Consider the following 57,671-nt stretch of genomic DNA (forward strand, 5'->3'; position numbering starts at 1 on the left):
TTCGTCTACGGGGTTTTTACCCTCTTTGACTGACTTTTCCAAGTCATTCGACTATCTGAAAGAACTACCATATTGGAGTCCTACAACCCCAACAAGCAAGCTTGTTGGTTTGGGCTTTTCCCGTTTCGCTCGCCGCTACTCAGGGAATCGAATTTTCTTTCTCTTCCTGCAGGTACTTAGATGTTTCAGTTCTCTGCGTCTACCTCGAATGTGCTATGTATTCACACAATCGTAACATCCTATTAAAGATGCTGGGTTCCCCCATTCGGAAATCTCTGGATCATAGCTTACGTACAGCTCCCCAAAGCATATCGGTGTTAGTCCCGTCCTTCATCGGCTCCTAGTGCCAAGGCATCCACCGTGCGCCCTTATTCACTTAACCTTATCAACCTTGCGGTTGGGTTTTGATCCTTCTTCTAGCGATAGAAGTTAGATCAAGAAAATAAGCAATTGAACTTATTAAAAAACTCATTCAACGCGGTGTTCTCGGTTTGTATTACTTACATTTACTTCAAATATCCAGTTTTCAATGAACAAATTTAACAACTAATGTTGTTAATGGAGCCTAGCGGGATCGAACCGCTGACCTCCTGCGTGCAAAGCAGGCGCTCTCCCAGCTGAGCTAAGGCCCCGTTTTAAATTGAGAGTAAACCTCTCAAAACTGAACAAAGTAAAAACAAATTGTGTAGTCTCCGTAATATTCCTTAGAAAGGAGGTGATCCAGCCGCACCTTCCGATACGGCTACCTTGTTACGACTTCACCCCAATCATCTATCCCACCTTAGGCGGCTGGCTCCAAAAAGGTTACCTCACCGACTTCGGGTGTTACAAACTCTCGTGGTGTGACGGGCGGTGTGTACAAGGCCCGGGAACGTATTCACCGCGGCGTGCTGATCCGCGATTACTAGCGATTCCGGCTTCATGCAGGCGAGTTGCAGCCTGCAATCCGAACTGAGAGAAGCTTTAAGAGATTAGCTTAGCCTCGCGACTTCGCAACTCGTTGTACTTCCCATTGTAGCACGTGTGTAGCCCAGGTCATAAGGGGCATGATGATTTGACGTCATCCCCACCTTCCTCCGGTTTGTCACCGGCAGTCTTGCTAGAGTGCCCAACTAAATGATGGCAACTAACAATAAGGGTTGCGCTCGTTGCGGGACTTAACCCAACATCTCACGACACGAGCTGACGACAACCATGCACCACCTGTCACTTTGCCCCCGAAGGGGAAGCTCTATCTCTAGAGTGGTCAAAGGATGTCAAGACCTGGTAAGGTTCTTCGCGTTGCTTCGAATTAAACCACATGCTCCACCGCTTGTGCGGGCCCCCGTCAATTCCTTTGAGTTTCAACCTTGCGGTCGTACTCCCCAGGCGGAGTGCTTAATGCGTTAGCTGCAGCACTGAAGGGCGGAAACCCTCCAACACTTAGCACTCATCGTTTACGGCGTGGACTACCAGGGTATCTAATCCTGTTTGCTCCCCACGCTTTCGAGCCTCAGCGTCAGTTACAGACCAGAGAGCCGCCTTCGCCACTGGTGTTCCTCCATATATCTACGCATTTCACCGCTACACATGGAATTCCACTCTCCTCTTCTGCACTCAAGTCTCCCAGTTTCCAATGACCCTCCCCGGTTGAGCCGGGGGCTTTCACATCAGACTTAAGAAACCGCCTGCGCTCGCTTTACGCCCAATAAATCCGGACAACGCTTGCCACCTACGTATTACCGCGGCTGCTGGCACGTAGTTAGCCGTGGCTTTCTGGTTAGATACCGTCAAGGGATGAACAGTTACTCTCATCCTTGTTCTTCTCTAACAACAGAGTTTTACGATCCGAAAACCTTCTTCACTCACGCGGCGTTGCTCGGTCAGACTTTCGTCCATTGCCGAAGATTCCCTACTGCTGCCTCCCGTAGGAGTTTGGGCCGTGTCTCAGTCCCAATGTGGCCGATCACCCTCTCAGGTCGGCTATGCATCGTGGCCTTGGTGAGCCGTTACCTCACCAACTAGCTAATGCACCGCGGGTCCATCCATCAGCGACACCCGAAAGCGCCTTTCAAATCAAAACCATGCGGTTTCGATTGTTATACGGTATTAGCACCTGTTTCCAAGTGTTATCCCCTTCTGATGGGCAGGTTACCCACGTGTTACTCACCCGTTCGCCACTCTTCTTTTTCCGGTGGAGCAAGCTCCGGTGGAAAAAGAAGCGTACGACTTGCATGTATTAGGCACGCCGCCAGCGTTCGTCCTGAGCCAGGATCAAACTCTCATAAAAAGTTCGAACAATCTTGCGATTGTTAAGCTCAATTTGTTTGCTAGCATATTGCTTGCTTGTTAAAAATGTTTGTTGTCTTGAATTGAATCAAGACGCCCTACACATTTGGTTTGTCTTACTTTGTTCAGTTTTCAAAGGTCTACTTCATCGGAAGTGTTTTTCCGATTTGTTTTGGCTGCCGTAGCAACTTTTATATCATATCAGAGTGACAAGTGATTGTCAACTCTTTTTTAAAAGTTTTTTTCGATTTCGTTTTTCGAAATCTTTCAGCAACTCATTTATCATAACTTATCATTTGTTATTTGTCAAGAACTTTTTTGAAGTTTTTTTCGATAGAATCAAGCTTCGTAAGCTGTTCTTTTTTAAAGACTCAGTTATCTTATCATGTCGTTAGCAACATGTCAATAACTTTTTTGTTATGTTTTTGAAGAAATATTTCCTTCTGTCTTTTGGACAAGTAATAATATACCAACTAAATTTATCTTGGTCAACGAATTTTTTGTATTTTTTCAAGTTTTTTTCAATAAGCGATTATTCACTACTTTTCTTTCTTTATCGTTCGCTTTCGGCTTCCTTAATGTCTGTAATATTTGATAACAGCTTTTGAACATTCGTTATTGTTTGTTGCTTTCTACATGGCAAAAGCTGCCTAAGGGAGTCCCCTAGACAGCTTTTATTTGCTTATCTCATTGTTGGGAATAGTAGAACGTCCCGAATGGATTGAGCGTCAGTTAGTAGCATCACTAATCTGTCAATCCCGATACCTAGACCACCAGTTGGCGGCATACCGTATTCTAATGCTTCCAAGAAGTCTTCGTCTACACCGTGCGCTTCATCGTTCCCTAGTTCACGTTCTTTTTCTTGTGCTTCAAATCGTTCTCTTTGATCGATTGGATCGTTCAGTTCCGTAAAGGCATTAGCAAATTCGCGTCCTACGATAAATAGTTCGAATCGGTCTGTGAATCGAGGATCTTCTGGATTTTTCTTCGCTAACGGCGAAACTTCGACTGGATGTCCGTAAACAAATGTCGGTTGTGTCAACGTTTCTTCAACAAACGTTTCAAAGAATTCATTGATAACATGTCCGACACCCATCGCTTCTGTTACTTCTACGTTATGCTTTTCAGCTAAGGCTAATGCTTCTTCCAATGTCATTTCTTTCCAGAAATCTACACCAGTTTGTTCTTTGATCGCATCTACCATATGGATACGTTTAAAGTCGCTTTCTAAGTCAACAGCTTGTCCATCATATGTGATTTTCGCTGTCCCTAGTACTTTTTCAGCTGCGTTACGGATAATACCTTCTGTCAGATTCATTACATCATTGAAATCAGTATATGCTGTGTATGCTTCTAACATCGTAAATTCTGGATTATGCGTAGTGTCAATCCCTTCATTACGGAAAACACGACCGATTTCATAAACTTTTTCCATTCCTCCGACAATTAGTCGTTTCAAATGAAGTTCCAACGCGATACGCAAATATAAATCAATATCCAGTGCATTATGGTGTGTGATGAATGGACGAGCAGCGGCTCCACCTGCCTCATTATGCAATACTGGCGTTTCTACTTCGATATAGCCATTGCCATCTAAATAACGACGGATCTCGCTGATAATTTGGCTTCGTTTCATAAATCGGTCAAAGCTTTCGCGATTACTGATCAAATCCAAGTAGCGTTGTCTGTAGCGTTGTTCAATATTCGTCAAGCCATGGTATTTATCTGGCAGTGGACGAAGTGCTTTTGACAAAATCGTGATTTCTGAAGCTTTGATAGAAACTTCGCCTGTGTCTGTTTTCATGATTTGTCCAGTTACACCAAAGAAATCTCCAAGGTCTGCATGTTTAAATACTTCATAGGCTTCATCACCTACTTGGTCTTTTCTTACATAAATTTGAATTTGGCCTTCACGATCTTGTAGATGCGCAAATCCAGCTTTTCCTTTTCCTCGGCGAGTCATCATACGACCAGCTACACTAGCGGTCAATCCCATCTCTGCTAGTTCTTCTTTTGTTCTTGGATCAAATAGTTCATGCAATTCTTCTGAATTGTGTGTGCGTTCAAATCGTTTTCCAAATGGATCGATTCCATCTTCACGCAATTGTTCCATTTTTTGACGACGTACAAGCATTTGATCATTTAAATCTTCTACTTGATGTTGTTGTTCCTGTGTCACAAAAGTTCCTCCATTCTCATGTTAATCTCTTTCCTATAATGCCAATGAAACACAAAAAAAGCAAGCCGAACTTGGAATTTCGGCTTGAAAATTCACGAAAAACTTAGAAATCACAACGTTTGTTTCAATAGTACTTTTTCTGCTTTTTCTACAAATTGATCTAGCAGATCATTGATTTCTTGCTGATTTTCTGTCTGATTGATTGCTACTTTCACTTTCGCTGCTCGAGGAATCCCTTTTAAATAATAAGCCGCATGTGTTCTGAATTCTCTACATGCTACTTTTTCTCCTTTGAGATCTGCTAAGCGTTGTAAATGAAGTTTAGCTGTAGCAATCTTTTCGGCTGGTGTTGGCTCAGGAATCAGTTCTCCTGTTTCTAGATAATGCTGTGTACGATGAATCATCCATGGGTTTCCCAAGGCTGCCCGGCCAATCATCACACCGTCTGCACCAACATAATCAAGCATCCGTTTTGCATCTTCGGGTGTTTTAACATCCCCGTTCCCCATAAATGGGATGGTGAGATGTTTTTTTACTTCTTTTAATATTTCCCAATCTGCTTTTCCCTCATACATCTGAACCCGCGTACGCCCGTGCATAGCGATGGCACTTGCTCCAGCTGATTGTGCTGCTAATGCATTTTCTACAGCAAAAACGTGTTCTTCATCCCAACCGATACGCATCTTGACCGTTACAGGGATATCTACTGCTGAAGAAACAGCTTGGACCATTTCGTATACTTTCTCAGGATCTAAAAGCCACTTTGCCCCTGCTTCTGCTTTGATCACTTTGTTTACTGGGCAGCCCATATTGATGTCTATTATATCTGCAGCTGTGTTTTCTTCGACAAATTGAGCAGCTTCAACTAGGCTGTCTTTGTTCCCGCCAAATATCTGTAAACTTAATGGATGTTCTGTTTCTTCAATGTGGAGCATCTCTAAAGTTTTTTTGTTTCTGAAATGGATGCCTTGATCACTGATCATTTCACATACGACTAAGCCTGCACCAAATTCTTTGACAGTGACTCGAAATGCTGAATTTGTTATTCCAGCCATCGGCGCAACAACGACACGATTAGGGATTTCAACATTGCCGATTTTCCATTTGTGTTCCACTTAAATTCCTCCTAAGGCTTCTTTCTTCAATCCAGCTAATTCTTCTTCACTATACTTGTATTTATTGTTGCAGAAAGAGCACACCGCTTCTGCTCCATGATCTTCATCTATCATTGCTTGGATTTCTTCTGCACCTAGCGCGATAATTGCTTCTGCAAATTTTTCTTTTGAACAGTCACATTTGAATTGAACAGGCATTTTTTCTAAAACGTTCAGCTCTTCTGTATCAAGCAATCCCTTCAATATTTCTTCTGGTGTCTGTCCTTCATCTAAGAGAGTAGAGATTCTTGGTGTTGTTTTTAATTGTTCCTCAATCTTGCTGATTGTTTCTTCATCGGCACCTGGCATGATTTGAATCATGAATCCACCCGCTGTCTTGATACTGTCATCAGTATTGACCAATACACTTAGTCCAACAGCTGAAGGGATTTGTTCTGAAATAGCGAGATAGTAAGTAAAATCTTCAGCGATTTCTCCAGAAACAATTGGCGTTTGACCAGAAAAAGGTTCTTTTAATCCTAAATCTTTTGTGACAGTAAACATCCCTTGTGTCCCAACTGCTCCTCGCACATCGATTTTACCTTCACTATTCAAAGGAAGACTGAGATGCGGATTTTTGATGTAGCCTTTCACATCTCCCTTCCCATTTGCATCTACTACGATTCCCGCTGCTGGACCATCACCTTGGATTCGAACAGTTAGTTTATCTTCTCCTTTAAGTGTTGCACCAAGCAGCAGACTGCCCACTAATGTTCGTCCTAAAGCAGCTGAAGATGTGTGCCAAGTATCATGACGTCTTTGTGCCTCCGCTACGGTATTTGTTGCTTGAACGGCGTATGCTCGTACGAATCCGTCGTGAGCAAGTGCCTTAACCAGATAATCTTTCATTTGTTATGTACTCCTTTTTCCGTTTTTAAACTCATAGTGAATCATACTAGCAACTCCTGCTTTTTTCAACTTTGGAATGCTTCTTTTAAAAATAATTCAGAATCATCTAGAAAACAGGACATCATCCTATTTATATCTTAAATAAAGAAATCTCCCGAAAACCGGTTTTTGTTCCGGTTTTCGGGAGTCATATCAGATCAATTGACCTATATTTTTTTATTTGTATTGATCGTCTGGATGATTATCTTCTGATTGTTGAGAATCTGAATCATGTTCTGCTTTATTTTCCTCATGCAGTTCATGTTTTGCTTCTTCAAAATCACGTTTTTCTTCTGCTTGTTTTTCAGCGTCTTTTTCTTCCAAAGCACGTTTTGCTTCTTCAAAAGTTTTCGCTTCTTTTTCGCTTGGATAATCATTTGACTCAGTACCTTCAGGCATCACACCGTGTTCGAATAACGATTTGATTGCTTTGGCATCCAATGTTTCGAATTCCAGAAGTTTTTCAGCAATCAATTTATGCTGTGCACGATGAGCTTCGATGATTTCATGAGCTTTGGCATGAGCTTCCATCAAAATCTTGCGTACTTCTTGATCAATTTCGAAAGCAACTTGTTCAGAGTAAGCTTTTGTTTGACCGTAGTCGCGGCCAACGAACACTTGATGGTTTCCTTCATATTGAACGGGACCTAAACGATCGCTCATTCCATATTCTGTTACCATGCTTCGTGCTAAAGCTGTCGCTTGTTCAAAGTCATTGGAAGCCCCAGTTGATTGGACATTGAAGATGATTTCTTCAGCTGTACGTCCACCAAGCAAACCTACGATTTGTTCAAACATATCTTCTTTTGTCATCAAGAACTGATCTTCTTTTGGTAAAGCGATCATATATCCACCGGCGCGTCCGCGAGGGATAATCGTTACTTTATGGACGACCCGAGCGCGACTTAACACTAATCCGACAATCGTATGACCAGCTTCGTGATAAGCAACCATTTCGCGTTCTCTTTTGCTGATTACACGATCTTTTTTAGCTGGACCTGCAATCACACGATCTTCCGCTTCATCGATATCAGAAGCATCGATTTTCTTTTTATTTCTTCTAGCAGCTACTAGCGCCGCTTCATTCAAGACGTTTTCCAAATCTGCTCCGGCAAACCCTGGAGTCTGTTGAGCAACGACTTTCAAGTCAACATCATCGGCCATCGGTTTATTCCGTGCATGGACGCGCAAGATTGCTTCACGTCCTTTTACATCTGGACGGCCAACTAAAATTTGACGGTCAAAACGTCCGGGACGTAGTAACGCTGGATCTAGTACGTCAGAACGGTTAGTTGCAGCAATGACGATTACTCCTTCATTTCCGTCGAAACCATCCATTTCTACAAGCAATTGGTTCAATGTTTGTTCGCGTTCATCATGTCCGCCGCCCATACCGGCACCACGTTGACGACCTACCGCATCAATTTCATCGATGAAAATGATAGCCGGTGCGTTTTTCTTCGCTGTTTCAAACAAATCACGAACACGGCTTGCTCCGACGCCGACAAACATTTCTACGAAATCAGAACCTGAGATCGAATAAAATGGTACGCCAGCTTCTCCGGCAACAGCTTTTGCTAACAAGGTTTTACCTGTTCCTGGAGGTCCTTCTAAAAGTACACCTGCCGGGATACGGGCACCTAATTCAACAAATCGGCGAGGATCTTTCAGAAATTCAACAACTTCAACTAGTTCTTGTTTTTCTTCTTCCGCACCCGCTACATCAGAAAAACGTACGCGATTAGCTTTTTTGTCTGCTTCTTTGGCTTTTGATTTACCAAAGTTCATGACACGGCCGCCACCGCCACCACCGCCGCCTTGTTGTCCCATCATCATGTAGAAGAAAAAGATGATGATCACGATCGGCAAGAAGCTAAGCAATAACGAAACCCATACGCCGCTGCTTGATTCTTCTTTTACTGTTGTAGCAACTTTGTTTTCTTTTGCCAGTTCTGTTACTTGGCTCAATGTTGTATCATTTGGCAAAATGATTGTTGTGAAATGGGTAGTAGTCGTATCTGTTGAACCCAAGATAGCTAACCCGCCGCTGTTAGCGACTGTCTGCTGTTCCTTGTATTCACCAGTGATCTTATATACACCATTTGCAGGCTGCACTTCAAACTCTTTGATTTTGCCTGCTTGTAGTTGTTCTGTGAATTTTGAGTACTCGATATCTGACGATCGCTGGCCGTTATTACCAAAAATGAAATAAACGACCATTACCATCGCTAAGATTACGAGGACATAATACAAGGCATTTTTCATCATGCCATTGTTCTTTTTGTTCATAGTTGCCCTCCCTAAGCGTCAATTTAATTTAACAGTTTTTTATCAATCCTGACCATTCTATTGTACCATAATTTAATTGAGATACAGCATTAATTTGATTGATAAACACTAGGTTTCAATACACCGATGTATGGAAGGTTACGATATGCTTCTGCATAATCCAAGCCATAACCGACAACAAATTCATTTGGTACGTTGAACCCAACATAATCTGCTTCGATGTTTACTACTCTTCCCTCGGGTTTGTCAAGTAGTGTAACGATTTTGACTGATTTTGCTTTGCGGTATTTGAAAAGATCCACTAAATAGGCAAGTGTTCTTCCGCTGTCAATGATATCTTCAACGATCAACAGATCGCGACCTTCTACATTTGTATCCAAGTCTTTGACGATTTTTACTTCCCCTGACGAGACTGTTGCATTCCCGTAGCTTGAAACATCCATGAAATCCAATTCCAAATACGTATCGATAGAACGAACGATATCTGCCATGAATGGTACCGCTCCTTTTAAGACACCTACTACTAGGGGATTGGTGTTTTGGTAAATTTCTGTTAACTCTTTGCCTAGTTCTTTGCAACGAACTTGTATCTCTTCTTGTGAGATCAAAATTCTCTCAATATCCTTTTCCAACATCAGGTTCTCCTTCCAATTGCTTCTTTTTGATATTTGTAAAGAAGTATGTAGTGTATTTTATCAGTTTCTTCACGAATACTCAAATATGAAAAGGCAAAAGGTATCAAGCTATATATATTTCTTTTGGCATCTGTAATGATCCAAGCATGCTGCCTTTGTGAATTAGGTACTTTCTGATCGATAAAATATCTAGATACTTTTTTTGTAAGTTTCTCCGTTAATTGGATACGGTCTCCTGCTTTTCTTTTTTCGACATATAGTTGCACATCGGCGGGAACCCAAATGTCATGAGAAAACAGAGACCATGACTCTGTTGCTTTGATGTCCTCTGAATGTTCAGGTTTGACCAGACCAATCCATTCTGTTTCGTTCAACTGTATCCCTTGTTCTGGAATAAGCAACAAGCGCTGATCTTCTGTCTGAGTAGTGGCTTGTTTTTCTTTTTTAGCGAGTACAACAAAATGATACTCTCTTTTCAGTACCCAGCTGTTGCCGATGCTAAGCTGCCATTGACTTTTTTTCTGTTGCCACTGCTCTAAAATCGATGCCATTTGCTGCTCTTTCAAAATGATCCCTGTTTCTGAGAATACTTTGTCGAAGAAGGAGTGGAAAAAATAGTATCGTTCCGCTTCTTCCATTTTTTCTATTATTTCTGCTGAAAATTGAAATCGATCCTTTAACTGTTCGACTTCCTTTTCGATTAACTGCCCCATACATTTTTGAATGACTTGGTCTGCCCATTGGATCTGTTGCGAAAACTGCTGAAAATGTCTCATCACCTGGGTGTTTTCTTGTTTTAATTGAGGAACAACCAAATGGCGAAGCCGATTTCTTTGGACATCTAATAATTGGTTCGTCTGATCCTCAAAGTAAACAAGCTGTGATTCTGCTGCATAAGCATACAATTCTTCTTTACTGAAACTCAGCAATGGACGAACAAGTCTGCCCGTAGCAAATGGTTGTACTTCTTTGATTCCAGAAAAAGTACTTAACTGTCCCCCACGAATGATTTTCATCAACACCGTCTCGATTTGATCATCTCCATGATGAGCAGTCATCAACGTATCATATTGTTCTTCTTTCATCACACGAGTGAATGCTTGATAACGAAAGTTACGGGCTGCCGTTTCTATGGCCGTTTTGGCCGGATCTTCCCAAACACTTACATATAAAGGGAGATTCTTCTTCTCACAATAGGAGCGAAGATAAGCAGCTTCTTCTGCTGATTCTTCTCTCAATTGGTGATTGATATGGACGACACCCAAAGAAAAACCGATTTGGCGTTGCGCTTGCAAAAGCAAATGGAGCAGAACCATCGAATCAACCCCACCTGATACCGCTGCTAAAATCCTTGATTCTTTTTGCCAGAATCTTTGTTCATTCCCGTGCCGAATAAATGACTGCTGCAATAGCGGTACTTTTTTACCGTCTTTTTCAACGCTCATTCTTTCCACACCCTTTCTTCCTAAAAAAAAGAGAGCGGGAAAACGTCTAAAACGACAATTAACCTGCCCTCTGTTGATACTATGACTAAAATAGTCGCATCATCATTATTTTCAGCTTTATTAGCTGCGGCGTCCGCCACGGCCACCGCGTTTTCCTTCTGTGTTTCGCTTCAATGAAGATAAGCGGTCATCGCTATCTTTCAAAAATGAACTCATCAATGAATCGAAGTCTTCTTTTTGAGCTGAAGGCTGACTGCGAGAAAAAGATTTTTTCTGTGCTGGACGATTGCGGTTCTCACGGGAATCTTTTTGTTGAAATTTTTTAGGACGGCTTTCTTCTCCAGATTCTACAGGTTGTTCCTGCGCTTTGCGGATAGATAGTCCGATTTTCCCATCATCATTTACTGAAATAACTTTGACTGTTACTTCATCTCCTACACTTAAAACATCATGGATGTCTTTTACATATCCATTTGACACTTCGCTAATATGAACTAGACCCGTTTTTCCAGCACCTAGATCAATAAACGCACCAAAATTTGTAATTCCTGATACTTTTCCTTGCAGTTTTGCTCCTACCTCGATTGACATAAAAAAAATGTTCCTCCTAATTATTTCCCTTTTTTATATTCCTGCTTATTTTGCAGTTGTAGCACTAGTTGATTGATCTGTTTCATTTGTCGAGCTGTCTGTATTTGATTCTAATATAGGATAAACTTTTTCACCGTCTTTTGAGTAAAAGAATTTGCTTCTGGCAAGTTTAGCTACATATTCATCATCTTTCAGCAATGAAACATCTTGGTGCAGCTGATCAACGTCTGCGTTGACTTCTTTCATTTCAGTATTTGCTTCGACTCTCAATTCGTTCAATTGATGCATCCTTTGCATATCATGGAAAATCTGCACACCTATTATCGCGAAAATGACCAAAGCACCAACAAAAATTGCAGCCAGTCTGCGTCTTCGAAAAATCAGTTGTCGTTGTTGTTGCTGAAATTCAGCATACTTTTTCTTTGCATATTCCGTATCTAGCGCAGCGATTTTATTGCTTTTTTTCGTCACTTGGATTCGCTCCAATCTTTTTTGATTGTCTTTCTCATTATACCAATATCATGAAAGCTTGTCTAATCTATTTCTCTAGTGTTTCTGTGCGATTTTCAGAAATAATTTCGTACATTTTTTGTGCATCTTCTTTTTTGGTCGATTCATGTAATTCCGTAATTTTTACTTCCAACGTTTTGTTGCCGAACTGGACTTTCAAAATGTCGCCTACTTTGACGTCACTGGAAGATTTCGCCAATTTTCCGTTGATTTGGATCCTTCCTTTATCAGACACTTCTTTTGCTACTGATCGTCTTTTGATGATTCGGGATATTTTTAAAAATTTGTCTAATCGCATATCTTATTCCTCACTTTTTGATTTTTTTGTTTAATCGTAGAATTTTCTTACCAAATGGCAACATGAGCCACTCTCTTACTGTAAACAGACGGAGACGAATCACTGCATAAATGAACACAGATGCGCCAATCCCAACGCCTATCACACTGACAAAAAAAGCAGTGGAACGATGAGTTACAGGACCAAACACTATATTCAATACACCATAATACAGCAGCAGGGCTGCTGTCATACAAAGAAGGCTGATAATCAACTTCCGCCCAAAATGTCGTTCTTTCCAAAAAGCATTTAGCTCTTTTGTTTCGATTCGGACAAAATACCAAAGCGTCACACCTAATCCTAAAAGGGTAGACAGGCTTGCTCCGGCTGTTCCTAATAAACCAGTTAGAAAAGAAGTAGTCAATCCTTTTACCAAGAGCCCCCATCCTGCTCCTTTTAAAGAAGGGCGAAAAGAGTTCTTGCTTTGAGCAATACTTTGATAGGCTTGGATGACTGCAGTAAAAGCAATGGAAAAAACAAACAATACAAGCGCTGCATTTCCTGCATAATCTTTAAACAACGCATAATTGATATAAGGAAGCAGTAAGGCTAATCCCAAAGATGCAGCTAATGCCAAAGCGGTCGTCAATCTAAGATAGATTTTGGCTGTCTGCAAAAACTGACGATAGATCCGATTGGTCAAATGACGGGTCAATGCAGGCAGAAATGTCGCACTTAATGCGGTGGCAATCACTAAACCTAATTGAACCAAAGGCTGCCCTCGATCATAGACCCCTTTTGCTATCTTCGCACTATATTCCGACAGACCGTAAACTTCCAAAGCATTTTTTACAAAGAAAGAGTCGATCAGCTGAAAAAAGATGAGTAATCCGCTATAAATCGAAACCAGACCGCCTTCTACTAGAAAGCGCCGGATCAAAGATTTTGGTGGCTGTTTGAATAATGGGAACCGGCGGAAGCTTAATACTCCTCCATGAATCTTTTGTTCATAGTAGTGAAGGATCCCATATGCGCATATCCCGCCAAAAACGGCTCCACTCATCGCTGCCGTCCCTGTTTGGTACACCGTCCATCCGAGCTTTCTAAAAGCAAACGCACTGCAGACGATTACAGAAACACGAACGAACTGCTCAACTACTTGAGAAACTGCCGTTGGTTCCATCAAAAATCTTCCTTGAAAATTCCCTCGATAAAAAGATAAACCAGGCATCAGCAAAAAGGTAAAAGAAACTACTTGGATCAGTGGTTTCAATTGTATATCCCCCATCATCCAAGCAATCCAACTGCTAAATGAAAAGACAAACAACCACAGAAAGACGCCTGTCCAAAACACCAAGGGATAAAGACTTTGCAAAGCTTGCTTTCGCTCGAAAGGATTCTTTCTTTCTGCAACGTACTTTGATATGAACTGCGGAAGACCTGATAAAGCTAAAGTCATTGCTATCCCATAAATTGGATAAACTTGCTGATAAACATAAAAACCTTCGTCGCCGACTAAGTTTTGGAGAGGAATTCGGTAAAGGGCACTTAATACTTTTGCTATGAAAGAAGCAATCGTCAGTACAAATGCTCCTTGCATGACGCGCCGCATTTCTTTATGATCCAAATCGTTGCTCCTTCCTACGCTGACAGATATTTTTGCTCACGCAATGCTTTGACAAACTTTTGGATTTCCTGAAGCCACACTGCTTCTTCCATTTGGTTTGGAATCGTCAAGCGTATCACCATCTGTTCTTTTTCAACGCCTAGACTGGCTTTTAGTTTCGTCGCCGTTAGTGCTTCGAATAATTGTTCCACGCTGTAGCGTTTCGTTCCAACTTTGCTTAGAGTAAAGACGATATGCGGCTCCTGTTTCCTTATCGTTTCCAAGAGCGCTCGATCGCCATCCATTTTAATCTGTCCGATTGTCAGGAGATGTGCTACTTCTTCTGGGTATTCTCCAAAACGGTCGAGCAGATCATCTTCCAGTTCATCTAGCATTTCTTGCGAGTCAAGTTCACGAATTCGTTTATAGATCTCGATTTTCTGCCGTTGATCTGCCACGTATGTTTCAGGTAGATACGCGTCAACACCGAGGTCGATCTCAACAGTGGTCTTCTCCACTTGACTATTCTTTCCTTGTTTACGAGACACTGCTTCGCTCAGCATTTGAGAATACATATCGAAACCGACTGCATCAATAAATCCATGTTGCTGAGCACCTAAGAGATTACCTGCACCGCGAATGGAAAGATCACGCATCGCAATTTTGAATCCAGATCCCAGTTCTGTAAAATCTTTGATTGCCTGAAGACGTTTTTCACTGACTTCATTAAGGATCTTCTGCTGCTCATACATAAAGTAAGCATATGCGACACGGCTACTTCTTCCTACCCGTCCGCGTAATTGATATAACGTGGATAAACCCATATAATCAGCGTTCTCAACAAACAATGTATTTGCGTTCGGGATATCCACTCCTGTTTCAATGATGGTCGTAGTGACAAGAACATCATACCGACCTTCAATAAATTCAAAGAGCGTATTTTCTAATTGCGCCTCTGTCATTTGTCCATGAGCATAGCCGATCCGCGCTTCCGGAACGAGTTCTTGGATTTCTTCTACTTTTTGTTCGATCGTTTCTACTCGATTATATAAATAGAATACTTGTCCACCTCGTCCCATTTCTCGATGGATTGCTTCGCGGATAGCCCCAGGATTTTTTTCCATAACATATGTTTGGATCGGATAACGATTCGCAGGCGGTGTTTCGATTACTGAAAGATCCCGCACGCCTAGCATCGACATATGCAAAGTTCTCGGAATCGGTGTTGCTGTCAGAGTCAACACATCCACTTGTGCACGTAACTGTTTCAATCGTTCTTTATGTTTTACACCAAAACGTTGTTCTTCGTCAATGATCAATAAACCCAAATCGCTAAATTCAATATCTTTTGACAAGATTCGATGGGTTCCTACAACAATATCAACTTGACCTGTGCGCAGTTGTTCGATGGTTTCTTTTTGTTGCTTTCTTGTTCTGAAACGACTTAATAGCCCGATATTTACGGGGAAACCTTCAAATCTTTCCAGCATCGTTTCATAGTGCTGCTGTGCCAAGATTGTTGTTGGAACTAAAAAGGCTACTTGTTTGCTTTCCTTTATCGCTTTAAAGGCCGCTCGAAGCGCTACTTCTGTTTTCCCATAACCAACATCACCTACGAGTAGTCGATCCATTGGTTTTTCTTTTTCCATATCCCGCTTGATCTCCGCTGCACTTCTCAACTGGTCATCTGTTTCAGAATAAGGGAAAGCATTTTCGAATTCTTTTTGGTAGGCGTCATCAGGACCAAAAGCATATCCTTTTTCTGATTCTCTTGCTGCGTATAGTTTGATTAAATCGTCAGCGATATCTTCGATTTTCGAAGATACTTTTCGTTTAGTTTTCGTCCATTCACTTCCGCCTAGCTTATTGATGCGAGGTGCTTTGGCTTCCGAGGCGACATATTTTTGGATCAGATTCAGTTGAGTAACAGGAATAAACAGTTTGTCGTCGTTTTGATACAAAATAGTCATATAGTCTTGGTGAACGCCATCTACTTCTAGCGTTTCCATCCCAATGTATTTCCCGATACCATGATTGGCATGGACAACGTAATCTCCTGCTTTTAACTCATTATAGCTTTTCAATCGCTCTGCGTTTGTTACTGTTTGTCGTCTCGTTTGTTTTTTCGTCGTTTTTTGAAAAATTTCTTTTTCTGTGATAGCTACTATTTTTTCTTGAGGAAGTTCAAAACCAGCTTGCAAAGCTCCTTCAACTAGTTGTACCTGTCCTCTGATCAATGCATTTTTTTCTGTTTCTACTACTAATATATCTTCATCTCGAAGCATTTGTTCTGCTTTACGTATTCTGTCCTTTGTCGGAATAAAGATCACAACAGTCTGTTTTTGCTTGCGCCAACGGTCCATTTCTGTTTTCAGTAACGGCATTTGTCCGAAGAACTGTTGCATCGTCCGATATTGAAAATTATGGATTGCTTGGAAACGAAGATTTCCCATCCCTTTTTGGAAGAGTGAGAAAAAGGTTGTAGTAAATTTTTCCTTTTGAACGATTCTTTGTACATCTGCTGAAAATGACTGCTCAGAAAAAACCCGCAATTCGCTGATTTTTTGAGTATGCCATTCTGCCGCTTCCCTTTCGATTTCCCGATTTGTTTCCATGATCCGCTGGTAATCATCAACGACTAGTAAACTATTTGAAGGAAAATAATCCAAGATCGTTACAAATTCTTGGTAAAGAAGATCTGAGTAGAATTTTGCTTCTTCTGTCGGGATACCTGCTTGCCAACTTGAAGTCAGCTGACCGAAGTAATCTTGTAAAAACTCGCGGTCTGCTTCTTCTGTGGTCGCAGCAAGTCGTTTTTCTAGCATTTTTTGCATTTGCTCTATTCCATGTTCCAGATCCTCTGATCCATAGACTTGTTCACTCGTTGGAGAAACCCAGATTTCTTCCGTTTTTTCGATTGAACGTTGTGTTTCTGCTTCAAAATACCGCATAGAATCTATCTCTACATCAAATAATTCTACACGAATAGGATAGTTTGTTGTTAATGGGTAAATATCGACGATGCTTCCTCGAATACTGAATTCTCCGGGTTTTGCGACCATTTCTTCTCGTACATAGCCCATCAAAGTCAATTGGCGAGGAAGATTTTCCACATCTATTTCATCACCAACATGCCAATTCAATTGCGCCTGTAGCCAAGTTTTCTTATTCGGCAGTCGCTTGTGCAAAGCTGCGACTGGCAACAAATAGATACCTGCTTTTTTTTCTTGAAGTGCGTTGAGCGTTGCGACTCTCTCGCCTCGCGCTTCTGGAGAAGAAAAGGCCATTTCAGCAGAAAGCACTTCATCCACTGGAAATAAATGGATCTGATCCTGCGGAATCACATGTTGCAGATCTTCTGCTAACTGATTGGCATAATACAAATTTGGCATCAGAATGATCATATTTTTATTTGTTTTCTTAAATGCTCGAGCAAATAGAAGCGTCTTTGCTGAACTAGCTAATCCTGTGATTAGTTGTCTAGGCATTTTTTCTTCTAAATTGCTGATCCATTCTTTTACTTGCGGATCTTTTCCGACTAATTGAATGATATCCATTCCTTTTCCTCCTTTCTCAATTGAATTGATTCATCGCATCCACGAACGAATGCCCTTCTATGAGATATTCGACTGCTTTAACAGATTGAAACATGCTTTCTTCTATCAAAGGCTGATTTTCTTTGCTGAAAGGACTAAGCACATGTTGGACCACTGTTTTTTTCCCTTCTGGTCTGCCGATTCCCACCTTGATTCGATCAAAGACATTCGTATTCAAATGGGAAATGATACTTTTGATACCATTATGCCCGCCGGCACTCCCCTTTTGACGGAGCCGGATCTTTCCTACTGCCAGATCCAAATCATCGTAGATGACGACTAATTCTTCTGGATAAATCCCAAAATAAGTCATTAACGGCCCGACTGCACGACCAGATTCATTCATAAATGTCTGTGGTTTGACTAGAAGGATCTTTTCTCCATTATGAAAAAATTCGGCAACTTCTGCTTCGAATGGATTTTTTTTGAAAGTAGCTTGATGTTCGCGTGCAATTTGATCCACGACCATAAAGCCGATATTGTGTTTAGTATATTGGTATTTGGTACCTGGGTTTCCTAACCCGACGATCATTTTCATTTTTGTTTTTCCACCTAATTCTAAAAACAGCACAAAAGGCTGGACTGCTAATTAGCGGTCCAGTCCATCGAGCTTTTTTTCTTTTTTATACTGTCAACGTATAGTATAACACAAAACAAAGCGTTTCGGCTAAAAGAGAATCGTTAATAAATGATAAAGAAATTAAAAATTTCTTCAAAGTTTAATGAAATAATTGATTTATAAAAATAGTGAAATAACGCACATGTAAGCTTTTACATATGATACAACCTTGTTATCTGTTATATTTTATAGCCAAATAGCGTGACATGGGGCTTGAGAAATGTTAGCATAAGCATGGGAAAAAACAAATCAATGGAAGGATTGATACTAAATGACTGCAGCTGCAGAAAAAAAAGATCATCAAAAAGTTATTCTTGTTGGAGACGGCGCCGTAGGTTCTAGCTATGCCTTTGCTCTAGTTACTCAAAATATTGCTCAAGAAGTAGGTATCGTAGATATCAATACTGCTAAAACTGAAGGAGACGCAATTGACTTGTCTCACGCTTTGGCATTTACTTCACCTAAAAAAATCTACTCTGCTACTTACGCAGACGCACATGATGCTGACTTAGTTGTTATTACAGCTGGCGCACCACAAAAACCAGGTGAAACTCGTTTAGACTTAGTAAACAAAAACCTAAAAATCAACCGCGATGTTGTCACACAAATCGTTGAATCAGGATTTAACGGTATCTTTTTAGTTGCCGCTAACCCAGTAGATATTTTGACTTACTCAACTTGGAAATTCTCAGGTTTCCCTAAAGAACGCGTTATCGGTTCAGGTACGTCTCTTGACTCTGCTCGTTTCCGTCAAGCACTTGCGGAATTAGTTGACGTTGATGCACGTAACGTCCATGCTTACATCTTAGGTGAACACGGAGATTCAGAATTCCCAGTTTGGTCACATGCAAATGTTGCCGGCTTGCAAATCTATGAATGGGTGAAAAACAACCCAGAAATCGATGAAGAAGCTATGGTTAACCTATTCTTCGGCGTACGTGACGCTGCTTACACAATTATCGAGAAAAAAGGCGCCACTTTCTATGGTATCGCAGTAGCATTAGCACGTATCACTCGTGCCATCTTAGATGATGAAAATGCTGTTCTTCCTTTATCAGTCTTCATGAATGGCGAATATGGATTGAATGACATCTACATTGGTGCACCTGCTGTTATCAACCGTCAAGGTATCCAAAAAGTAATCGAAATTCCTTTAAGCGACAGCGAACAAGACCGTATGGCTGCTTCTGCTAAACAATTAAAAGAAATTCTAGATGAAGCTTTTGCTAAACTAGACGCTGAATAATCTTTGAATATGACGGAAAACATCTAAACGGTGTTTTCCGTTTTTTTATTTTATCACTCTTCTGGTTTCTAAATTTTTTCATAAAGAAGAGATAACCTTCGTCTTTTCGTCTAAATTATGCTATCATGAGACCGTTCCACCCTAAACTTTTACTTAAGGAGTTGTCGATATGACAAGATCTTCGCATCGAAAAAAATCGAAACATGTTGCTTTGCTTTCAGCTCTTGGTGTTCTCTTAGTGCTGATTAGCTTTTATACCTATCGCAGTACATACTACACAAAGCATTTTTTGCCGAATACAGAAATCAACGGAATAAATGTCAGCGATCTAACAGTCGAAAAAGCAAATGAAAAATTAAAAGAAGCTTATTCCGATAAAAAATTATCTATTAAAGAAGATGGACAAGTCTGGCAGGAAGTACCAAAATCTGAGCTCGGCTATAAAGATGATTTCACTTCTGAGCTTTCTCCGATCCTAAATGAACAAAACGGATGGACTTGGGGAATGACTTATGTTTCAGCAGCGGAAAAACAAGAAATCGATCCTATCAGTCAAGACCACCAAAAACTAGATACTACCGTTCAGACATTGACAACTAAACTGACTGATCTGAACAAAGACCGGACACCTACAACTGATGCAACAATTGAAAAATCAGGCGACTCTTTTGTTATCAAGCCTGAAGTCAATGGAAATACCATCAACGTCGATGCTGCGGTCAAACAAGTAAAAAGTGCAGTAAATTCCGGTAAAGATACGATTGAATTAACTGAGTTCAAAGAAAAACCAAAAGTAACCTCCGGAGACAGTTCACTGAAAGAACAGCTCGAATCCATGAATGCTATCGCAAAAGTAAAAGCTACTTACAGTATAAACGGGGAGACTTTCCAGATCCCATCAAGTGATATCATAAGCTGGCTGACCTATAACGACGGAAAAGTCGATTTAGATACAGAACAAGTACGTCAATATGTAACAGATTTAGGCACAAAGTATAACACAAGTACGAATGACACAAAATTTAAAAGTACAAAAAGAGGAGAAGTTACAGTCCCAGTTGGCACTTACAGCTGGACGATCCAAACAGATAGCGAGACAGAAGCGTTGAAAAACGCTATTCTGACAGGCCAAGACTTTACTCGTTCTCCGATTGTGCAAGGTGGCACAACCGCTGATCATCCATTGATCGAAGATACGTATATCGAAGTTGATCTAGAGAACCAGCATATGTGGTATTATAAAGACGGAAAAGTAGCCCTTGAAACAGATATCGTTTCCGGAAAGCCATCTACACCTACACCTGCTGGGGTCTTCTATGTTTGGAATAAAGAAGAAGATGCAACTTTAAAAGGAACAAATGACGACGGAACACCTTACGAGAGTCCAGTAAATTACTGGATGCCGATTGACTGGACAGGTGTTGGTATCCATGATTCTGACTGGCAACCTGAATACGGTGGAGACTTATGGAAAACCCGCGGTTCACATGGCTGTATCAACACTCCACCAAGTGTAATGAAGGAATTATTCGGGATGGTCGAAAAAGGAACGCCCGTATTGGTCTTCTAACAAAAAAGAATTTATAAAAAGAACGCACCTGTACGGAACCGTACAGGTGCGTTCTTACTTATTTCAACTATGCGCTGCTTACATTTCAGCAGCAGTAAAGACTTCTGAGACATCATCATCGTCTTCTAGCTTATCTACTAGACGTTCCAATTGCTCCCGTTGTTCCTCATTTAAATCAATCGTCGTTTGTGGGATCATCGTCAATTCTGCTTGCGCTAAAGTAAACTCTTTTTCCAGCTCATCTCGTACAGCAACAAAATCTTCTGGTGCAGTATAAATCTCGAACACTTCAGGAGAAGTTTGCAGATCTTCTGCCCCCGCCTCTAATACATCTTCAAACATCGTCTCTTCATCAACAGCCAACCCATCGCGTTCAATGGCGATATACCCTTTGCGATCAAACAAGTAACTGACTGAACCCGTTTCTCCCAGTGACCCACCGTTTCGAGTAAAAGCTACTCGGACATTTGTCGCTGTCCGATTACGGTTATCCGTCAATGCATGGACTAAGATTCCTACTCCACCCGGTCCATATCCTTCATACGTGATTTCATCGTAATTTGTTTCATCTACGGCACTGGTAGCTTTTTTAATCGCCCGTTCTACATTGTCGTTTGGCATATTTGCAGCTTTTGCTTTGTCCACAACAAGCCGCAGAGCTGGGTTCATGGATGGATCAGGACCGCCTGCTTTAGCTGCCATATAGATTTCACGAGAAAGTTTCTGAAAGACTTTTCCTCGTTTCGCATCTTGGGCATTTTTTCTTCCTTGGATATTATGCCACTTACTATGTCCTGACATGATTTTTCCTCCCTTATTCTTTTGAGAATACACTTCTATTCTAGTACTATTTCACAAAAAAACAAAGCCACAGCCAATCTATAAACGCTTCTTGAATGCCGCAAAAAGCACACATAATACCACAGCAGTCAGAGCACCGATCGAATCCAACATGACATCTTGGAACATAGGTGTTCGTCCACCGGTCATCATCTGATGGAATTCGTCCAAACCCGCGTACCCTGTTGCTGAAAGCCAAGCAAGGATCGCTGTCAGCCACCAAATTTTTAGTTTAGAGAAAACACCTAAAAACAAGCTGCCACCCAAAACAAAATAAGTACCAAAATGTGCGCCCTTTCTTAAAAAAAACTCTACAAATTTGGCGTAGCCAAGATGGTCGATACTCACGATACTTCCACCATAATTAAAACGTATACCTGCTAATGTATCCTTAAATGGCTGATTAGGAAGCCAGCTTTCTAATCGCGAAACTTGTGATTGCTGTCCGTAAGTTTGAGAAGAACTGTAAAATAAGATGGCAACGACTATAAGCGCGATCACTAAATAAATATTTCCGTTTTTCAGTTGTTTTTTTGAAGAATTCATAAGTCACCTCTGTATTTATCTTAGACTTTTTTTGAAGAAACAACAATCATTTTCATAGAGACTTCTTCTATAAAAAAGTGCTATACTTAATTTTGTATTACAATATGAAGGGAGTTTTTTCATGAGTTATTCATTAAATTGGGATCTAGATTCTATTTTCCCCGGAGGAAGTCATTCTGATGCTTTGAGCCAACGGATGAAGCAATTGGAAGACCAAACGAACGAATATTATCAACGTGTAACAAAATGGTCACCTAGTTCTGACAATGCAGAGCAGCTAAAAGCGGTTCTTCAATTGCAAGAAACGATTACGAACGGCTTTACCCAATGCAACAGCTATATTACTGCATTGCTTTCTGCCAATGTCAATGATTCAGATGCAAAGATCTTATCAGGTAAGCTTTACGCCATGCTTCCTCGTCTGCAATCAGCCGAAACAGTATTGTCGAAGAAATTTGCAGAAATATCTGACAATGATTGGAATCAGATGCTTTCCCAAGGTTCGTTTGAAACAATCGCGTTTCGTTTAAACGAGATCCGTCGTGACGGTTCACAATTATTATCAGAAGCTGAAGAGAACATTATCAACACGCTCTCATTAGATGGTCTAAATGCTTGGAGCAGTCATTATGATACGATTGTAGCCAGCATTTCGATTCCCTTCGAACAAGATGGTCAAGTAGTCGAATTATCTGCTGGCCAAGCCTTCAATAAGATGATGGGCGATCCAGATCCAAAAGTCAGAGAAACACTTTTCGCAGCCTGGGAAAAAGTATGGAAAGAAAAGGCCCCCCTCTTCACAGATACTTTGAATCATTTAGATGGTTTCAGACTTTCTAACTATGAACTCCATGGCATCACGGATTTTCTGCAAAAACCATTAGAATACAACCGTTTGAAAAAAGAAACATTGTCTGTCATGTGGGAGACGATCCAAAAAAACAAACAACCCCTTGTTGATTACTTGACTAGAAAAGCCAATCTTTTCGGTAAAGAAAAAATGGAATGGCAGGATCAAGATGCACCTATTATTTTAGGCGATTTGAAAGAAAAAACCTTTAGTTTTGACGAAGCTGCTGCATTTATTATCGAAAACTTTAATAAATTCAGTCCAAAAATGGCTGAATTCGCACAATCTGCTTTTGAAAAGAGCTGGATCGAAGCAGAAGATCGTCCTGGAAAACGTCCTGGTGGTTATTGTACTGAGTTACCAGAAACGAAAGAATCAAGGATCTTTATGACCTACAGCAATTCTGTTAATGAGGTTGCGACACTTGCTCATGAATTGGGTCATGCTTTCCACAGCAGCACGATGTGGGATTTACCTTCTTTAAATCGCGAATACGCAATGAATGTCGCAGAAACAGCAAGTACATTCGCAGAACTGATCGTAGCCGATGCTACATTAAAAGCCGCAAAAACAAAAGAAGAAAAAATCAATTTGCTAGATACAAAACTGCAAAATGCTTTAGCTATGTTCATGAATATCCATTCTCGATTCATTTTTGAAAATCGGTTCTATGAAGCACGGCAAGAGGGATTAGTCTCAGAAGATAAGATCACAGAGATGATGGTTGAAGCACAAAAAGAAGGCTACCAAGGAGCTTTAGCCACTTATCATCCATATTTCTGGGCTGCAAAATTACATTTCTTTATTGATGACGTACCGTTTTATAACTTCCCATACACCTTTGGCTACCTGTTTAGTTTAGGCATTTATGCTTACGCCAATCAAAAGGGAGCAAATTTCGAAGAAGAATATATCTATTTACTACGTGATACTGCTTCAATGACGACGGAAGATCTTGCGAAGAAACATTTGAATGTCGATCTCACTCAACCAGATTTTTGGCAAGCAGGTATCGATATGGTGATTGAAGATATCCAAACGTTCATGGAATTGACAGAAGAATTCATCTGATTTCTATTTTCTCTCAATAAAAAAAGAGTTAGTCCAGAAAAGGGCTAACTCTTTTTGATTAATCATTCTTACATGCTGACAGCAAAGTCAGGTGCAAACCATTGAACTGAACCAACTTTTACGCTTTCGCCTGGTTGAGGAGCATGGATATATTGTCCTCCGCCTAAAGCAATCGCTACGTGGTAAGTTCCGCCTGGTGAACCCCAGAATAATAAGTCTCCAGCTTTTGCTTGAGAAACTGAGATTTTTGTTCCAGCTGATTCTTGAGGAACTGTCCAACCACCAATGTCACGACCAGTTACTTGCAAGTAAACATAGCGTGTGAATCCTGAGCAGTCAAATCCACTTGGATCTTTACCGCCCCAAACATATGGAGTACCGATATATTTGTAAGCTTCTGCTACGATTGCTGCACCATTCACACTTCCAGAAGGAGTTGGAGCTGGTGTAACAGGTTTTGGTTGTTCAGGTGTTGGCGTTGGAGCCGGAGTACTATTTCCTGTGCCGTTTCCTGGATCAACACTTTGATCTGTTGATGGTGTTGTAGGCGCAGGTGTTGTTGATTCTTCTGTTGAAGTTTCAGGTACAGTTGTTGATTCTTCTGTTGTTGAAGATTCAGGAACTGTTGTTGATTCTTCTGTTGTTGAAGATTCAGGCGCTGTTGTTGATTCTTCTGTTGTTGAAGATTCAGACGCTGTTGTTGATTCTTCTGTTGTTGAAGATTGAGCAGCTGATGATGATTCTTCAGTCGTTGAAGATTGAGCAGCTGATGATTCTTCTGTTGCTGAGCTTTGTGCAGTTGATGAAGCTTGAGTAGCTTGTGCTTCAGCTTCTGCTTGTTCGCGTGCTTCTTTTTCAGCTTTTTCTTGTGCTGCTTGTTGACGTGCTTGTTCTGCTAGACGTTGTTGTTCACGAATGCGTGCTTGTTCTGCTTCAGCTTCTGCTTTTTGGCGGTTCAAGTCAGCTTTCTTGTCTTCAGCAGTTGCTTGTTCAGCAGCTAATGAAGTTTTCAGTACGTTCAAATCAGCTTGTTTAGATAAAAGATCGCCTTTTTGAGATTCCAAAGCAGCTTGGTTTTCAGCTAATTCTTTTAGTTTAGCATCGTTTTCAGCTTTTTTGTCTTCTACAGCTTTTTTATCTTGTTTTTGTTGTTCCATCAAGTCGTTGTTTGCTTTTACCATCGTTGTCATTGCTTGAACGCGTCCGATAGCATCTGCTAATGAATCAGCATTCAATACAGCGTCGATATAGTTTGAGCTTGTATTGCTTACTTGTGCTTCACGTGCTTGTTTTTGGATTGTATCTTCACGTTTTTCAATACGTTCTTGTAAATCTGCAATATCTTTTACTAATTGTGCAGATTCTTGACGCAATGTGTCTTGTTTTGCTAATAGATCTTGTGCTTGTGTGTTGATTTCAGAAACTTGGCTTTCTAGGGCATCGATTTGTGATTGTGCATCTGCTTGTTGGTTTTTCAAGTCTGCAATCTTTTGATCTTGTTGTTGTATCTGAGAATCAAAATCGTCCGCCGCGGCAGCGATCGGTGATGCTACGGCAGTCAAGGTCATTGAACATACCATTACTGCTGATATTAAACTCTTTTTCACTCTTCATTCCTCCGACTGGCTTAATTTAATAAATATCTAAATATATTTAAGTCTTTCTTAACGATATAAAAATTGTACCATAGCAGTATGTCAGCGATATAATAGTTATGTTACAAAAATGTTTCAAAACAACCTCTAAAAATGACAAAACTGTTCGTTTCAGAAAATGATCATGAAAAAGGCGTGCTAAGACGGGCTTTTTTTAAGATAACAATAATTCTTTTTTAATTTCAGTCGAAAAACAAAAAAAGAAATTATTCATCACTGAATAATTTCTTAAATGGAAAAATGAATAATACAAAAATAATCATGTTCAACAGCAGTGTAGGTCCTAAGAACCTTGTAATAAAATACGTGTTATTTACTACTGCTAGTTTAAAAATCAATTGGACCACCATCGTAAACAGTTCATAACCCGTGACAAAGATAATCATACTGAAAAATTCAGTAAAGATGTTGACGTGGATGACATCTTTCATTACATACATCAACCATACGATCAAAGGGAGAGCTACTGCATAGATACCGATAACACCGATATAGTAAGCATCATAGACTGCACCGAGAACAATTGTGGTGATTAGCAAATAGCGTTTTTCAAATGCCATACTGCAACATAACAATGCCAAGATCAGAAAGTGGGCATTTGACATATAACTGCCTTTCGACCACTCTCCTAGCATTCTTGTTAAATGGCCATCTATCAACATCAAAAAGAAAAGAACGATTGGCAGATAGTACTTCATTGTTTCTTTTTTCAACATGGACTAATCCTCCGCTAGCCGTTGGACAATCGTCACAACTGACACATCATACATTTCTGCATAAGGTTTCACATAAACTTCCCGATCCAGACCATAACTGTCTGGTTTCGTTTTGATAACCGTACCGATCGGCAAGTTAGCTGGAGAATTCCCTCCAAGACCGGATGTCTGAACAACATCCCCTTCTTTGATATCCGTATCACCAGTCAATTGGGTCACCACTAATGCATGGAGTTTTTCATCATAGTTTTTAAGCAAACCGAATGCTTCGCCATTAGCCGAAGATACCCGTACTGGAAAATGATTGGAGCTTTCGTTAGAGGATGACAGTAATTCGATTTTAGACGAAGCTGTATTGACTTCGATCACTCGGCCGATCAATCCTTTTTGCGACATGACTGCCATATTTGCTTCGATACCGTCTTTAGAACCCTTGTCTACGATCAGCATGTCCTGCCAACTATCTGGTGAACGAGTAATGACATTTGCCGTTACTTTTTCGTAACTCGTCAGCGTCTGGTTCAAATCAAGTTCTTTTTTCAAAGATTCGATTTCTCTCTCGTAATTCTTGTTTTGCTGTGCAACGTCATCATAGCTATCGATTTTCTCTTTTAGCCGCTCATTTTCGGCATAAGTTGAAAAAAGATTATGGACAGAATCTACTCCGTTTCGCACCCACCGTACTGGGGCAGAGATTGTTTTATCAACCATTGCAACACTGTCATTAACGATGGATTGGAAGAAATTAGGCTTTCCTTCATTCGCTCGCTGTGCAGCGGTCACACTTAGTATCGTCACCACGATGATAACAATAACCAAGGTAATAATAATATTTTTATTAGGATTGAACTTCTTCACAAAGACACCTCGAATTAATTAGACTCTTGTGTTCAATTTTATCACTAAATGCCGGGAAACAAAAGGCAAGTTGCTCCTCTTAAGCTTTTTTTTAGTAAATAATAAATTCTGTCATTTTAGCCTGAAAGACAAAATTTTTCCTTTTGTTCATTGGTCAGTCTTTGCTTTGAATAACTGCAATCATACCATCTGAAAAAGAAAATTCAGCGGTATCTGAAAGAAACTCGTTACTTGCATAAGATGTCGGGTATTCAACTGCTTTATTTTCCAATACATACTTACTGCCTTTCAATGTAAGAGCCGAGACGGGCGTCAAACAGCAATAAGCTAGATACTTCATACTTGGAACCTGTCTTACTATATGCTTTCCAGGCAAATAATAAGCCAAATAATTTTGACGATCTCTAATAATAAGCTGATGGGCAAACGGTTTGAAGCGAGGTTCCAGACCTAACCAGAGATTGGCTAAAAGATGATCCAATCTTCCGCCTGTGGCGCCGATCAAAGTGACTTCAGCATGCGGATAACGTTCAAATGTCTTTAAGATTCCCAATTGTGTATCTGTATCGTCTTTTTCTGCGGGTGAACGGGCATACTCTTTGGCTTTTGCAAATACTTCCTTCTGCTCTTCGTTCGACAATGAATCAAAATCACCTACTGCCAGATCTACTGGGTAGCCTGCTTGAAGCAGATACAGCACACCACGATCTATTCCGACATAGGCATCGTATTTGGTCAGTAGAGGCTGCGGCCAGTTTTCCGGATTACCTCCAGCAGCTAATAAAATTTTCATTTAATCTAATGCCTCTTTTAACCGTTCGATTTGTCCGACTGGATTTTCGGCTCCATAGATATATGATCCTGCAACAAAGACATCCGCCCCTGCATCTTTACAGATTTTTGCTGTTTCTGGAACGATTCCGCCATCTACTTCGATTGCATAAGACCAATTGTTCTCTTTACGTAGATCAGCGAGTTCTGTGATTTTTTCTACAGTTTCTTCAATAAAGCTTTGTCCGCCAAACCCAGGATTGACAGTCATGACCAGCACTTGATCAGCTAAAGGCAAAACATGTTTGATCATGGAGACTGGTGTCCCTGGATTAATAACTACTCCAGCTTTGACACCTAAGCTTTTTGTCATTTGGAGTGCCCGATGGATATGAGGAGTTGCTTCTACATGAACAGTAATGATATCTGCTCCAGCTTTCGCAAATGCTGGAATGTAATTTTCCGGATCAACGATCATCAGATGGACGTCTAGCGGTAATTTAGTGACAGGTCGGATTGCCTGAACAATATTTGGCCCTAACGTGATATTTGGGACAAATTGGCCATCCATGACATCTACGTGGATGTAATCTGCGCCTCCTTTTTCTACTAACTCAATATCTCTTTGCAAATTGGCAAAATCTGCGCTCAAAATGGATGGTGCTATTTTCATTCTTGGTTCCTCCTATTTTCGTTTACCTTCTTTTTTCGTATACATGGGTTTTCTTTTCTCGATTTCTTGTAAGAATTGCAAATAATTATCGTAACGTGCCTGTGCGATATCACCTGTTTCTACTCTATGTTTCACTTCACAGCCAGGTTCTTTGGCATGCATGCACTCTCTAAATTTGCAATGGGCAGAAGCTTCCACAAATTCCGGAAATTGTCTTGGCAATTCTCCTGCTTCGATAGTCAAAAAGTCAATCGAGCTGAATCCTGGTGTGTCTGCTACTAACCCACCGTAGATAGGGAGCAGCTCCACATGCCGTGTTGTATGCCGCCCTCTTCCAAGTGCATCAGAAATCTCTCCTGTTGCTAAATTCAGTTCTGGAGATATTTGATTCAGTAGTGTTGATTTTCCTGCTCCAGACTGTCCCATGAAGACCGATAGCCGTTCTGGAAAGTAACGAATCAGTTCTGTCGTGTCCCCCGCATGATTGGGTACAATCACTGGGTAGCCTATCTTAGTATAGGTTTGTTTGATTTCTTCGATTTTTTTCGGGTCGTCTGACAAGTCGGTCTTCGTCAAAAAAATGAGCGGTTCGATTGATTCATATTCCAAGGTAACTAGAAAGCGGTCAAGCAGATTATAAGAAAATGCAGGTTCCACGATACTTGTGACAATGATTCCAAGATCAACATTTGTGACTGGCGGGCGAACTAATTGATTTTTTCTCGGCAAGATTTCCAGAAGATAGCCGTCTGTTTGATTTTCACTCTCAAAGATTACCTGATCTCCGACAAGCGGCGTGATTTTCCGATTCCGGAAATTCCCTCTTCCTCTTGTTTGATAGGTCTCTCCGTCTGCGTATACATAGTAAAAACCGCTGATTGCTTTTCTGATTTGTCCTTTGATAAGTGCCACCTCCGTTTTTGTTTATTTTACCATATGAAGAGGAAAGTAGGTGTCATTCCACGCAAACTTCTCAAAGTATAAAGCTTGTAAACTAATCAAAAGGGATAGAAAACACAAAAAGAGACTGTGACACAGTCCCTTTTTCCGAGTAAACGGTGTTCCAGAAGTAGCTTCTTCGGAAATAAGCCGAAATTTCACAAAAATTTGAGAATCAATTTTCGTAAATTCCTTCTTATTTCTTGAAGCTGATCACTTCTGTCACAACCTCTTTGTTCTATTTTATTAAAAACTTATTTTGAGCTTTCTGAGGTACTATCCGATGAACTTGTAGTGCTGGAAGATTCTTCTTTGGAAGAGCTGCTCGTACTGCTAGAGCTACTTGAGCTGCTAGAACTGTCTGAAGAATCTTTCTCAGAACTAGAAGACGCTGGGTCTGGTCCTTTAGAGTAAATCACGTTTACAACCATTCCTTTGGTAATCGTCGTACCTGCCCCTGGCACTGTACGGATTACTTTGTCCTTATCCACCGTGCTTGAATATTCAGAAGTCTCATGACCGATATATTCTGCACCAATACTAGCCAAATAACTTTGTGCTTCGCTTTTTGTATAGCCGGAGATGTCATTCAGTTTAGGTTCTGTTCCTTGGCTTACGACAAAACTGATGTAAGTTTCTTCTGCTACAACTTCACCTGAGGCTGGATCCTGACTAATGATCGAACCCGATGGCACAGTGTCGCTATAGTCATAAGTAGCACTAATGTTATTGATATTGAATCCTTGTGTAACAAGCCAATTACGGACAGTTTCGTAGTTTCCTCCTACATGACTACTCAAAGTCACTGTTTCTGGTCCTTTGCTGACTGTGAAAGTAATCGTGTCTGTTTTAGGATCGACTTCTGTATCTTCTGATGGAGATTGCGAAATGATCATTCCGCTTTCTACTTCTGAACTGAATTCCTCTTCTTTTTGAATCAAATCAGCAGAAAATCCTAATTCTTTCAAACTTGCTTCAGCATCTTCATAACTTTTACCACTGTAATCATCTAATTTGATTTTTTTCGTGCCACTGCTGATATAAAGAGTGACTTCGCGTTTTTGCTTGACTGTCGTTCCCGCTGCCGGGTCTGTCTTCACCACATTGCCTTCTTCGATTTTGTCATCTGCAATTTCTTCTGTTTTTGTTGCTACTTCTAACTTCGCTTTTGCGAGTGTTTCTCTGGCAGAAGCTTCAGAAAGATCAGAAACATCAGGAACAACAACTTCTCCTCGTCCGCCAGAAGCAAAGAACACAGCTGTTCCGATTCCTAAAACAGCGAGGACAGCTAACAGGATCAGCCACCATTTTTTCTGTCCTTTCTTTTTAGGGTCAGGCAGAACTTCTTCCTCTTCCGGCAATGTTTCGTTTCTCGGTTCGTCTTTTGGCAGAGGCATAGATTTGAATGAATCCGGCATTGGTGTATCTGCTGCAAGCGGTGTGATAACTTTTGTTTCGTTATCCATCGCATGAGGTTGCCATTTTTCTTCGTTTGCACGAGCTGGTGATAATACTGTAGAAAGATCATCAGACATTTCTTCGGCTGACTTGTAACGGTCTGCAGGTTCTTTAGCCGTCGCCCGTAAAATCACATTTTCCAGTGCTTGCGGTACATTTGGATCAAGTGCCTTTATGGATGGAAGATCATCTTGGAAATGTTTTAAAGCAATCGTCACAGCAGATTCACCGTCAAACGGCACGCTACCTGTCAGCATCTCATAAAGAATGATCCCTAAAGCATAAATATCTGACTGCTTCGTTGCCATACTCCCTCTTGCTTGCTCAGGAGATAGGTAATGAACAGATCCCAGCATCGTATTCGTCTGTGTGATCGATGTTTCAGATAAAGCAATAGCAATCCCGAAATCCGTGATTTTTACTACACCTTCGTTATCGATCAATACGTTTTGGGGTTTCAAATCTCGGTGGATGATTTGATGGTTATGAGCTAAAGAAATAGCAGAAAGAATCTGCTGCATAATATTTACTGCTGTTTCATAAGGAACAGGATAATGTGTTTGGATATATCGTTTCAAGTCCATTCCTTTGACGTATTCCATCACTAGATACTGCATATTGTCTTCTTCACCAACATCGTAAACACTGACAATATTTGGATGAACGAGTTCTGTTGCTGCTAAAGCTTCTCGCTGAAATCGTCGAATCGCGGTTTGATCATTTTGAAAGTCGAATCGTAAGACTTTGACTGCTACATCTCGATCCAAGATCAAATCGTGCGCCAAAAATACATTAGCCATACCACCACTACCGATATTCCCCGTGATTTGATAACGGCCATTTAATTTTTTTCCCAACTCGATCATACACGGTCCTCCTTATATTCGATAAGAAGAACGGTGATATTATCCGCTCCGCCTGCTTCATTGGCACGATCAATCAGCTCAGTTACTTTATGGGACAACGGGCCTTCTTGATTAATGATCGTTCCTATTTCTTCTTCAGATAGCATATTCGTCAAGCCATCTGAACATAACAGCAAGCGATCTTTTAGTTGCCAAAGATGAGTAGAAACATCTACTTCGACTGTTCCTGGCATGCCGACAGAACGTGTTAAAATATTCTTTCTTGGATGGTTCACTGCCATTTCTTCGCTGATTTCCCCTGATTTGACTAGTTCGTTAACTAAAGAATGATCCTCTGTCAATTGCATGATTTTATCTTCACGAATCAAATAAGCTCTGCTGTCGCCAACATTAGCAATCGTGAACCAGTCATCTGACAGAGCTGCCGCTACGATTGTTGTTCCCATACCGTTATATTCCGGCTGTTCTTGTCCTCGCTGATAAATCAGCACATTTTCCTCTTGAATCGATTGAATGAACCACTGGGCGATTTTTTCATCGTCGGCAGCTTCTTGTTCTTCCCAAGCTTCGCCTAGATTTGTTACCGCCATTTGACTAGCAATGTCTCCAGCACGGTGCCCACCCATCCCATCTGCTAATACAGCAAGCTTGAGACCTGACCGGCTAGTAAATACACTGGCATAGTCTTGATTGGTGTTACGTCGTCTTCCTACATCTGATTGATATTCAATCTGCATTTTTTCACCTCATTACTTTTTGCGCAAACAACAAATGAAAAATCCATCTGTGTAAAACTGATGCGGATACAAAGTCAACATTTTCTCTACGATTGATGATTGTAGCATAGGATCGGTCAAAACATCAATCCTCTCAAAATCAGGGTGTCTTTCCAAGAAAGCAGAAACAACGTCTTGGTTTTCTTCTTTTAAGATCGTACAAGTACTATAAGTCAGAATACCGGAAGACTTTAAAGCTGGTGCGCAGCTTTCTAAAATTTCCAATTGGATTTTTGGTAAATTCGCTAATTCATCCGGCTGCTTTTTATAACGGATGTCTGGTTTTCGCCGAAGGAGCCCTAGACCTGAACAAGGCGCGTCTACTAAAATCCGATCGAACTGCTCTGGTTCAAACTGCTTGCTGACTTCTCTAGCATCCATCTTTTGAGCGTAAACAGCAGAAGAGACACCCAGACGTGTTGCATTTTCTTCAATGAGTTTGACTTTGTGTTCATGTACATCTAAAGCAATCACTTCCCCGCCGCATGAAGGATCCAAAAAAGAAGCAATATGTGTCGTCTTACCTCCGGGTGCTGCACAGGCATCTAAAACATGATGTTCAGGCTCGATTTGCATAGACGGCGCTACAAGCATCGAACTTTCATCTTGGATCGTCATGACACCATCGTGGAACAATGAGCTAGAAGCTAAATGCCCTTTTTTCGCTACTATACCGTATGGACTGACTTGGCTTTTTTCAGCTGTGATCTCTTCTTCTTGCAAAACAGTGATGGCCTGATCTCTGGAAAGTCGGCGTGTATCTACTCGGGCACTAGCATGGCTAGGCTGATATAGCGATAAACCGAGCTTTTCAGTTTCTTCGTAACCGATTTGATCCACCAACCGTTTCGTCATCCATAGAGGCAGGCTGATTTTGACAGAAAGCCTTTCGATAGGATCAGCAATGCCTTGCAGATCTGGTGCTCCTTGACGCTGATAATTCCTCAAAACACCATTTACAAATTTTCCTGTCCCAGGATTTCCTTTTACTTTCGCGATTTCGACCGCCTCGTTTAAAATAGCATGTGCAGGGACTTTATCTAAAAATTCTAATTGATATACAGACAGATACAGAAGCGTCTTGACCCAGTCATCCACTTTTTTTGCTTTAGCGATCAATGGTGCAACGTAAAATTCCAATAGTCGCTGATGGCTAATCGTACCGTAGATCAATTCTGTAAATAGACCCACATCTTTTTGATTTAGCTCGCTTTGTTTAATCATCTCATTCAACAAAAGATTCGAGTAGGCGCCGCCCTTGTTCACTCGCTCTAATGTCAGTAATGCCATATATCGTACAGATTTTTTCATTTTTTTAGGGATTTTTTTCATTATTTCACCTGCTGACCAATCTGAACTTGCTGACCGCTTCCGTTAAGAAAATCGTGTACGGCTTGTTTTCCTTTACCAGCTGGCTGCAATTCATTGATGGCTAATACGGTCTGTTTACCGCAAGCAATCCATAGATTTTTTTTGTCTTTTCGGATGATCGTGCCTGGTGCTTCGTCTGTACTTTCTGCCAGTACTTCAACCGATAATAATTTCCAGCGTGTACCTTCATAGGTCGTGAATGCAATCGGCCAAGGACGCATCCCGCGTACTTGGTTGTCGATTTCTTCTGCAGTTTTATGCCAATCGACCGCTTCTTGTTCACGTGTGATGTTTGGCGAAAAAGTGGCTTTTGACTCGTCTTGAGGGACTGGTTTTTGTCCATTCAAAATATTAGGCAATGTTTCTAGCAATAGCTTTCTTCCTAAAAGGCTAAGCTTTTCAAACATCGTCCCCACATCATCTTGTTTAGTGATTGGCATGCTTTCTTGCGCATAGATTCCGCCTGCATCCATTTTTTTGATCATTTCCATGATCGTTACACCAGTTTCTTTCTCCCCATTCATGATGGCATAATGAACAGGCGCACCTCCCCGATATTTAGGAAGTAAAGAAGCATGGACATTGATTGCCCCTAATTTTGGCACTTGCAATAACTTTTCAGGCAAGAATTGGCCAAACGCCGCAGTGACGATCACATCAGGTGCCAATTCAATGATTTCTTCCATTTCTGGCGAACCGGAGATTTTCTCTGGCTGCAACACACGGATACCGTGCTTTAGAGCAGCTTCTTTTACCGGTGTCGGCGTAATTACTCGTTTCCGCCCAACTGGACGGTCGGGCTGTGTGACTACTGCCTGGATCTCGTAGCCTGATTCTATCAACCCTTCAAGAATTGGCACAGAAAAAGCAGGTGTGCCCATAAATACTAACTTAGTCATCAAGATGTTCCTCCATATATTCTTCAAGTTCTTCTTCCGGGATCTGCTGTACCATTTTCTCAATGAACAGAATACCGTCTAAGTGATCGATTTCATGCTGGAAGGCACGGGCTAAATAGCCGAAAGCTGTCACTTCTATCTCTTCTCCATCGCGGTCATAATAGCGTACAGTCACTTCATCTGCTCGCTTGACTGTTCCATAGACATGCGGAATACTGAGACAGCCTTCTACGTCCATGCTTTCACCTTTTGCTTCAATGATTTCTGGGTTTATCAGTTCGAATTTTTCGCCTTCATCTACTTCGATCACAGCGATTCTCTTGTTTTGTCCTACTTGAGGAGCAGCAATCCCTATTCCGTCATTCGCAATCATCGTCTCATATAAGTTGTCTAACAAAGCAATCGTTTCGTCCGTGATCACGTCGATTGGCTGAGCAGGTCTTTTTAATTTATCATTAGGGTGGATCAATATAGGATAGCGCATAAGTTGGTCCTTTCTTAAATAAAGTTTAATGGTTCGTTGTCAATTGCCACAAAAAGGCCTTGCCGCTGTTCTTTCTGGCTTCCATTCAAGATTTCATCCAAAACATGGGGAAGATTCGGTTCATGTTTATATTTGATGATCAGTTGATAATAGTATCGATTTTTCACTCTCAAAATCATGCTGGGTGTTGGTCCTAGTAACAAACTTTGAGGACTTAATACTTCTTTTAGCTGATTGGCAATCTGAAAGATTTTCTTTGCCGCCACTTGTTCTTCAGGATGGCTGGCAGTTATTTTCACAGTAAAGTAATAAGGAGGGTAGCCTCCACGATGCCGTACATGCATTTCCTGCTGATAAAACTGTTCATAGTTTTGTTTTTTAGCCAATTCTATGGCGTAATGCTGAGGATTGAACGTTTGGATCACGACTTCGCCAGGTTTTTCCGCTCGTCCTGCTCGACCTGAAACTTGGGTCAGCAATTGGAATGTATGCTCGCTAGAACGAAAATCCGGTAAATTCAGGGAGGTATCGGCATTCAACACGCCAACTAATGTGACTTCTGGAAAATCCAAGCCTTTAGCGATCATTTGTGTCCCTAATAAAATATCTGCTTCTTTTGCACCGAATTTTTGTAAAATCTGTTCGTGTGCCCCTTTTCTTCGGGTGGTATCTACATCCATACGCAAAATCCTAGCTTGCGGATAAAGTTCTCGGAGTTCCTCTTCTACTTTTTGGGTGCCTGTCCCATAGTAGCGGATTTTGTTGCCCCCACAATTGGGACAGCGATTAGGAATAGGTTCTTCGTGTCCGCAATAATGACAGCGCATCGAACGTGTATCCATATGCAAGGTAAGAGAGATATCGCAATTAGGGCATGGGAGAACAAATCCGCAGTCTCTGCACATCACAAAAGACGAATATCCTCGACGATTGAGCAGTAGGACAGTTTGTTCTTTTTTGTCTAACCGATCTTGTATCTTTTCCTGCAAATTAGCAGAAAAAGTAGAGGTCCGATGATTCTGAAACTCTTCACGCATATCTACGATCTCAATAGCTGGAAGTTGTGCAGCTGCTTTGGCTCGGTGGTTCAACTGCAATAACTGATACACGCCTTTTTGAGCTCGTGCTCTTGATTCCAAAGAGGGTGTCGCACTTCCAAGGACTATTGGGCAATGATGGTATTTACTGCGCCAAATAGCTAAATCTCTCGCATGGTAACGCGGCGTCTCATCTTGTTTATAACTTGATTCATGTTCTTCATCGATAATGATCAATCCTATATTTTTCAGCGGAGCAAAAATAGCAGAGCGTGCGCCTACTACTACTTGTGCTTCTTCCCGCTCGATCTTGCGCCATTCATCATATTTTTCACCTTGGGAAAGTCCGCTATGTAAGACCGCAACTGATTCACCGAAGCGTCCTTTGAATCGCTCGACCATTTGCGGAGTCAATGCGATTTCAGGCACTAACATTATAGCCGTTTTATTTTCTGACAAAACATCAGCGATTGATTGAAGATATACTTCTGTTTTTCCACTACCGGTGATTCCCTCTAGCAAAAAGACCTGATCTTTTTGTTGCTGACCTGCTGTGATGATTTGTTCGACAGCATTTTTTTGTTCTGCATTCAGTTCCAATGCCGTCGTTTGGTCAAATACTCGGTCTTGATAAGGGTCGCGATAACGTTCTGATTCTACAAACTCCAACCAACCCTTTTCTTTTCCTTGATTCAAGACAGCAGTACTGATTTCTTTATCTTTGAAATAAGCGATTGGTTCTTCCTGGCTCATTTCAGATAAACACAAAAGAAGCTCTTTTTGTTTCTTGGCATTTTGCCGTAATTTTGCCCATTCTTCTTCGATTTGCTTTTCAGTTAATAGGGAACGGACCAAACGAATCGTTTTTACTTTATTTCGTGTATGGACTTCGTATTTGATATCTACTAACTGCTCTTGGCGCCAACGAATCAATTGAGAAAGGCTGCCTTCTTCTTCTGCTTCTTTCCAAGAAATCACTTCTCGTTGTCCAAACAATGCCTGAATTTCTGGTGTATCTGCCAAAGGATAGATCAATTTATCATATTCTGCTTTCATCACACTCGGAAGCATCGTTTGTAGACAAGTGATTTTGAATGCATAAGTGATTTTTTTCATGTAATCAGCTAATGAAAGTAATTCTTCATTGACCACCGGAGCAAGGTCCAGCAAACGGATCACTGCCTTCAACGATGGGTTAGCTGATTCTTCTGATTTTTGGATAGCCATAACAAATCCTTGGACATGACGATTGCCATTACCAAAAGGGACCTCTACCCGCATCCCGACTTGCACAGCTGTTTCCATTTCAGAGGGAACCAGATAGGTGAATGGCTGATCGGTCTGCATAGTAGGTACGTCCACAATGACTTCAGCTGTTAATGTCATGGTTCGTTTCCTCCTTTTTTTGTCTTTTCATATCAAGCGACAAAAAGTTCCTTGCCTATTTTACTAGAGATCGTTGGATTTGTCTTATTTTCTGCCAAATCCTAACAAAAAATTAACAGCGGATAAGAAAAAAAAGAACTGTGTCAAAAAGTTCAGACACAGCCTTTTCTACCAGACAATAAGGGGCGAATGTTTGAAAAGGAAACCGCTGGGTTTGCTTTTCTTTTTAGATGTTCGCTCTACTTTTCTTTATTACATTTTTTGCTCTTCGCGGATACGTGATTCCAATTCGTGTTGTTCACGCTCTTTTTGAGCTTGACGTTCCTCTTCTTCCATCTTCAAACGTTCACGTTTTAATTCAGGATGAGGATCATTGACTACATTCCCTGCATCGATTTCTTCTAAAGCTTGACCAACGCTTTTTACTGAATCAAAAGAATCTAGAGTGGGTTGTGCACTTGCATCCAACTCATGTGCGCGTTTGCTTGCTAAAATTACTAGAGAATATTTTGAATTTACACGATCTAATAGTGAGTCAATTGAAGGTTTTAACATCATAAGACTACATCTCCTTTAACATTTTAATATATTTACCGATTACGCGATCTACTCGAAAATGTTCACTGGCAATAATGTTTTTGATTCGTTCAACTGCTAGCGGCACTTCATCATTCACAACAGCATAGTCGTAAAGAGCCATCATTTCGATTTCTTCTTTTGCAACTTTCATTCGTTCTTCGATTACTTCGTCTGCATCTGTTCCTCGGCCTACGATCCGTGATTTTAATTCCGCTAAATCTGGCGGAGTCAAAAAAATGAATACACCATCGGGCACTTTTTCTTTGACTTGTTTTGCTCCTTGGACTTCAATCTCCAAGAAAACATCTTTTCCTTCATCCAATGTCTTGTTGACATATGACAAAGGCGTTCCATAATAATTCCCGACATATTCTGCGTATTCCAGCATCTCTCCAGCTTCGATCATTGATTCAAACTCTTCTTTGCTTCGGAAGAAATAATCAACGCCTTCGACCTCCCCTTCACGCATTTTACGGGTAGTCATTGAGATTGAATACTGAAAATCATTATCCTCACTCTCAAAAATTGCTTTTCGTACTGTGCCTTTTCCTACACCGGATGGACCAGACAACACGATTAATAATCCACGCTCTGACATGACGACGTCCTTTCAACTAGTCTTTTTGTACTTATCGTTTATTTTGCACTTTTTTTCTGCAACTTTCAAGGTTATCTTTAATTATAGCTAGAAATTGGTAAAAAAGCTACCCTGTAACCAAGAGGTCGTGAAAAAGCTGCCCTGCATCAAGTAATAAGAACAGCCAAATAAAAATGGCTTCTCACATTTTTGCATAAATTTGACTTCATAATGAGAAAACGGATTTTAAACATGATTTATTTAGAATAAAAAAAGGTTATGACACGTATTTTGTCACAACCCCAAAATGGATTTCAAGAGCAAAGAAGCTAAGCGAAGAAATGCAATTCTGTTTATTTACTGTATTTCTTTGTTCAACATCCTTGCTAAAAGCCCATATTGGACAAAGTATTCACTACACCCATGATTTCATCTTTTCGAGAACGTGCTTTTTCTGTCGGATCTTCTACCTCTTCTGTGTCGATTCGAACAATAAATTTCCGATTCATCGTCACGTAAGCACCGTCGTTGATCAAAATAAACAGTTCGTTCTCATTATAGTCTGCACAGGCATCTTTCCATACGTCAAAGCCGTTTTTTTCAGAAGGAATATCCCGTTTAACAACAGTTTTTCCACTTAATTCGTGGAACGTTACGTCATAGTATTTCATTGTCTCTACCTCTTTCGTCATTCAATATTTTGGACCTGTTCTCTGATTTTTTCTAAGATCGTCTTGGATTGGACGACTTGATTTTTAATTTCGATTGCATTTGATTTGGAACCGATCGTGTTGATTTCCCGATTCATTTCCTGGATCAGAAAATCTAATTCCCGGCCTACAGGACATTGCGCCTCGATAAGTTCATCTAGTTTTTGGACATGGATCGCCAAACGGTCCAGTTCCTCGTGGATATCTCCACGTTCCAGCAAGATAGCCATCTCCGTCAGCAACCGTTGCTCATCCACTTTCGCTCCAAGAAATTCCTCCAGCTTTTTTTGATACCTTAATTGAAACTCCTGTTCATAGACATCTACAAAACTATTGAGTTTTTTTAGTACTTGTTTGAATTCTTCCGTGTTCTTTTTCAGCACCGAAGCTAAGGCTTGTCCTTCTTTTTCTCGACTGGCTTCAATAGAATCAAGTGCACTTTTCAATGTATCTAGAGCTAACTGTGCCAATTCTTCCATGCTCTCTTCCGGTTTTTCTTCTACCGTTACGAAGTTTTCATCCAGCGCGAAGCGTTCCGCCAGCCGACGAATTGACACTTGATTTTGACTCCCGTATCGTTGTTGAATCCCGTCTGTCAATTGGGTGATAAGTGAATCAATCAATTCCCAATTGATGACGATCTGCTTTTCGTTTTTGCCAATATAAGCTAGATTCACAAATACCTCGATCCGTCCGCGGCTTAACTGCTGTTTGATAAGCTGACGAAAATCGTTTTCAATAAAGTTCAGGATTTTAGGACTTCGTATTTGGACATCTAGAAAACGCTGATTGACACTTTTTATTTCGATATCTAGCTGATATGCTTTTGTTTCGCGGATGGCTTTGCCAAAACCAGTCATACTTTTCATTCGACAGGGTCCTTCCTCATTACATATTTTCTATTGCTTTTTGCAGTTGTTCAAACTCTTCGTTCGTCAGTGTCAGCCCTTTCCCCATCTTTTCATGGTCGGGTGCCCAATCTCGAAGATCGAATTTCGGCGGACGACCATTCCAGCTGACTAAGTTCAGCTCTTTACGCCATCCTTTGTTGTTTTCTGATAAAACAGCGATTTCTTCTACGATTTCATATGAAAATTCTTGTGCCATGGTTGTTCCTCCTTGAGATAATATAAATATAGGATCAGTAATGTGTCAACTGGCTGTTCAAGCAGTTCACGCTGCAAACGATCCTTACATTTTTCTTGCAGCAGTTTTTTAAAATAAACGGCTTTCGTGCGTTCATTTTGTATTTTCTGCTGATATTTTCGATACCTCCGCCATTCTTCTGTACTTAATTGACCAACTTGTGCCAATAAATCATCCGGCATACTTTTTCTATCTTGTTGGCAGATCATTTGAAACATCCAATCTACTTCATAGACTTTGTTTGGCAATAAAAAATGTTTTTTTGCTAAAAGTTCCAGCATCGCCAGTCCGCATGTTTCTGGTTCGACCCTGTTCTTATATATATTACGCAGTTTTTGCCAAAATTTTATGGTTTTGAAAAAAGATAGCTCTAACTGAAGTTCTTTTATTAAGTAAGATAAAAATCCACGCCAGCATGTTCCTGCTTGTTTGACAGAATCAAATGTATACCAATTCCCGTAGTAACAGCCTAATCGTTTTTTCATTTCCAGATAGCCTAATTGTAAATTTAATTGGTTCCTTTGGCTATCAAAAAGCAGAAAGCTGCCAAGCGTCCACAATGTTTGACATTTCCAATGGATAAACGTATCTGGCACACGGATTCTTTTCGCTGGCCCTGGTCCTTGCACATCCACGACAAACGCCTCTGTTGCGCCTTCGTTAATCGCGATGTCAATAGGGATTTTATTACGATATCCACCATCTGCGTATTTATTTTTTCCGATCTTTCGGTAAGCCATAGCAGGATAAAATGAAGCAGAGGCAAGTATCCAATCTGGTATTTCTTCTGTTTTTGTTTGTTGGATAGCAGTCACTACTTCCGCTAGTTCTGGCATTTTAGTAGACACCGTGTATAAACGTATTTTGGAATTGTATTTGAGCAAAGACAAATCTAAATTTTCCTTGACCAGCTTTTCCAATGGCGCAGACGAAACCCCACCTTCAACTAGTGCCGTTTTCGTCATTTGGCGTCTTTCTTGATAGAAACGTTCACGCAAGTCTTCAACGGCAGCCATTTCTGGCAACGCAAGCACTTGTCTTGTTGATAGCTTTTTCCATAAACCCACAGCTTTTTCCATGTCTCCTTGTAAAATCAATGCGCCGTTCAGCGCACCTACCGAGGTCCCAGTGATGATTTCAAAGCGGATGTTATGTTCCTTCAGCGCCTGCCATACACCAATCTGATAGGCACCGTGTGCTCCCCCTCCTCCTAATACAAGTGCTGTGTGATACACCAGCTTTTTATTTAGTTGCATGGTTCCTTGATAGCCGTTTTTATGAAAAATACGCAACCATTCTTCTGATAGAGGAGATTGAAATAAAAAACAACAGTTTTCTTTAATAAAAAAACGAGCGCAAGCTTCCATATGCTGAAAAAGTTTTTGCCATTCAAAAGTTTCGTCTTCGATCAGCAAGTTATTAAAAATAACATCTTCTCTACTTTTATCAATAGTAAAATAGATGGTATATTTTTTTGATACTGCTTCAAAGGCACATTGCTTTTTTGCAGAACGCCAAAATGCTTCTCTACTTTCTTGATGGCTTTGAAAAAACGGAAGAGGTTGTTTTGCTTGGTTGATACGCGAATACAGCGACATTTTCTGTGAAAAGTAAACTTTTTTTATCTCCATCGCTCTCTCCTTTTTCTTCAAGTATACCAGTACGTCGAAAAAAGGTCATGAGTATCGTATTCGACTTTGGATATTCCATAAGAAAACAATTCATAAAACCACCTTTAAATAAAAAATACAAAAATTAATTGAAAATGAGAGTATTTTCAATGAAAACGTGATTTTGTAATGGAATTTTAAAATAAAAGAAACAAGCTTTTTTTATGCAAATGTTGTAAAATAAAAGAGATCAAGAGGAAATAAGAGGAGGAACATGATGACTGAGTCAGTTTATGTACATATTGATACCACAAGTAATGCTGTTTTAACAAAAGGACTGACTGCTACTGATTTTGCAAACAGTATCGTGCATTTTCCTCAAAACTTGCTCTTGCTTGATCCATCTGCTTCTGCTGGAGAATACGAATCTCATACAGGGCTGAAAGTAATCCGTGGTACAGAAAATATCCAGCGTTTCTTTTCCTCTTCTCGAAACAGGCGTGGATTCGATGAATTGAAGTGGATCGACTTTACTGATTTAACGATGCTGAAAGAATTGACACCTTTAGAAATTTCAGAATTGTTATATTTTGGCCATATGAAAACACATCTCCACTCACCATTTTTTTATAAGCTGCAAAATAATTTCGTGTACTTCGATCTGAACGATCAATTGAACCGAATTTATTATCGCTATTTAGATGAATTTTACAGGATTTTTGCTAGTAAATTAAGTTCTATCCTGTCAGATAAGATCAATGTAAAAAAATCCTTTTTTAAAAAGGAAACTCCTGTTGAAAAAATCAGTGTGGAATTATTGAAAGAAATGCGTAATTTAATGCAGGAAGGGATCATTTTTTCTTTTGATCAAGTTGGTTTGATCGATGACGAATACCGTATTCCTATTTATGTGATTGAGGACTATATTTGGAAATTGAAAGGTACTCGGTATCGGGAAGAAGAAGTCGTCGCTACTTTAATCTACTCTGTCAACGATCGGCGCTGGCAATTGGTAGAAGATGCCGGTCTTTCTTATCTGCCATTGAAGTGAGTCTATTTCTTACCGAAAAACAAAAAGGAAACAAGAAACTAGGACATGATTCTGTCTCAAGTTTTTTGTTTCCTTTTTTATTTAAAGATTCTGTCGTTTATCTGGCACAAAAAGCGATGGAATCGTTTGTTGGATCCCTAATAAAACGATCATCGTCACAATCGCTGTGCTCAACCCGCTAGCACCATTCATTACGAAAGAAAAGAGCCAAGGATTCATCCCCCATAGTGCATAGGCTCCCCAGAAAACAACTCCCGCAATAAAATGCCAAAAATATCTGGAAAGTGCGCCAATCAATGCACCAAACACTATGTTTTTTCTGATTTGTTTCGTATTTCCATCTGCATAGCTTTTTTGGACATTTGAAGCCATGAGCCCTGCTGCACCTGCAAAAGTATAAGCAATCGGATACTCAATCAACACTTGAACGACACTTAAATAATAAACTTGTCCCAACGGAAAGTGTAAGATCCCCCAAATGAAACCTGCCAGCATCCCTGCCTTTGCCCCTCTTCTTAACGCAAAAAGAGTCAACGGAATCTGCCCCAATGAAATAGAAAAACTGCTGCCGATCTGGATTGGTATCAATGACAGCACCATCGCTAACGCTGCAACAATCGTTCCTTCTACCCAAACTCTATTTTTTCCCATAAAAAAACTTCCTCCTTTGAATAAAAAAGTCACAAAGGAGGAAGCAGCTTTCGAAAAATTTCAAACAGCTGTTTTTTCACAATTCCTACGCTCGCATAACCGAAACAGGTACGAAGGGTTTAGAAATAGATTCAATCTCAGCCCAATTGGACTCCCCTTTGTGAGTTTATTTATTATTTATTTTTTGTTTCAAATAATGGACTAACCGGTTTGTTTTCATGGATACGTTTGATTGCATCTCCCATTAGTCCGCCAACACTTACTTCATCGATTTTATCGATTTTACGATCTTCTGGAAGATAGATCGAGTCTGTGACAACTAGTCGCTCGATAGCTGAATCTTCTATTCTTTGTAAAGCAGGACCAGATAATACTGGATGGGTACATGAAGCATACACACTTGTTGCACCAGCTTCTTTCAAAGCATTGGCAGCCAATGTGATCGTACCTGCTGTATCGATCATATCGTCGATCAGTACACATGTTTTGCCTTTGACTTGTCCAATGATGTTCATTACTTCTGCAACATTTGCTTTTGGACGGCGTTTGTCGATGATCGCAATCGGAGATTTCAAAAATTCCGCTAATTTACGTGCTCGTGTAACGCCACCGTGGTCTGGTGAAACGACGACAACATCATCGCCTTTGATTCCTTTTTCCAAGAAATAATTAGCAATAAGTGGCGCACCCATCAAATGATCGACTGGAATATCAAAGAAACCTTGGATTTGGACTGCATGAAGGTCCAAAGTCAGCATTCTTGTTGCACCGGCTTTTTGGATCATGTTTGCTACTAATTTCGCTGTGATTGGTTCCCGTGCACGTGCTTTACGATCTTGACGCGCATAACCATAATAAGGCATGACTACGTTGATTGTTTTTGCACTTGCTCGTTTCAGTGCATCAATCATGATCAGCAACTCCATCAAGTTATCATTGACTGGGCTGCTCGTTGATTGGATAACATAGACATGCGATCCACGAATACTTTCTTCAATGTTTACTTGAATTTCTCCATCACTAAATTGAGTAACAGATGATTTTCCTAACTCGACACCGACTGCTGCTGCAATTTTCTCTGCTAATGGGCGATTGGAATTTAACGCAAAAATTTTTAATCTTGGGTCAAAGTAATGTTTTGACATGGGGACCTCCACTTTCTTTTTCACAACTCTAGAATTCTACCTAATAAATAGTAGTCATATTTTTTAAATAAATCAAGTGATTTTGCAAAAGTCTTAGTTTAGATAAGGGAGTTTTTTTGCATATCCTTCTTTATTGACTTGTCTTGCTCTCGCAATTGCCAGCGCATATTCTGGAATATTGTCTGTAATTGTTGATCCGGCAGCAATCGAACTGTTTTTAGCTACCTCGACAGGTCCGATGATATTCGTGCTAGAACCAATAAAGCTGTGGTCGCCGACAGTCGTATGATGCTTGTTCTTTCCATCATAGTTGACGAAGACAACACCACATCCGACATTGATCTCTTCTCCCAACGTAGCATCACCAACATAAGTCAAGTGACCGACTTTCGTTCCTTTGCCGATTTGAGCATTTTTCACTTCCACAAAGTTTCCGATATGGACGTTTTCGCCAATTTCAGCTTTTGGCCGTAAATGTGCATAAGGTCCCACATCTGCATGTTTCTTGACATGGCTGCTTTCAATGACTGAGTTTTCAATGACGACGTGATCCTCAATCCTACTGTCTACGATTTTTGAATGTGCCCCGATGACACAATCAGAACCGATGACTGTATTGCCTTGGATTTGTACACCTGCTTCGATCAATGTGTCTGGACCAATCTCTACGCCTGCATCGATATATGTCGTTGCTGAATCGACAAAGCTTACGCCACTGACCATATGCATCTGGTTGATCCGCTTTCTCATGATCTCATTTGCTTTAGCTAATGCGATCCGATCATTGACTCCCATTGATTCTTCGAAATCATCTGTTTGATAAGCAGCAACTGTATTGCCTTCTTCTTTTAAGATTTCGATGATATCTGTCAGATAGTATTCACCTTGAGCATTGTTTGTTCCGACTTTGCTTAACGCATCGAACAAAGCTTCGTTGTCAAAACAGTATGTTCCTGTATTGATTTCTTGTACAAGTGCTTCTTCTGGTGTTGCGTCTTTTTGTTCCACGATTTTTTCTACGATTCCAATATGATCACGAATGATCCGACCATATCCTGTTGGGTTTTCTGCTTGTGCCGTCAAGATCGTCGCACTTGCATTTTTTCCTTGGTGATATTCAAAAAGATTGTTTAGCGTTTCAGTAGTCAATAATGGTGTATCGCCACTGATAACTAACGTCGTTCCTTTTTTTCCTTCCAAGAAAGAAGCGGCTTGCAAAACAGCATGTCCTGTTCCCAATTGCTCCGCCTGTAACGCATATTTACTGCGCTCTCCTAGTTGTGCTTTGACTTGTTCTGCTCCGTGTCCAACGATGGTAATCACTTCATCTGGTTTCGTTTCACTGACCCGATTGATGATATGTTCTACCATAGGTTTACCAGAGACGGGATGTAAAACTTTATATAATTTTGACTTCATGCGGGTACCTTTCCCTGCCGCCAAAATAATTGCATAACGTGCGTCCAACTGCGTCACTCCTAAATATAGTTTGCTGATTTCAGTTTATCCCAGTATACCCATTTTTTCAACAAAACAAGTGATTTTCTTTCATCACGGTGTTCTTTGGATAAAAAAATAGATAGACCATAAAGGGCCTATCTATTGGGTAACCGGTTCTCTCCTGCCAACTCCTCGGTCACAAGTCACAATATCCAACAAACATGAGAAGCTGTTTTTTGAAATTGCTCCTTGTGACTCAGAGTTAAACGGCAAGCTCACAACCTCTAGATAAACGGTGTTCAAAAGCCAGTTTCTCGGTATTAAGCCAAATTTATGAAAAAATGTGGAAAGCCATTTTCACAAAATTTTTCTTACTACTCGAAACTAAGCGGCTTTTTCACAACCTCTTATTCTGAAAAATAATTTCCCGGCACAACCGTGATGTTTTTCGTTTGAGTATCTACATCTTTGACATAAAGCAGTGACGTATAATCATCGATAGCGCGATGTCCGTTGAATTTCGATTCGGCAAATACAGTGATGCCAACAAGTTCTGATTCGAATTCTTCGATCAAGCTCTTCATTCCGTTGACCGTTCCGCCGCCTTTCATGAAATCATCCACTACAAGGACACGTGAACCACGTTTCAAGCTTCTCTTAGACAATTCCATTTTTTCAATTCTTTCAGAAGAACCGGACACATAGTTGACACTTACTGTTGATCCTTCTGTTATTTTTGAGTCTCGGCGTACAATAACGAATGGTGCATTCAGATAATAGGACACAGCTTGGGCAATAGGTACGCCTTTTGTGGCTACAGTCATTACAGCATCGATTTTTTCACCAAGGTATTTAGAAGCAATGATTCTTCCAACTTGACGCAGCAGTTCAGGTTCTCCTAACAAATCAGAGAGATAAACATATCCTCCTGGAAGCAGACGATCTTGTTCTGATAGACGTTCTGCTAGAGATTCAATATATTTTTTCGCCTCTTCATATGAAATCTCAGGGATGAACAATACACCACCTGCAGCACCTGGGATTGTTTCCAAGGTTCCATACCCTCGTTCTTTAAATGTTTTCTTGATGATTCCCAAATCTTCACTGATGGAAGATTTAGCAGATTCATAACGTTCGGCAAAGCTTGTTAAGGAAATCAATTCATGCGGGTGATTCAATAAATACTGTGTCATGTCAACCAGACGTTCACTGCGACGTACTTTCACCTATTCCAACTCCTTTTAAGAAATTTTATCGTTTTACATTATATAAGTTTTTCTTCAAAAATTCGAGCATTTTATGAAAAAATAAGAAAATAGTTCGGTATTTATTAAAATAAAAAGAAGCCTATAAAAAATTTTTCGTTTTTATCAGGCTTCTTTTCTTTATCATTCAGTTATTTTTTCTTCTAAAGGCAACCAATATTCGTTTGATGATATTTACAATCAGGAACAAAGCAATAAAGACTAATGTGATTGTTGCTCCTGGAGGGGTATCTAGATAAAACGAGCTAGTCAATCCTGACAGCATCCCTAGAAATCCGACACAAACACTGATAGCAATCACAACATTGAAACTTTTGCCTAACCGCATACCGATTGCTGCAGGAAGAACCATGATTGCGGATATCAAAAGTGCACCGGCAATCGGGATCATCACAGCAATAGCCACACCGGTAATCACATTGAACATCATTGACATCAAATGAACGGGTAATCCATCTACATGAGCGGTATCCTCATCAAAAGTCAGTACATACATCGGACGTTTGAATAAAAAGAACAATATACCGATCGCAACGAATAAGATTCCTAAAAAGATGACTTGCTCCCAAGTAATGGTCACGATCGAACCAAACAGATAAGATTGGATACTTGTTGCAGAATTCCCGCCACTCAGATTCATTAATACTAAAGCTAGCGCTAAACCGCCAGCCATTAAAATGGCAATGGAGATTTCCGAATAAGTTCGGTAGATTGTTCGCAGATATTCCAATATCACAGCTGCTAGCACAACGACTAGCATGGTCGTAAGTGTAGGATTAAGGTTCAAAAAGAATCCTAACGCTACCCCTGCTAAAGAGACATGGGAAAGTGTATCAGCCATCAGTGATTGTCTTCTGATCACTAAAAACACACCTAGCATCGGGGCAATCCCCGCAATGAAGATAGCCGCAAGAAAAGCTCTTCTCATGAATTCATATGAAAGCAACGCCATTGAGAATCCTCCTTTCTCACCAGTCGGATCTGTCTGTCCGCATACTGTTTGATATCTTCATGATCATGAGTGATCATTAGTACTGATTTCCCATGGACATGGGCACTATGTCGAAGAAGGCGATAAAACTCATTTCTAGACTCTTCATCCATTCCTGTTGTTGGCTCATCAAGGACAAATAAGTCAGGATCAGTAGCAAAAATACGTGCTAAGCTGATCCGCTGCTTTTGTCCGCCAGACAATTCACCTATCCGCCGGTTTCGCATATCCCACATCCCAACAGCTTCTAGAGCCCGCTGTACATGTTGATGATCTTTTTCAGAGAGACGCTTGAACCAGCGGCCTCTTGGGTATCTTCCTGATCGGACTAATTCGATCACCGTACTTGGAAAACCTGCATTGAAAGATGCAACTTGTTGGGGAATATAGCCGATACTTAATTTTTTTCCCTCTTGATTTTTCTCAGCAATCTTTATCGTTCCTTTTGAAGGTTTCAGTAATCCTAACGATGCTTTCACCAAGGTTGACTTGGCTGCTCCATTTTCTCCAGTCAAAATGACAAATTCACCCGCGTCTACATGATAGGAGACATCTTCTAGTACTGGCTCATCATCATAATAAAAGGTCAAATCAGATATTTCGATGTAACGCACCTTATAACCTCCATTCTAGACTTAATTGATACTTTCTTTTAAAGCTTCCAGATTTTTTTCCATGACAGAAATATAATTTTCGCCTGCTTTGATTTGTTCATTGGTCAAGCTTTCTAAAGGATTCAACACCTCTAACTTCACACCCGTTTCATTCGACAATGTCTCTGCCACCTTCGAAGAGGCGTTTTCTTCAAAGTAAATCACTTTGATGTTGTTTTTCTTCACAAATTCTTTTAGTTCAGCTAAGCGGCTTGGTGTTGGTTCCTGATCTGGCGAAACACCTGAAATCGCCACTTGTTCTAAGTTGTATTGATTCGCTAAATAAGCAAAAGCAGCATGCTGAGTGACGAATGTGCGGTTTGTCGCATTTTTGAGTTCTTCGGAGTATTTTTGATCCAGTGCTTCAAGCTTTTTGATATAAGCATCAGCATTCTTCGTAAATATTTCCTTTTTATCTGGATATTTTTCGCCTAATTCTCCAGCAATTGTTCTGACTTCTTTTATAGCTAATACCGGATCGAGCCAAACATGTGGATCATATTCATGCGCATGATCATGTCCTTCTTCTGATTCTTCGTGTTCATCTGCTTCTTGAGATTCTAAGCGGTCAATTCCTTTAGCTGCTTCGATCATCAAGGTCTGTTTGCTGTCCACTGAATCCTTCAACGAATCCACGAAAAATTCCATGTCTGAACTATTATACACGAAAACATCTGCATCGGAAATTTCTGCTCTTTCTTTTGCGCTTGGTTCAAAATCATGAGGCTCCGTTCCGGCAGGGATCAAAAGTTTCACGTTTCCTTCGTCCCCTACGATCTCTTTTGTAAAATCATACATCGGATAAAATGTCGTAACGATCGTCAAGTCTTCTTTTTTATCTGCTTCCTTATTCGTATTTCCACATGCTGCAAACAATAAAGCACCTATCATTACCGTAGCTGTCAAAAGATATTTTTTCATCTATATGCTCCTTTCAAATAAACAAATCGTAATTTTACGATTTATCAACGTGAACTAATGTATCAAAATAAAAAAACGCCGTCAATAGAAATCCATAAATTTCTGATTTAAACGTGGATATTCTGATTAAATCGTAAAATGGATGAGTTAACACTCATGTTTAACTGTTCATTACAATAAAAAAACTGAAGAATCCCATTTTAGGACTCCTCAGTCTTTCCTTACCTGTTTTACTTCTTCTATTTTTATTGCAAGGTTCGTACTAAATAAACTTCTTCACAAAAACCCTTTAACCCATTATATACTCTCTGCGCTCTTGAATAATGTTGGCACAAGGCAAAAACGGTTGGTCCGCTTCCACTCATCAATGCAGCATCTGCTCCGTACTTGACCATACGCTCTTTGATTTGATGGATGACTGGATGCCGGTTTCCCGTTACATCTTCTAAACTGTTTCCCATTTTTTTGATCATCTGCTGATAATCTTGCTCTCGGATGGCTTCAACAAGTCCGTGGATATCTTGATGTTGGATAGCTTGCGTATCTACTTCCCTAAACACTGTACGTGTGGAAACACTCATTCTTGGTTTGACCAACACAACCCAGCACTGTGGCATAGAAGGTAATACTTGGATTTCTTCCCCTTTACCTCCGACAAAAGCCGTACTTCCGTATACACAGTAAGGAACGTCTGTACCAACTTCCAAACCGATCTCTGCTAGCTCTTCTAATGAACAGCCTAGATTCCATAATTGGTTAATCCCTCTTAAAGCAGCTGCACAGTCTGTACTTCCTCCGCCTAATCCAGCGGCTACTGGAATATTCTTCTTAACAAAGATCTTGACACCGGTTTTGATATTGTATTTGTTTTTTAATAATAAAGCAGCTTGATAAACATTGTTACGCTCATCTACCGGTAAAAATGCTTTATTTGTTTCTACAATGATTTTGTCTTCTGCTATTTCTTCAAAAAATAGATGATCTGCCAAGTCTACGCTCGACATCACCATTTCCAACTCATGATACCCATCTTGCCGCCTATATAATACATCCAGTCCTAAATTTATCTTGGCTGGCGCTTTTTCAATCAATTCCATCCTCTCACCCATTCGAAAAGTCTAAGTCGCAAGTATTCTATCATAGGGAAAAATAAAAGTATAGCTTATGTCCGCCTAGCTGTTGATTTTGTCATCGTTTCAACAGCTTTCATAGAATTTTCTCTTCATAATCCAAATAAACTCTAGTGATTCTTATAATTCTGTGAGCACTTCTTCTGCCAAACTCGGCACATTTCCTTTTTCTTTCCCTATCAGACTGAGCAGCTGCATGGTAGCAAATCCGAAATTACTTCCTTTCCGATATGCAAAGTAGCGACCTTCCCAATGATCGACATATTTTAATTTCTTTTCATAAGCAGACTGGAAAGAATAGAAAAAATTACCATAATTATATACGATATGCATGACTTTTTCTTGAAAGAAAGAAAAATCTGTTTCTCCAACATTTGCTAAAGGTGCTAATCCCAGATTTGCTTCCAGATAGCCCATTTTCTCGTATACAATGAACAAATTAGCTAATAGATAATCCGCTAATTCTTCAGGCTCTTCAGGCAAGATTCGCAGCAAATCATACCCCGCTTGCTCCTTCGTCATCGGTTGAGCGGTGATGAAGCCCACGACTTTTTGATCTTTACGGACAATACCGACGCCACTAGACAATACATAGGATTCATCGAATCGTCCCACAGAAAAGTATTTTTCTCGTGCACCGTGAAGCCATTTTTGTGAAACTTCATTTACAGCTTGATGTAATTCTTCTGGTAGTTGGTCATACCAAGTGAAATGGTATCCTTCTTTCATCAAACGTTGATATTCAAGTTGCTGACTCAGCCGAGACAAGTCTTCTGTCGCTAGATCAACAATTCCTGCTTCACCTACTTTCGTGAAATGAAAGCCCAATTCGTGAAGCATCACTACGTAGCTTTCTGATATCTTATAAAAAGCAAGCTGATAACCTAAACAATCTGCTCGTTTCATGAACTGATTCGTTGCTGCCCGCATCATTTTGGGATTACCAATTGGATCTCCTAAAACAAAGCATTTGTTCCCTTTGATTTGATAGCCAAAAACGACTTGGTCATGATCGTCTTTTTGGTAATAAAAATAACTGTATCCTGGCAAGCGAAGCTGATGGCTTGTAGCTGTGCCTCCATATGTTTCCAATAAACGGTCAAAACGTTCTTTTTCGTACTCAATGCCAAGCGTCGTAGTATCTTCTGCTAAGTATTGATAAAGCGCCACTAAAGCTAGCAATGAGATGCCCAAACCAATGAGCCCTGAGAACCACACATCATCTGAAGGAAACAAAATAAAATGGTTACCTGTTATCCGTCCAACTAAAAAGCGTCCACTATGATAACCCGCAATTGCGTAAACAATAAATAAGAAACCGAACAAGCTAGCATCAAAGAGTATAGCTCCCCAAGAATAAACGAATTTTGTTCGATAAAATTCTTTTCTAGATAACCACACAGCCAATAGAATCAAGACATATACCAATAACAATTGCCAAGATAATGTACGTGTGATCGTATTTAAAATACCAAAAGCTAGTAAAGCGATCGTAGGCAGAAATGCCTTTTTGACTTTTACTGAAAGTGCTCGAGCAAGACCGAGCAATAAAAAGCCCACTAATAGGTTCAATGTCTGGTCTAAAAAGTTGAACGAGAACGGCAATAATACCTGAAACAGCCGACTGATTGCAGACAGATTAGTGATCGTTGACAGGAGTACCATCATGATCCCTGCAAAATATACAGCACTTACGAGCACGATATGCGCAACCTTTTGGAAAAATAATCGCGGTATATTATCTAAAAATCGATTGATTTTGACTCCTGTATGTGTGATAAACAATAGAAGTCCCGTCAAAAAAGGCAGGACATAATAAAACAACCGATAATATAACAACCAAACTACTGCTACGTCTTGCCGAACAGACAATTGACTCATTCCTAAGATCATCAAAACATCAAAAGTCCCCATTCCACCTGGGACCATTGTCAACATTCCTATCAGCGTCGCAATCATGAACATAGGATAGATCGAAAACATGGAAATATCTATTCTCATCAACTTGCCGATGGTCAGAAATACTGCAAGTGCCCCCGTCCATTGTCCAAAAGATGCCAGTAGCAGACCAAGCAAGCCTTTTGGATAAAACTCAGAGAACAAGGTCTTTCTCTTTAGATAAGCAAAAAAGAAAATGACTGGTGCTAAAAAACTACCGCCGAAAAGCCAGATCCAATAGCTCCGAAAAATACTTTCTGACTGAATAAAAAAGACATCAATAAATGTAAGAAACGACCATACAGACAAACCAGTCAGCATAAATAGTGCGACTTTTGAAACAGTCACTAACACCATTTTCCTATTTGTCTGCTTTCCATAAAAACTAGCCCGCAGACTTGCTCCTACCACACCACCAAAACCGGCGAGATTGTTGATCGTGTTTGTTACCCACGCAGCAAGAAGAAACTCTTTTCTTTCCATTTTTGGTTTTCCTTGTTTTTCTAAGACTCTGATCGTCACCCAATCATACAACAACATCGGAGTGACACCCAGCAGTCCAGCCAGAATCATGAGCAGGATCGTCATGTGGCTTTGTTGTCCCATCCTTTGCCAAATATCTTGCCAACTCATGCCATTAGCAATATTTGCGACTTGATTTGCCACAAAGACTAACACGGAGCCGAAAAAAATCAATTTTAAAATCAGACTATGTTCCTTTATCCATTGCAGCATCAAGTATCGTTTATTTTTCACATTTTCCCATTCCTAACTTGTATACTTTTGTGTTATACCCCAATGTTATCTTATTTATTTTAATTTTTCCACTTTAGACCTGTTCTTTGCTTGCGATCATAGAAAAAGAAAGATATCCTAATGCTAAAGGAGAGGATAACATGAAAGTAGGATTTATCGGTACAGGGAATATGGCACAAGCTATTATTGATGGTTTATTGAAAACAGGGACAGTCTCGAAAGAAGAAGTGTTCGTTTCCAGTGGTCATTTTGAAAATGCACAAACATTCGCTGCTGAAACTGGCGTCCATGCGTGCAAAAGCAACCAGGAAGTTGCATCAAAATCAGATATCGTTCTTTTAGCCGTGAAACCAAAAATCATTGAAAAAGTATTGAAAGAACTAAAAGAATACAGCCAGAAGGTCTTATTCATTTCTATTGCTTCAGGAAAATCATTAACAGATTTAGAAACAGCGCTTGAAGATCCTCAGGCCTCCATCGTACGAGTGATGCCGAATGTCAATGTCAGCGTAGGAGCAGGCGTTTCTGCGATTTGCAAAAATGAAGCTGCCACGGAGGAACAGCTTCAACAAGCCACGATAATTTTTGAAGCAATCGGTAGCGTCTATCCTTTAGCAGAAGCAGATTTCAGTACATTCATCGGCCTTGCTGGCAGCTCGCCCGCATTCATTTATATGCTGATCGATGCGATGGGACGGACTGGTGTATTAAATGGTTTGTCCAAACAGACAGCAACTGAAATTGCTGCAAAAGCAATCATGGGTTCTTGTCAAAAATTCCTTTCAAGTGATAAAAATCCATGGGAACTTGTAGACCAAGTTTCTTCTCCTGGTGGTACGACCGTTGCCGGTGTAGTTGCGCTAGAAGAAGCAGGATTCATCCCAGCAATCATCAAAGGAATCAATACGACGATTGAAAAAGATCTTGAGATGTTGAATAAAAAATAATGATAGCAATGTTTTTTCGTGCCTTACAAAAAAAGAAGAGCTGCGGCTTTTGCCGCGACTCTTCTTTTGTGTTTACTCTTATTTAGCATAATCAGTTGCGCGAGTTTCCCGAATAACGATTACTTTGATATGTCCAGGATAATCCAGCTCTTCTTCGATTCGTTTACGGATATCGCGTACTAAACGAACAGCGTCCAGATCCGAGATTTCTTCTGGTTTGACCATTACCCGAACTTCGCGTCCAGCTTGAACGGCGTAACTTGATTCTACACCGGCGAAGCTGTTCGAAATATTTTCCAGACTTCTTAAACGACGGATGTAGTTTTCCAATGATTCACTTCGCGCACCAGGTCTTGCTGCTGAAAGCGCGTCTGCTGCAGCTACAAGGACAGAGATAACAGAAGTCGCTTCCACATCGCCATGGTGAGAAGCGATTGCGTTGATTACTACTGGGTTTTCTTTGTACTTGGCAGCTAATTCCGCACCGATCTCAACGTGAGATCCTTCAATCTCATGGTCAAGTGCTTTTCCAATATCATGGAGCAACCCGGCACGTTTTGCTAATTGGATATCTTCGCCAAGTTCTGCTGCTAAGATACCAGCTAATTTTGCAACTTCGACCGAATGCTTCAAGACGTTTTGTCCGTAACTAGTTCTGAATCTCAGACGTCCGATGATCTTGATTAGATCTGGATGAAGTGTATGGGCACCGACTTCAAATGCTGCTTCTTCCCCGTATTCACGAATACGTTCATCCATTTCTTTACGAGATTTCTCGACCATTTCTTCGATTCGTGCTGGATGGATTCGTCCATCTTGTATCAGTTTTTCCAAGGTCATTCGTGCGATTTCTCTTCGGATTGGATCAAATCCGGAAAGAACAACTGCTTCAGGTGTGTCATCGATGATCAAATCGATACCAGTCAGCGTCTCAAGCGTTCGAATATTACGACCTTCTCGTCCAATGATACGACCTTTCATTTCATCATTCGGAAGGGTAACGACTGAAACAGTCGTTTCTGAAACTTGATCTGCTGCGCAGCGTTGAATCGCTAATGATAATAAGTTTTTCGCTTTGCGATCTGCTTCTTCTTTGGCACGCTGTTCAGATTCTTTTACCATTAGAGTTAACTCATGATTCAGCTCTTCTTCAGTCGATTTCATGATGACATCTCGTGCGTCCTCTTTTGATAAACCAGCAATTTTTTCTAGTTCTTTTTGTTGATCTTCAATCATTTTTTCAACGTCTTTTTCTCGCTCTTCAATTAATTGCTGTTTTGAACTAAGTGCTTCTTCTTTACTTTCAAGTGAGTTCTCGCGTTTTTCTAACGAGTCATCTTTACGATTCAGCGTTTGTTCGCGTTGAATCAAACGATTCTCTTGAGATTTTAATTCTAACTTACTTTCTCTCAGCTCACTTTCAACTTCAGAACGGTATTTCTGATTTTCTTCCTTAGCTTCTAACAATGCTTCTTTTTTTAGAGTTTCTGCTTCTTTTTTTGCACTATCGATGATCCCAGCAGCTGATGATTGTGCACCAGCTATTTCTTTCTCGTGACGTGACTTTGCGACCATAAACCCTAAACCAAGACCGACAATTAAACCGATGATAGCGAGGAGAATGTTGAATACCATAAAATCCACCTCCATACTATCTTTTTCATTTTTATCATCTATACAGCTTCTATGATAAATTATTCTAAACTTGTCAATATGCATCTTCGCATATATGTGTACAAAAAACATGCACAACTTTATTCTAATGTTTGTACCCCGTAGTGTCAACTTTAAATAAACAAAGAAACGGCTTTCTACTTATTCATTAAACGGTGGTTTTTAGAATAAATGACACTAGTTTCATATAGGTAAACCTTCAAGTTGAGAAACTTTTTAACTAAATTACTTTTTGTAGTCGAATAGATATTTTTTATTTTATGTAGCTACTCGTATGATTAAATAACTCAAGATTTCTTTGTTCTTTATTCAATAAAAAAACGGCAGGTCAAGGAGAGTATCTACTCTTCAGACCAGCCGTTTTTATTTATGTTGTTTATTATTCTTCTTCTAAAGGTAATTCTTCTTGGCCTTTTGT

General features: G+C 40.3%; 48 protein-coding genes, 1 tRNA gene, 2 rRNA genes and 1 riboswitch (2 of these 52 running past the window's edge). Of the genes, 5 read left to right on the plus strand and 46 right to left on the minus strand.

The features are described from left to right. The 15 genes from IGJ53_RS12985 to pth form a co-directional block, all read right to left on the minus strand. Positions 1-382: ribosomal RNA gene (locus IGJ53_RS12985) — 23S ribosomal RNA — on the minus strand (it extends 2,533 nt beyond the left edge of the window). A 177-nt stretch (positions 383-559) separates the two neighbouring features. After that, a tRNA-Ala gene (locus IGJ53_RS12990) sits at positions 560-632 on the minus strand. A gap of 76 nt (positions 633-708) precedes the next feature. Beyond that, positions 709-2,269 (minus strand): 16S ribosomal RNA (locus IGJ53_RS12995). Together the 16S and 23S rRNA genes with 1 tRNA gene alongside form the textbook arrangement of a ribosomal RNA operon. Positions 2,270-2,950: 681 nt before the next feature. Continuing rightward, entirely contained in the window at positions 2,951-4,447 is a 1,497-nt protein-coding gene (lysS, locus tag IGJ53_RS13000) for a lysine--tRNA ligase (protein ID WP_002310399.1), read from the minus strand. A gap of 110 nt (positions 4,448-4,557) precedes the next feature. After that, positions 4,558-5,562, minus strand: a complete 1,005-nt coding sequence (gene dusB, locus IGJ53_RS13005) for a tRNA dihydrouridine synthase DusB (protein WP_002373642.1) — start codon at positions 5,560-5,562, stop codon at positions 4,558-4,560. Further along, the gene (gene hslO, locus IGJ53_RS13010; protein ID WP_002310401.1) at positions 5,563-6,450 is read right to left on the minus strand and encodes an Hsp33 family molecular chaperone HslO; all 888 of its coding nucleotides are present in this window, start codon (positions 6,448-6,450) and stop codon (positions 5,563-5,565) included. It abuts the gene before it with no gap. A gap of 216 nt (positions 6,451-6,666) precedes the next feature. Beyond that, a complete protein-coding gene (gene ftsH / locus IGJ53_RS13015) occupies positions 6,667-8,778 on the minus strand; it encodes an ATP-dependent zinc metalloprotease FtsH (protein WP_259742264.1) in 2,112 nt (703 codons plus the stop codon). An 89-nt stretch (positions 8,779-8,867) separates the two neighbouring features. Then, the gene (gene hpt, locus IGJ53_RS13020) at positions 8,868-9,413 is read right to left on the minus strand and encodes a hypoxanthine phosphoribosyltransferase (RefSeq protein WP_002287415.1); all 546 of its coding nucleotides are present in this window, start codon (positions 9,411-9,413) and stop codon (positions 8,868-8,870) included. Next, positions 9,413-10,858, minus strand: a complete 1,446-nt coding sequence (tilS, locus tag IGJ53_RS13025) for a tRNA lysidine(34) synthetase TilS (protein WP_002373639.1) — start codon at positions 10,856-10,858, stop codon at positions 9,413-9,415. The genes hpt and tilS overlap by 1 nt, the downstream gene beginning before the upstream one ends. 120 nt (positions 10,859-10,978) lie before the next feature. Continuing rightward, positions 10,979-11,449: a S1 domain-containing RNA-binding protein gene (locus tag IGJ53_RS13030; RefSeq protein WP_002373638.1), complete on the minus strand. Its 471-nt coding sequence runs from the start codon at positions 11,447-11,449 to the stop codon at positions 10,979-10,981. A gap of 45 nt (positions 11,450-11,494) precedes the next feature. Then, positions 11,495-11,920: an FtsB family cell division protein gene (locus tag IGJ53_RS13035; protein ID WP_010733148.1), complete on the minus strand. Its 426-nt coding sequence runs from the start codon at positions 11,918-11,920 to the stop codon at positions 11,495-11,497. Positions 11,921-11,987: 67 nt separating this feature from the next. After that, the gene (locus tag IGJ53_RS13040) at positions 11,988-12,257 is read right to left on the minus strand and encodes an RNA-binding S4 domain-containing protein (protein WP_259742263.1); all 270 of its coding nucleotides are present in this window, start codon (positions 12,255-12,257) and stop codon (positions 11,988-11,990) included. A 10-nt stretch (positions 12,258-12,267) separates the two neighbouring features. Further along, entirely contained in the window at positions 12,268-13,863 is a 1,596-nt protein-coding gene (locus IGJ53_RS13045; protein WP_438750418.1) for a putative polysaccharide biosynthesis protein, read from the minus strand. 14 nt (positions 13,864-13,877) lie between these two features. After that, complete coding sequence (gene mfd / locus IGJ53_RS13050; RefSeq protein ID WP_259742261.1) at positions 13,878-17,399, minus strand: transcription-repair coupling factor; 3,522 nt, start codon at positions 17,397-17,399, stop codon at positions 13,878-13,880. Positions 17,400-17,415: 16 nt separating this feature from the next. Continuing rightward, a complete protein-coding gene (gene pth, locus IGJ53_RS13055; RefSeq protein ID WP_010733145.1) occupies positions 17,416-17,976 on the minus strand; it encodes an aminoacyl-tRNA hydrolase in 561 nt (186 codons plus the stop codon). Between the two features lie 352 nt (positions 17,977-18,328). Between pth and IGJ53_RS13060 the strand changes: the two genes are divergently transcribed. Then, a complete protein-coding gene (locus IGJ53_RS13060; RefSeq protein WP_002287399.1) occupies positions 18,329-19,303 on the plus strand; it encodes an L-lactate dehydrogenase in 975 nt (324 codons plus the stop codon). Between the two features lie 169 nt (positions 19,304-19,472). Continuing rightward, positions 19,473-20,873, plus strand: a complete 1,401-nt coding sequence (locus tag IGJ53_RS13065; protein WP_259742260.1) for a L,D-transpeptidase family protein — start codon at positions 19,473-19,475, stop codon at positions 20,871-20,873. 78 nt (positions 20,874-20,951) lie between these two features. On the opposite strand, the gene IGJ53_RS13070 is transcribed toward IGJ53_RS13065, so the two are convergent. Then, positions 20,952-21,674 carry a YebC/PmpR family DNA-binding transcriptional regulator gene (locus IGJ53_RS13070; RefSeq protein ID WP_259742259.1) on the minus strand — a complete coding sequence of 241 codons (723 nt, stop codon included), beginning with the start codon at positions 21,672-21,674 and terminating at the stop codon, positions 20,952-20,954. A 78-nt stretch (positions 21,675-21,752) separates the two neighbouring features. After that, on the minus strand, positions 21,753-22,259 hold the full coding sequence (locus IGJ53_RS13075; RefSeq protein ID WP_259742258.1) for a VanZ family protein: 507 nt from the start codon (positions 22,257-22,259) through the stop codon (positions 21,753-21,755). 121 nt (positions 22,260-22,380) lie between these two features. Between IGJ53_RS13075 and IGJ53_RS13080 the strand changes: the two genes are divergently transcribed. Next, the gene (locus IGJ53_RS13080; RefSeq protein ID WP_259742257.1) at positions 22,381-24,180 is read left to right on the plus strand and encodes a M3 family oligoendopeptidase; all 1,800 of its coding nucleotides are present in this window, start codon (positions 22,381-22,383) and stop codon (positions 24,178-24,180) included. 68 nt (positions 24,181-24,248) lie between these two features. Here the strand turns inward: IGJ53_RS13080 and IGJ53_RS13085 are convergent, their stop codons facing one another. From IGJ53_RS13085 to IGJ53_RS13170, 18 genes are all read right to left on the minus strand, one after another. After that, a complete protein-coding gene (locus IGJ53_RS13085; RefSeq protein ID WP_438750423.1) occupies positions 24,249-25,787 on the minus strand; it encodes a C40 family peptidase in 1,539 nt (512 codons plus the stop codon). Positions 25,788-26,041: 254 nt separating this feature from the next. Beyond that, positions 26,042-26,551, minus strand: coding sequence for a rod shape-determining protein MreD (gene mreD / locus IGJ53_RS13090; RefSeq protein WP_010733140.1), 510 nt, complete (start codon positions 26,549-26,551; stop codon positions 26,042-26,044). A 3-nt stretch (positions 26,552-26,554) separates the two neighbouring features. Next, the gene (gene mreC, locus IGJ53_RS13095; protein ID WP_002293051.1) at positions 26,555-27,409 is read right to left on the minus strand and encodes a rod shape-determining protein MreC; all 855 of its coding nucleotides are present in this window, start codon (positions 27,407-27,409) and stop codon (positions 26,555-26,557) included. Between the two features lie 154 nt (positions 27,410-27,563). Further along, a complete protein-coding gene (locus tag IGJ53_RS13100; protein ID WP_438750425.1) occupies positions 27,564-28,202 on the minus strand; it encodes a thiamine diphosphokinase in 639 nt (212 codons plus the stop codon). After that, positions 28,203-28,853 carry a ribulose-phosphate 3-epimerase gene (gene rpe / locus IGJ53_RS13105; RefSeq protein WP_002373619.1) on the minus strand — a complete coding sequence of 217 codons (651 nt, stop codon included), beginning with the start codon at positions 28,851-28,853 and terminating at the stop codon, positions 28,203-28,205. Between the two features lie 12 nt (positions 28,854-28,865). Continuing rightward, positions 28,866-29,765, minus strand: a complete 900-nt coding sequence (gene rsgA / locus IGJ53_RS13110) for a ribosome small subunit-dependent GTPase A (protein ID WP_010733138.1) — start codon at positions 29,763-29,765, stop codon at positions 28,866-28,868. A gap of 281 nt (positions 29,766-30,046) precedes the next feature. Continuing rightward, positions 30,047-32,116 (minus strand): Stk1 family PASTA domain-containing Ser/Thr kinase, encoded by a 2,070-nt coding sequence (gene pknB, locus IGJ53_RS13115; protein ID WP_010733137.1) that lies wholly within the window; start codon positions 32,114-32,116, stop codon positions 30,047-30,049. Beyond that, entirely contained in the window at positions 32,113-32,853 is a 741-nt protein-coding gene (locus tag IGJ53_RS13120) for a Stp1/IreP family PP2C-type Ser/Thr phosphatase (protein ID WP_002373615.1), read from the minus strand. Before IGJ53_RS13120 ends, pknB begins: the two co-directional genes overlap by 4 nt. A 12-nt stretch (positions 32,854-32,865) precedes the next feature. Continuing rightward, positions 32,866-34,224, minus strand: a complete 1,359-nt coding sequence (rsmB, locus tag IGJ53_RS13125) for a 16S rRNA (cytosine(967)-C(5))-methyltransferase RsmB (RefSeq protein ID WP_010733136.1) — start codon at positions 34,222-34,224, stop codon at positions 32,866-32,868. After that, positions 34,224-35,162 carry a methionyl-tRNA formyltransferase gene (gene fmt / locus IGJ53_RS13130; protein ID WP_002373612.1) on the minus strand — a complete coding sequence of 313 codons (939 nt, stop codon included), beginning with the start codon at positions 35,160-35,162 and terminating at the stop codon, positions 34,224-34,226. The genes rsmB and fmt overlap by 1 nt, the downstream gene beginning before the upstream one ends. Next, positions 35,155-35,646 carry a peptide deformylase gene (def, locus tag IGJ53_RS13135; protein ID WP_002373611.1) on the minus strand — a complete coding sequence of 164 codons (492 nt, stop codon included), beginning with the start codon at positions 35,644-35,646 and terminating at the stop codon, positions 35,155-35,157. Before def ends, fmt begins: the two co-directional genes overlap by 8 nt. Positions 35,647-35,660: 14 nt before the next feature. After that, positions 35,661-38,069 carry a primosomal protein N' gene (gene priA / locus IGJ53_RS13140; protein WP_010733135.1) on the minus strand — a complete coding sequence of 803 codons (2,409 nt, stop codon included), beginning with the start codon at positions 38,067-38,069 and terminating at the stop codon, positions 35,661-35,663. Between the two features lie 252 nt (positions 38,070-38,321). Beyond that, positions 38,322-38,627 carry a DNA-directed RNA polymerase subunit omega gene (gene rpoZ / locus IGJ53_RS13145; RefSeq protein WP_002287365.1) on the minus strand — a complete coding sequence of 102 codons (306 nt, stop codon included), beginning with the start codon at positions 38,625-38,627 and terminating at the stop codon, positions 38,322-38,324. A gap of 4 nt (positions 38,628-38,631) precedes the next feature. Further along, on the minus strand, positions 38,632-39,246 hold the full coding sequence (gmk, locus tag IGJ53_RS13150) for a guanylate kinase (protein ID WP_002287358.1): 615 nt from the start codon (positions 39,244-39,246) through the stop codon (positions 38,632-38,634). 365 nt (positions 39,247-39,611) lie between these two features. After that, the gene (locus IGJ53_RS13155) at positions 39,612-39,896 is read right to left on the minus strand and encodes a hypothetical protein (RefSeq protein ID WP_002287356.1); all 285 of its coding nucleotides are present in this window, start codon (positions 39,894-39,896) and stop codon (positions 39,612-39,614) included. A gap of 17 nt (positions 39,897-39,913) precedes the next feature. After that, entirely contained in the window at positions 39,914-40,804 is an 891-nt protein-coding gene (locus IGJ53_RS13160) for a YicC/YloC family endoribonuclease (RefSeq protein WP_010733134.1), read from the minus strand. 19 nt (positions 40,805-40,823) lie between these two features. Further along, positions 40,824-41,042, minus strand: coding sequence for a YdbC family protein (locus IGJ53_RS13165; RefSeq protein WP_002293064.1), 219 nt, complete (start codon positions 41,040-41,042; stop codon positions 40,824-40,826). Next, positions 41,012-42,712 carry a patatin-like phospholipase family protein gene (locus IGJ53_RS13170; RefSeq protein WP_259742255.1) on the minus strand — a complete coding sequence of 567 codons (1,701 nt, stop codon included), beginning with the start codon at positions 42,710-42,712 and terminating at the stop codon, positions 41,012-41,014. The genes IGJ53_RS13165 and IGJ53_RS13170 overlap by 31 nt, the downstream gene beginning before the upstream one ends. Before the next feature lie 256 nt (positions 42,713-42,968). Here IGJ53_RS13170 and IGJ53_RS13175 point away from each other — a divergent pair, with 256 nt between their 5' ends. Continuing rightward, positions 42,969-43,742: a hypothetical protein gene (locus IGJ53_RS13175; protein ID WP_002293067.1), complete on the plus strand. Its 774-nt coding sequence runs from the start codon at positions 42,969-42,971 to the stop codon at positions 43,740-43,742. 81 nt (positions 43,743-43,823) lie between these two features. Here the strand turns inward: IGJ53_RS13175 and thiT are convergent, their stop codons facing one another. The 9 genes from thiT to mprF all read right to left on the minus strand — a co-directional run bounded on the left by thiT (position 43,824) and on the right by mprF (position 54,632). After that, entirely contained in the window at positions 43,824-44,393 is a 570-nt protein-coding gene (gene thiT / locus IGJ53_RS13180) for an energy-coupled thiamine transporter ThiT (RefSeq protein WP_002315887.1), read from the minus strand. A 65-nt stretch (positions 44,394-44,458) separates the two neighbouring features. After that, positions 44,459-44,561: riboswitch (TPP riboswitch) on the minus strand. A gap of 5 nt (positions 44,562-44,566) precedes the next feature. Continuing rightward, positions 44,567-45,538, minus strand: coding sequence for a ribose-phosphate diphosphokinase (locus tag IGJ53_RS13185; protein ID WP_002287347.1), 972 nt, complete (start codon positions 45,536-45,538; stop codon positions 44,567-44,569). Positions 45,539-45,631: 93 nt separating this feature from the next. After that, positions 45,632-47,005 carry a bifunctional UDP-N-acetylglucosamine diphosphorylase/glucosamine-1-phosphate N-acetyltransferase GlmU gene (glmU, locus tag IGJ53_RS13190; protein ID WP_259742254.1) on the minus strand — a complete coding sequence of 458 codons (1,374 nt, stop codon included), beginning with the start codon at positions 47,003-47,005 and terminating at the stop codon, positions 45,632-45,634. A 380-nt stretch (positions 47,006-47,385) separates the two neighbouring features. Then, on the minus strand, positions 47,386-48,204 hold the full coding sequence (purR, locus tag IGJ53_RS13195; RefSeq protein ID WP_002287345.1) for a pur operon repressor: 819 nt from the start codon (positions 48,202-48,204) through the stop codon (positions 47,386-47,388). 166 nt (positions 48,205-48,370) lie between these two features. Then, complete coding sequence (locus tag IGJ53_RS13200; RefSeq protein ID WP_002287344.1) at positions 48,371-49,195, minus strand: metal ABC transporter permease; 825 nt, start codon at positions 49,193-49,195, stop codon at positions 48,371-48,373. Continuing rightward, on the minus strand, positions 49,168-49,848 hold the full coding sequence (locus IGJ53_RS13205; RefSeq protein WP_002315885.1) for a metal ABC transporter ATP-binding protein: 681 nt from the start codon (positions 49,846-49,848) through the stop codon (positions 49,168-49,170). The genes IGJ53_RS13200 and IGJ53_RS13205 overlap by 28 nt, the downstream gene beginning before the upstream one ends. A gap of 21 nt (positions 49,849-49,869) precedes the next feature. Further along, on the minus strand, positions 49,870-50,808 hold the full coding sequence (locus IGJ53_RS13210; RefSeq protein ID WP_010733131.1) for a metal ABC transporter substrate-binding protein: 939 nt from the start codon (positions 50,806-50,808) through the stop codon (positions 49,870-49,872). Positions 50,809-51,053: 245 nt separating this feature from the next. Beyond that, on the minus strand, positions 51,054-51,905 hold the full coding sequence (ispE, locus tag IGJ53_RS13215; RefSeq protein ID WP_002293073.1) for a 4-(cytidine 5'-diphospho)-2-C-methyl-D-erythritol kinase: 852 nt from the start codon (positions 51,903-51,905) through the stop codon (positions 51,054-51,056). A 153-nt stretch (positions 51,906-52,058) separates the two neighbouring features. Beyond that, positions 52,059-54,632, minus strand: coding sequence for a bifunctional lysylphosphatidylglycerol flippase/synthetase MprF (gene mprF, locus IGJ53_RS13220; protein WP_010733130.1), 2,574 nt, complete (start codon positions 54,630-54,632; stop codon positions 52,059-52,061). 140 nt (positions 54,633-54,772) lie between these two features. Here mprF and proC point away from each other — a divergent pair, with 140 nt between their 5' ends. After that, positions 54,773-55,579 carry a pyrroline-5-carboxylate reductase gene (gene proC, locus IGJ53_RS13225; protein WP_002310439.1) on the plus strand — a complete coding sequence of 269 codons (807 nt, stop codon included), beginning with the start codon at positions 54,773-54,775 and terminating at the stop codon, positions 55,577-55,579. A 78-nt stretch (positions 55,580-55,657) separates the two neighbouring features. Here proC and rny read toward each other — a convergent pair whose 3' ends face one another. Then, positions 55,658-57,214, minus strand: coding sequence for a ribonuclease Y (gene rny, locus IGJ53_RS13230; protein ID WP_002287336.1), 1,557 nt, complete (start codon positions 57,212-57,214; stop codon positions 55,658-55,660). A gap of 418 nt (positions 57,215-57,632) precedes the next feature. Beyond that, on the minus strand, positions 57,633-57,671 hold the end of the coding sequence (recA, locus tag IGJ53_RS13235) for a recombinase RecA (protein WP_002293077.1). Its footprint extends 1,011 nt past the window's final position; only the last 39 of its 1,050 coding nucleotides appear in the window; the start codon falls outside the window, past its right edge; it ends in the stop codon at positions 57,633-57,635.

The organism is Enterococcus sp. DIV1283b (genome assembly GCF_051710965.1).
GTDB lineage: Bacteria > Bacillota > Bacilli > Lactobacillales > Enterococcaceae > Enterococcus_B > Enterococcus_B lactis.

Bases quoted from the DNA above. Each gene is read 5' to 3' on its own strand.
- hslO (WP_002310401.1), bottom strand. From the start codon at position 6,450: ATGAAAGATTATCTGGTTAAGGCACTTGCTCACGACGGATTCGTACGA.
- ftsH (WP_259742264.1), bottom strand. From the start codon at position 8,778: ATGAACAAAAAGAACAATGGCATGATGAAAAATGCCTTGTATTATGTC.
- hpt (WP_002287415.1), bottom strand. From the start codon at position 9,413: ATGTTGGAAAAGGATATTGAGAGAATTTTGATCTCACAAGAAGAGATA.
- tilS (WP_002373639.1), bottom strand. From the start codon at position 10,858: ATGAGCGTTGAAAAAGACGGTAAAAAAGTACCGCTATTGCAGCAGTCA.
- IGJ53_RS13030 (WP_002373638.1), bottom strand. From the start codon at position 11,449: ATGTCAATCGAGGTAGGAGCAAAACTGCAAGGAAAAGTATCAGGAATT.
- IGJ53_RS13040 (WP_259742263.1), bottom strand. From the start codon at position 12,257: ATGCGATTAGACAAATTTTTAAAAATATCCCGAATCATCAAAAGACGA.
- mfd (WP_259742261.1), bottom strand. From the start codon at position 17,399: ATGGATATCATTCAATTAGTCGGAAAAGATCCGCAAGTAAAAGAATGG.
- pth (WP_010733145.1), bottom strand. From the start codon at position 17,976: ATGAAAATGATCGTCGGGTTAGGAAACCCAGGTACCAAATACCAATAT.
- IGJ53_RS13060 (WP_002287399.1), top strand. From the start codon at position 18,329: ATGACTGCAGCTGCAGAAAAAAAAGATCATCAAAAAGTTATTCTTGTT.
- IGJ53_RS13065 (WP_259742260.1), top strand. From the start codon at position 19,473: ATGACAAGATCTTCGCATCGAAAAAAATCGAAACATGTTGCTTTGCTT.
- IGJ53_RS13070 (WP_259742259.1), bottom strand. From the start codon at position 21,674: ATGTCAGGACATAGTAAGTGGCATAATATCCAAGGAAGAAAAAATGCC.
- IGJ53_RS13075 (WP_259742258.1), bottom strand. From the start codon at position 22,259: ATGAATTCTTCAAAAAAACAACTGAAAAACGGAAATATTTATTTAGTG.
- IGJ53_RS13080 (WP_259742257.1), top strand. From the start codon at position 22,381: ATGAGTTATTCATTAAATTGGGATCTAGATTCTATTTTCCCCGGAGGA.
- mreD (WP_010733140.1), bottom strand. From the start codon at position 26,551: ATGTTGAAAAAAGAAACAATGAAGTACTATCTGCCAATCGTTCTTTTC.
- IGJ53_RS13100 (WP_438750425.1), bottom strand. From the start codon at position 28,202: ATGAAAATTTTATTAGCTGCTGGAGGTAATCCGGAAAACTGGCCGCAG.
- rpe (WP_002373619.1), bottom strand. From the start codon at position 28,853: ATGAAAATAGCACCATCCATTTTGAGCGCAGATTTTGCCAATTTGCAA.
- pknB (WP_010733137.1), bottom strand. From the start codon at position 32,116: ATGATCGAGTTGGGAAAAAAATTAAATGGCCGTTATCAAATCACGGGG.
- IGJ53_RS13120 (WP_002373615.1), bottom strand. From the start codon at position 32,853: ATGCAGATTGAATATCAATCAGATGTAGGAAGACGACGTAACACCAAT.
- rsmB (WP_010733136.1), bottom strand. From the start codon at position 34,224: ATGAAAAAAATCCCTAAAAAAATGAAAAAATCTGTACGATATATGGCA.
- fmt (WP_002373612.1), bottom strand. From the start codon at position 35,162: ATGACTAAGTTAGTATTTATGGGCACACCTGCTTTTTCTGTGCCAATT.
- def (WP_002373611.1), bottom strand. From the start codon at position 35,646: ATGCGCTATCCTATATTGATCCACCCTAATGATAAATTAAAAAGACCT.
- priA (WP_010733135.1), bottom strand. From the start codon at position 38,069: ATGACATTAACAGCTGAAGTCATTGTGGACGTACCTACTATGCAGACC.
- rpoZ (WP_002287365.1), bottom strand. From the start codon at position 38,627: ATGATGTTAAAACCTTCAATTGACTCACTATTAGATCGTGTAAATTCA.
- gmk (WP_002287358.1), bottom strand. From the start codon at position 39,246: ATGTCAGAGCGTGGATTATTAATCGTGTTGTCTGGTCCATCCGGTGTA.
- IGJ53_RS13155 (WP_002287356.1), bottom strand. From the start codon at position 39,896: ATGAAATACTATGACGTAACGTTCCACGAATTAAGTGGAAAAACTGTT.
- IGJ53_RS13160 (WP_010733134.1), bottom strand. From the start codon at position 40,804: ATGAAAAGTATGACTGGTTTTGGCAAAGCCATCCGCGAAACAAAAGCA.
- IGJ53_RS13165 (WP_002293064.1), bottom strand. From the start codon at position 41,042: ATGGCACAAGAATTTTCATATGAAATCGTAGAAGAAATCGCTGTTTTA.
- IGJ53_RS13170 (WP_259742255.1), bottom strand. From the start codon at position 42,712: ATGGAGATAAAAAAAGTTTACTTTTCACAGAAAATGTCGCTGTATTCG.
- IGJ53_RS13175 (WP_002293067.1), top strand. From the start codon at position 42,969: ATGACTGAGTCAGTTTATGTACATATTGATACCACAAGTAATGCTGTT.
- thiT (WP_002315887.1), bottom strand. From the start codon at position 44,393: ATGGGAAAAAATAGAGTTTGGGTAGAAGGAACGATTGTTGCAGCGTTA.
- IGJ53_RS13185 (WP_002287347.1), bottom strand. From the start codon at position 45,538: ATGTCAAAACATTACTTTGACCCAAGATTAAAAATTTTTGCGTTAAAT.
- IGJ53_RS13200 (WP_002287344.1), bottom strand. From the start codon at position 49,195: ATGGCGTTGCTTTCATATGAATTCATGAGAAGAGCTTTTCTTGCGGCT.
- IGJ53_RS13210 (WP_010733131.1), bottom strand. From the start codon at position 50,808: ATGAAAAAATATCTTTTGACAGCTACGGTAATGATAGGTGCTTTATTG.
- ispE (WP_002293073.1), bottom strand. From the start codon at position 51,905: ATGGAATTGATTGAAAAAGCGCCAGCCAAGATAAATTTAGGACTGGAT.
- proC (WP_002310439.1), top strand. From the start codon at position 54,773: ATGAAAGTAGGATTTATCGGTACAGGGAATATGGCACAAGCTATTATT.
- rny (WP_002287336.1), bottom strand. From the start codon at position 57,214: ATGGTATTCAACATTCTCCTCGCTATCATCGGTTTAATTGTCGGTCTT.